This is a genomic window from Streptomyces sp. NPDC023723 (assembly GCF_040639815.1).
Classification (GTDB): domain Bacteria; phylum Actinomycetota; class Actinomycetes; order Streptomycetales; family Streptomycetaceae; genus Streptomyces.
The window spans coordinates 115,344-172,476 of sequence record NZ_JBFAAP010000009.1; the positions used below are offsets into that span (position 1 = coordinate 115,344).

General features: G+C 71.9%; 51 protein-coding genes and 8 pseudogenes (2 of these 59 only partly in view). 37 read left to right on the forward strand and 22 right to left on the reverse strand.

What is annotated here, in order from left to right:
* Positions 1-132, forward strand: a pseudogene (locus AB0G32_RS13285) (IS630 family transposase) (its annotated part extends 68 nt beyond the left edge of the window); the annotation flags it as partial.
* A gap of 73 nt (positions 133-205) precedes the next feature.
* On the opposite strand, the gene AB0G32_RS13290 reads toward AB0G32_RS13285, so the two are convergent.
* From AB0G32_RS13290 to AB0G32_RS13315, 6 genes are all read right to left on the reverse strand, one after another.
* Complete coding sequence (locus AB0G32_RS13290; protein ID WP_361162186.1) at positions 206-592, reverse strand: hypothetical protein; 387 nt, start codon at positions 590-592, stop codon at positions 206-208.
* A 261-nt stretch (positions 593-853) separates the two neighbouring features.
* On the reverse strand, positions 854-2,305 hold the full coding sequence (locus AB0G32_RS13295) for a Gfo/Idh/MocA family oxidoreductase (RefSeq protein WP_361162188.1): 1,452 nt from the start codon (positions 2,303-2,305) through the stop codon (positions 854-856).
* 62 nt (positions 2,306-2,367) lie between these two features.
* The gene (locus AB0G32_RS13300; RefSeq protein WP_361162190.1) at positions 2,368-3,693 is read right to left on the reverse strand and encodes an extracellular solute-binding protein; all 1,326 of its coding nucleotides are present in this window, start codon (positions 3,691-3,693) and stop codon (positions 2,368-2,370) included.
* 38 nt (positions 3,694-3,731) lie between these two features.
* A complete protein-coding gene (locus AB0G32_RS13305) occupies positions 3,732-4,631 on the reverse strand; it encodes a carbohydrate ABC transporter permease (RefSeq protein WP_361162192.1) in 900 nt (299 codons plus the stop codon).
* Positions 4,621-5,565 (reverse strand): sugar ABC transporter permease, encoded by a 945-nt coding sequence (locus AB0G32_RS13310; RefSeq protein ID WP_361162194.1) that lies wholly within the window; start codon positions 5,563-5,565, stop codon positions 4,621-4,623. The genes AB0G32_RS13305 and AB0G32_RS13310 overlap by 11 nt, the downstream gene beginning before the upstream one ends.
* 177 nt (positions 5,566-5,742) lie before the next feature.
* Positions 5,743-7,752, reverse strand: coding sequence for a beta-galactosidase (locus tag AB0G32_RS13315; protein ID WP_361162196.1), 2,010 nt, complete (start codon positions 7,750-7,752; stop codon positions 5,743-5,745).
* A 1,225-nt stretch (positions 7,753-8,977) separates the two neighbouring features.
* Here AB0G32_RS13315 and AB0G32_RS13320 point away from each other — a divergent pair.
* The 3 genes from AB0G32_RS13320 (at position 8,978) to AB0G32_RS13330 (ending at position 15,677) form a co-directional block, all read left to right on the forward strand.
* Positions 8,978-9,961, forward strand: coding sequence for a LacI family DNA-binding transcriptional regulator (locus AB0G32_RS13320; RefSeq protein WP_361162199.1), 984 nt, complete (start codon positions 8,978-8,980; stop codon positions 9,959-9,961).
* Positions 9,962-10,164: 203 nt separating this feature from the next.
* Complete coding sequence (locus AB0G32_RS13325; protein ID WP_361162201.1) at positions 10,165-13,218, forward strand: alpha-L-rhamnosidase C-terminal domain-containing protein; 3,054 nt, start codon at positions 10,165-10,167, stop codon at positions 13,216-13,218.
* Positions 13,219-13,253: 35 nt separating this feature from the next.
* Positions 13,254-15,677 carry a glycosyl hydrolase family 28 protein gene (locus AB0G32_RS13330; RefSeq protein WP_361162203.1) on the forward strand — a complete coding sequence of 808 codons (2,424 nt, stop codon included), beginning with the start codon at positions 13,254-13,256 and terminating at the stop codon, positions 15,675-15,677.
* A gap of 341 nt (positions 15,678-16,018) precedes the next feature.
* Here the strand turns inward: AB0G32_RS13330 and AB0G32_RS13335 are convergent, their stop codons facing one another.
* The 5 genes and pseudogenes from AB0G32_RS13335 to AB0G32_RS13355 all read right to left on the reverse strand — a co-directional run.
* Positions 16,019-17,995 (reverse strand): right-handed parallel beta-helix repeat-containing protein, encoded by a 1,977-nt coding sequence (locus AB0G32_RS13335; RefSeq protein ID WP_361162205.1) that lies wholly within the window; start codon positions 17,993-17,995, stop codon positions 16,019-16,021.
* Between the two features lie 213 nt (positions 17,996-18,208).
* A complete protein-coding gene (locus AB0G32_RS13340) occupies positions 18,209-18,427 on the reverse strand; it encodes a LuxR C-terminal-related transcriptional regulator (protein ID WP_361162207.1) in 219 nt (72 codons plus the stop codon).
* A 136-nt stretch (positions 18,428-18,563) separates the two neighbouring features.
* Positions 18,564-18,848: pseudogene (locus AB0G32_RS13345) on the reverse strand (HD domain-containing phosphohydrolase); the annotation flags it as partial.
* A gap of 9 nt (positions 18,849-18,857) precedes the next feature.
* Positions 18,858-19,166 (reverse strand): hypothetical protein, encoded by a 309-nt coding sequence (locus AB0G32_RS13350; RefSeq protein WP_361162209.1) that lies wholly within the window; start codon positions 19,164-19,166, stop codon positions 18,858-18,860.
* A gap of 905 nt (positions 19,167-20,071) precedes the next feature.
* Positions 20,072-20,247: pseudogene (locus tag AB0G32_RS13355) on the reverse strand (IS982 family transposase); the annotation flags it as partial.
* A gap of 34 nt (positions 20,248-20,281) precedes the next feature.
* Here AB0G32_RS13355 and AB0G32_RS13360 point away from each other — a divergent pair.
* Positions 20,282-20,449, forward strand: a pseudogene (locus tag AB0G32_RS13360) (IS110 family transposase); the annotation flags it as partial.
* 535 nt (positions 20,450-20,984) lie between these two features.
* On the opposite strand, the gene AB0G32_RS13365 reads toward AB0G32_RS13360, so the two are convergent.
* The 5 genes from AB0G32_RS13365 to AB0G32_RS13385 form a co-directional block, all read right to left on the reverse strand.
* Positions 20,985-22,613: an ABC transporter ATP-binding protein gene (locus AB0G32_RS13365; protein WP_361162211.1), complete on the reverse strand. Its 1,629-nt coding sequence runs from the start codon at positions 22,611-22,613 to the stop codon at positions 20,985-20,987.
* On the reverse strand, positions 22,610-23,524 hold the full coding sequence (locus AB0G32_RS13370) for an ABC transporter permease (protein WP_361162213.1): 915 nt from the start codon (positions 23,522-23,524) through the stop codon (positions 22,610-22,612). The genes AB0G32_RS13365 and AB0G32_RS13370 overlap by 4 nt, the downstream gene beginning before the upstream one ends.
* Positions 23,521-24,474: an ABC transporter permease gene (locus AB0G32_RS13375; protein WP_361162215.1), complete on the reverse strand. Its 954-nt coding sequence runs from the start codon at positions 24,472-24,474 to the stop codon at positions 23,521-23,523. Before AB0G32_RS13375 ends, AB0G32_RS13370 begins: the two co-directional genes overlap by 4 nt.
* A 43-nt stretch (positions 24,475-24,517) precedes the next feature.
* Positions 24,518-26,137 (reverse strand): ABC transporter substrate-binding protein, encoded by a 1,620-nt coding sequence (locus AB0G32_RS13380; RefSeq protein ID WP_361162358.1) that lies wholly within the window; start codon positions 26,135-26,137, stop codon positions 24,518-24,520.
* 125 nt (positions 26,138-26,262) lie between these two features.
* Entirely contained in the window at positions 26,263-26,394 is a 132-nt protein-coding gene (locus AB0G32_RS13385) for a putative leader peptide (RefSeq protein WP_361162217.1), read from the reverse strand.
* Between the two features lie 157 nt (positions 26,395-26,551).
* Here AB0G32_RS13385 and AB0G32_RS13390 point away from each other — a divergent pair, with 157 nt between their 5' ends.
* The 21 genes and pseudogenes from AB0G32_RS13390 to AB0G32_RS13490 all read left to right on the forward strand — a co-directional run bounded on the left by AB0G32_RS13390 (position 26,552) and on the right by AB0G32_RS13490 (position 46,268).
* Positions 26,552-27,034, forward strand: a complete 483-nt coding sequence (locus tag AB0G32_RS13390) for a nuclear transport factor 2 family protein (protein WP_361162219.1) — start codon at positions 26,552-26,554, stop codon at positions 27,032-27,034.
* A gap of 634 nt (positions 27,035-27,668) precedes the next feature.
* Positions 27,669-28,862 (forward strand): LuxR C-terminal-related transcriptional regulator, encoded by a 1,194-nt coding sequence (locus tag AB0G32_RS13395; RefSeq protein WP_361162221.1) that lies wholly within the window; start codon positions 27,669-27,671, stop codon positions 28,860-28,862.
* Positions 28,863-29,090: 228 nt separating this feature from the next.
* Positions 29,091-29,603, forward strand: a complete 513-nt coding sequence (locus tag AB0G32_RS13400; protein WP_361162223.1) for a nuclear transport factor 2 family protein — start codon at positions 29,091-29,093, stop codon at positions 29,601-29,603.
* 10 nt (positions 29,604-29,613) lie between these two features.
* Positions 29,614-30,039, forward strand: coding sequence for a hypothetical protein (locus AB0G32_RS13405; protein WP_361162225.1), 426 nt, complete (start codon positions 29,614-29,616; stop codon positions 30,037-30,039).
* A 45-nt stretch (positions 30,040-30,084) separates the two neighbouring features.
* Positions 30,085-31,266, forward strand: coding sequence for an acyl-CoA dehydrogenase family protein (locus tag AB0G32_RS13410; RefSeq protein ID WP_361162227.1), 1,182 nt, complete (start codon positions 30,085-30,087; stop codon positions 31,264-31,266).
* Positions 31,267-31,278: 12 nt separating this feature from the next.
* Entirely contained in the window at positions 31,279-32,742 is a 1,464-nt protein-coding gene (locus AB0G32_RS13415) for an FAD-dependent monooxygenase (RefSeq protein WP_361162229.1), read from the forward strand.
* A gap of 30 nt (positions 32,743-32,772) precedes the next feature.
* A complete protein-coding gene (locus tag AB0G32_RS13420; RefSeq protein WP_361162231.1) occupies positions 32,773-33,099 on the forward strand; it encodes a TcmI family type II polyketide cyclase in 327 nt (108 codons plus the stop codon).
* Positions 33,096-34,377, forward strand: a pseudogene (locus AB0G32_RS13425) (beta-ketoacyl-[acyl-carrier-protein] synthase family protein). Before AB0G32_RS13420 ends, AB0G32_RS13425 begins: the two are co-directional and overlap by 4 nt.
* On the forward strand, positions 34,374-35,609 hold the full coding sequence (locus tag AB0G32_RS13430) for a ketosynthase chain-length factor (protein WP_361162233.1): 1,236 nt from the start codon (positions 34,374-34,376) through the stop codon (positions 35,607-35,609). The pseudogene AB0G32_RS13425 and the gene AB0G32_RS13430 overlap by 4 nt, the downstream one beginning before the upstream one ends.
* Position 35,610: 1 nt before the next feature.
* Positions 35,611-35,880, forward strand: a complete 270-nt coding sequence (locus AB0G32_RS13435; protein WP_361162235.1) for an acyl carrier protein — start codon at positions 35,611-35,613, stop codon at positions 35,878-35,880.
* 22 nt (positions 35,881-35,902) lie between these two features.
* Complete coding sequence (fabG, locus tag AB0G32_RS13440) at positions 35,903-36,685, forward strand: 3-oxoacyl-ACP reductase FabG (RefSeq protein WP_361162237.1); 783 nt, start codon at positions 35,903-35,905, stop codon at positions 36,683-36,685.
* 48 nt (positions 36,686-36,733) lie between these two features.
* Positions 36,734-37,672 carry an aromatase/cyclase gene (locus AB0G32_RS13445; RefSeq protein ID WP_361162239.1) on the forward strand — a complete coding sequence of 313 codons (939 nt, stop codon included), beginning with the start codon at positions 36,734-36,736 and terminating at the stop codon, positions 37,670-37,672.
* Positions 37,669-39,660 carry an SDR family oxidoreductase gene (locus AB0G32_RS13450; protein WP_361162240.1) on the forward strand — a complete coding sequence of 664 codons (1,992 nt, stop codon included), beginning with the start codon at positions 37,669-37,671 and terminating at the stop codon, positions 39,658-39,660. The genes AB0G32_RS13445 and AB0G32_RS13450 overlap by 4 nt, the downstream gene beginning before the upstream one ends.
* Positions 39,661-39,699: 39 nt before the next feature.
* A complete protein-coding gene (locus AB0G32_RS13455; protein WP_361162242.1) occupies positions 39,700-39,879 on the forward strand; it encodes a hypothetical protein in 180 nt (59 codons plus the stop codon).
* A 2-nt stretch (positions 39,880-39,881) separates the two neighbouring features.
* Positions 39,882-40,901, forward strand: coding sequence for an LLM class flavin-dependent oxidoreductase (locus AB0G32_RS13460; RefSeq protein ID WP_361162244.1), 1,020 nt, complete (start codon positions 39,882-39,884; stop codon positions 40,899-40,901).
* Positions 40,894-42,087 (forward strand): MFS transporter, encoded by a 1,194-nt coding sequence (locus tag AB0G32_RS13465; RefSeq protein ID WP_361162246.1) that lies wholly within the window; start codon positions 40,894-40,896, stop codon positions 42,085-42,087. The genes AB0G32_RS13460 and AB0G32_RS13465 overlap by 8 nt, the downstream gene beginning before the upstream one ends.
* Positions 42,084-42,703: pseudogene (locus AB0G32_RS13470) on the forward strand (NAD(P)H-dependent oxidoreductase). The gene AB0G32_RS13465 and the pseudogene AB0G32_RS13470 overlap by 4 nt, the downstream one beginning before the upstream one ends.
* A 28-nt stretch (positions 42,704-42,731) precedes the next feature.
* Positions 42,732-43,622 (forward strand): TIGR03621 family F420-dependent LLM class oxidoreductase, encoded by an 891-nt coding sequence (locus tag AB0G32_RS13475; protein WP_361162248.1) that lies wholly within the window; start codon positions 42,732-42,734, stop codon positions 43,620-43,622.
* Between the two features lie 20 nt (positions 43,623-43,642).
* Positions 43,643-43,846 (forward strand): ferredoxin, encoded by a 204-nt coding sequence (locus AB0G32_RS13480; protein WP_361162359.1) that lies wholly within the window; start codon positions 43,643-43,645, stop codon positions 43,844-43,846.
* A complete protein-coding gene (locus tag AB0G32_RS13485; RefSeq protein ID WP_361162250.1) occupies positions 43,843-45,069 on the forward strand; it encodes an FAD-dependent oxidoreductase in 1,227 nt (408 codons plus the stop codon). The genes AB0G32_RS13480 and AB0G32_RS13485 overlap by 4 nt, the downstream gene beginning before the upstream one ends.
* Complete coding sequence (locus tag AB0G32_RS13490) at positions 45,066-46,268, forward strand: cytochrome P450 (RefSeq protein ID WP_361162252.1); 1,203 nt, start codon at positions 45,066-45,068, stop codon at positions 46,266-46,268. Before AB0G32_RS13485 ends, AB0G32_RS13490 begins: the two co-directional genes overlap by 4 nt.
* Positions 46,269-46,327: 59 nt before the next feature.
* On the opposite strand, the gene AB0G32_RS13495 is transcribed toward AB0G32_RS13490, so the two are convergent.
* Together AB0G32_RS13495 and AB0G32_RS13500 are read right to left on the reverse strand one after the other, a co-directional pair.
* Positions 46,328-46,696, reverse strand: a complete 369-nt coding sequence (locus tag AB0G32_RS13495) for a helix-turn-helix domain-containing protein (protein WP_361162254.1) — start codon at positions 46,694-46,696, stop codon at positions 46,328-46,330.
* A gap of 19 nt (positions 46,697-46,715) precedes the next feature.
* Positions 46,716-48,215 carry a DHA2 family efflux MFS transporter permease subunit gene (locus tag AB0G32_RS13500; RefSeq protein WP_361162256.1) on the reverse strand — a complete coding sequence of 500 codons (1,500 nt, stop codon included), beginning with the start codon at positions 48,213-48,215 and terminating at the stop codon, positions 46,716-46,718.
* 155 nt (positions 48,216-48,370) lie between these two features.
* On the opposite strand from AB0G32_RS13500, the gene AB0G32_RS13505 reads away from it, so the two are divergent.
* Positions 48,371-49,015, forward strand: a complete 645-nt coding sequence (locus AB0G32_RS13505; RefSeq protein WP_361162258.1) for a TetR/AcrR family transcriptional regulator — start codon at positions 48,371-48,373, stop codon at positions 49,013-49,015.
* Between the two features lie 16 nt (positions 49,016-49,031).
* Here AB0G32_RS13505 and AB0G32_RS13510 read toward each other — a convergent pair whose 3' ends face one another.
* Positions 49,032-49,298 carry a hypothetical protein gene (locus tag AB0G32_RS13510; protein WP_361162260.1) on the reverse strand — a complete coding sequence of 89 codons (267 nt, stop codon included), beginning with the start codon at positions 49,296-49,298 and terminating at the stop codon, positions 49,032-49,034.
* A 300-nt stretch (positions 49,299-49,598) separates the two neighbouring features.
* Here AB0G32_RS13510 and AB0G32_RS13515 point away from each other — a divergent pair, with 300 nt between their 5' ends.
* The 3 genes from AB0G32_RS13515 (at position 49,599) to AB0G32_RS13525 (ending at position 50,907) form a co-directional block, all read left to right on the forward strand.
* Positions 49,599-49,853: a DUF6417 family protein gene (locus tag AB0G32_RS13515; RefSeq protein WP_361162262.1), complete on the forward strand. Its 255-nt coding sequence runs from the start codon at positions 49,599-49,601 to the stop codon at positions 49,851-49,853.
* Positions 49,854-50,042: 189 nt separating this feature from the next.
* On the forward strand, positions 50,043-50,543 hold the full coding sequence (locus AB0G32_RS13520; protein ID WP_361162264.1) for a helix-turn-helix domain-containing protein: 501 nt from the start codon (positions 50,043-50,045) through the stop codon (positions 50,541-50,543).
* Between the two features lie 13 nt (positions 50,544-50,556).
* Positions 50,557-50,907 carry a hypothetical protein gene (locus tag AB0G32_RS13525; protein WP_361162266.1) on the forward strand — a complete coding sequence of 117 codons (351 nt, stop codon included), beginning with the start codon at positions 50,557-50,559 and terminating at the stop codon, positions 50,905-50,907.
* A 419-nt stretch (positions 50,908-51,326) separates the two neighbouring features.
* On the opposite strand, the gene AB0G32_RS13530 is transcribed toward AB0G32_RS13525, so the two are convergent.
* The gene (locus AB0G32_RS13530) at positions 51,327-51,659 is read right to left on the reverse strand and encodes a hypothetical protein (RefSeq protein WP_361162268.1); all 333 of its coding nucleotides are present in this window, start codon (positions 51,657-51,659) and stop codon (positions 51,327-51,329) included.
* A 707-nt stretch (positions 51,660-52,366) separates the two neighbouring features.
* Between AB0G32_RS13530 and AB0G32_RS13535 the strand changes: the two genes are divergently transcribed.
* The 4 genes and pseudogenes from AB0G32_RS13535 to AB0G32_RS13550 form a co-directional block, all read left to right on the forward strand.
* Complete coding sequence (locus AB0G32_RS13535) at positions 52,367-52,834, forward strand: hypothetical protein (RefSeq protein WP_361162270.1); 468 nt, start codon at positions 52,367-52,369, stop codon at positions 52,832-52,834.
* A 312-nt stretch (positions 52,835-53,146) separates the two neighbouring features.
* Positions 53,147-53,272 (forward strand): annotated as a pseudogene (locus tag AB0G32_RS13540) (KR domain-containing protein); the annotation flags it as partial.
* 72 nt (positions 53,273-53,344) lie between these two features.
* On the forward strand, positions 53,345-53,932 hold the full coding sequence (locus AB0G32_RS13545) for a beta-ketoacyl reductase (protein ID WP_361162361.1): 588 nt from the start codon (positions 53,345-53,347) through the stop codon (positions 53,930-53,932).
* Positions 53,933-53,992: 60 nt separating this feature from the next.
* Positions 53,993-54,115: pseudogene (locus AB0G32_RS13550) on the forward strand (ABC transporter ATP-binding protein); the annotation flags it as partial.
* Between the two features lie 9 nt (positions 54,116-54,124).
* Here AB0G32_RS13550 and AB0G32_RS13555 read toward each other — a convergent pair.
* Positions 54,125-54,265 (reverse strand): hypothetical protein, encoded by a 141-nt coding sequence (locus tag AB0G32_RS13555; RefSeq protein ID WP_361162272.1) that lies wholly within the window; start codon positions 54,263-54,265, stop codon positions 54,125-54,127.
* 32 nt (positions 54,266-54,297) lie between these two features.
* The gene (locus AB0G32_RS13560) at positions 54,298-54,600 is read right to left on the reverse strand and encodes a squalene/phytoene synthase family protein (protein WP_361162274.1); all 303 of its coding nucleotides are present in this window, start codon (positions 54,598-54,600) and stop codon (positions 54,298-54,300) included.
* A 381-nt stretch (positions 54,601-54,981) separates the two neighbouring features.
* Here AB0G32_RS13560 and AB0G32_RS13565 point away from each other — a divergent pair, with 381 nt between their 5' ends.
* From AB0G32_RS13565 to AB0G32_RS13575, 3 genes are all read left to right on the forward strand, one after another.
* Positions 54,982-55,635: a helix-turn-helix transcriptional regulator gene (locus tag AB0G32_RS13565; protein WP_361162276.1), complete on the forward strand. Its 654-nt coding sequence runs from the start codon at positions 54,982-54,984 to the stop codon at positions 55,633-55,635.
* A complete protein-coding gene (locus AB0G32_RS13570) occupies positions 55,536-55,817 on the forward strand; it encodes a hypothetical protein (RefSeq protein ID WP_361162379.1) in 282 nt (93 codons plus the stop codon). The genes AB0G32_RS13565 and AB0G32_RS13570 overlap by 100 nt, the downstream gene beginning before the upstream one ends.
* 171 nt (positions 55,818-55,988) lie before the next feature.
* Positions 55,989-57,133: the 5' portion of a telomere-binding protein TapR2 gene (locus AB0G32_RS13575; RefSeq protein ID WP_361162278.1), read on the forward strand. 43 nt of this gene lie beyond the right edge of the window; only the first 1,145 of its 1,188 coding nucleotides appear in the window; it begins with the start codon at positions 55,989-55,991; its stop codon lies beyond the right edge, outside the window.

The following is a 57,133-nucleotide window of genomic DNA, read 5'->3' on the forward strand; positions in this document are numbered from 1 at the left end:
CCTGTTCGCGCCCTGGAAGTGGCTGCTGCCCATCCCCGGTTCCAGCCGCGCTCCATGCCCGCCAGCGCGTCTTGGCCGAACCTGGTCGAGCGGTGGTTCGCCGAGCTGACCCAGGAGAAACCCAAGCGCGGCGCCCACCGCTCCGTCCATGCCCTCGAACGCGGCATCCGGGCCTGGCTCGTGCCGAATACCGGTGAGTGAGGGCTCAGCCCCGGGACCGCTCTCGGCGCTGCTGCACGAGGCCACCCATTGCACTCAGGGACACCAGCCCCATGCCGACCGCGGCCGCGACGCCCTGCGTGCCGTCGAGAGACAGCGCGCAGAACGTGGCCACCCCGGCGTTGAACAGGAAGAGGAACCACAGGACCGGTCGGGTGGACAGGAACGCCTTGATCCTCGGCTTCCGGGCGATCAGGCCACCCGTGATCAGAGCCAGGATCGAGCCGCCGTAGGTGGCCAGGTCCTTCTGGCCGCCGCTCAGGACGGCCGACGAACCCAGGGACGCTCCCAGGCATCCGACAAAGAGCACCCAGAGCAGCAGGTCGGAGAAGCGGAACCGGGCGGGGGAGGTGCGGGCGGCGGGCGTGGCCATGACGAGGGTCCTTAGGGTCGGGTCCAGGCAGCGGCCGTGTTTCATCGGCCTGGTCCCACCATCCCGTCCGGCGCGCTTCGGGAGGAGAGAGCACGCTCCCGAATGCATGGTGTAGCTGGCGACACCACGGGGACCGGACGCCGGCCGCCTGCGCGGCGGTGCCGGCGAGGACGGAACGCCGGCTCGGCCACGTCGTACGAGATGCGTGCGCGGCTACCTCGCTCGGTGTCGTGTGCGCCGCGGGGCCGGGAGCTGTGACGGTCAGCCCCGGCCACCCCGGGTGCCGTAGGTGCGCACCGGTCCGCCGGTGCGCAGGCTCTCGTTGACGGCCACCCCGACGGCGACGCTGCGCAGGCCGTCCTCGTAGCCGGCCCGCCGGTGCAGCGGGTCCTCGCCGGCACGGCGGAAGACGTCCACGAGCAGCAGGGCGTCACCGCCGCCGTGTCCGCCCTCGCCCTCCTCGATGGGAACCTCCCGCGCGACGTCCCAGTGCCGCTGGACGACGAGCCGGCTGCCCTCGGTGCGGGCACCGGTGGCCGTACCGGCGGAGCCGGGGGTGACGCTCGGGTCGACGGCGGGGCGCGAGACGGGGGCGGGAAGGGTGCCGTCGGGAGCCTCGGTGCGCCAGGCCAGCAGGTCCGACGCCGTTCCCGACGCCACGTGGGCGCGCTCGACCACCTCCAGCTCGGCCCGCCCCCGGGAGCCGTTGACACTGACCCGGTAGCCCTCCCACGGGCTGTGCGCGGTCAGGGAGTAGGTCATGGAGCTGCCGCCCCGGTACCCGACGAGGACGCTGAGGGTGTCCTCGATGTCGATGCCCGGGTCGAAGACGTCACGGTCGCGCAGGTACCCGTCCTCCGCCTCGGCGTTCAGGTAGAGGCCGCGCAGGCGGTCGTCGCCGGACATGTCGAAGCCGTAGGGGTCGTCGGCCGCGGCGTCCCGGCCCAGGGACGGGCGCGGTCCGGCCGGGCGGCCGGCGCCCCGGTCGCCGTAGAACCGCAGGCCGCCCAGGGCGTGGACGGTCTCGGGTACGTCGTCGAGCCACCAGTTGACCAGGTCGAAGTGGTGCGTCGCCTTGTGTACCGCGAGTCCCCCGGACGAGCCCTTCTCGCGGTGCCAGCGGCGGAAGTAGTCGGCGCCGTGCACGGTGTCCAGGAGCCACTCGAAGTGGACGGAGAGCACCTTGCCGATCGCACCGTCCGCGATGACCTGCTTGAGGGCCGAGTTCCGCGGTGAGTAGCGGTAGTTGAACGTGACCGTGAGCCGCGCCCCCGAGCCGGCCGCCGCCGCCTCGATGGCGGCGAGTCCCGCTTCGTCGATGGTCAGCGGCTTCTCGCAGACGACGTCGACACCGGCGCGCAGGGCGGCGCTCACGGCGGCGGCGTGCGTGTGGTCGGGGGAGCAGACGACGAGGACGTCGATCCGCTCCTCGCGGAGCATCGTCGCCAGCTGGTCGGGGTGGTAGTGGACCGGGGTGTGTCCGGCCGCCCGGGCCTGGGCGGTGTAGTGGCTCATGCGGGTGTCGTTGGGGTCGCACCAGGCGACGGGTTCGGCGACGTCGGAGAAGTCCTGCAGCATCGCGTCGACGTACATCGCGGCCCGGTGGCCGGTGCCGTACACGGCATAGCGGCGTGGGCCGTTCTCGCCGTTCTCGCCGCTCCCCTCGTCCTTGCGGTCTGCGGGGCGGGCGGACGGGGCGGATCCCGTGAGCATGTGTGACTCCATGGTGGACGGTGCGGTGGGAAAGGTGTCCGGTGGTGCGGGAGACGGGGCGGTCAGCCCCCGGCCGAGTAGATCTTGTCCGCGGTCTCCTTCAGGAAGGCCGCGGCGGCGTCGGCGGCGGACCGCTGGCCGAACATGACCTCCTGCCCGTACCGGGTGAGCGCGGTCTCGAAGTCGCTGGCCCCGGTGGGTGTGATGGCGGGAGGCGGACCGAGCGGGCCGTTCTCGACCGACTCCACGAAGTCCGCCGCCTCCCGGTCCTCCCGGCCGAGGGCGGAGCGGACCACGTCGCGCAGCGCGGGCACGGCGGGCAGCCCGCGCTCGACGCCGAGCACCTTGGCGGCCTTCTCGTCGCCGGTGAGGAAGTTCACCAGCAGGGCGGCCTCCGCCGGGTGCTGGGTCTGGGCCGAGACGGACCAGTACTGGGAGGACTTCACGTACTGGCTCTTCGCGGACGCGCCGGGGGCGGTGGGGAAGTCGACCATGACGAACTGGTTCCCGCCGCTGGCCTCGGCGTAGGCGGCGAGCTGGTTGGCGAAGACCAGGGACATCGCGGTCTTGCCGGTGGCCAGCGGCGACTGGTCCAGGGGGAGCGCGGCGGCGTCGGCGAGCTGCGAGGTGCTCAGCGTGGCCTTGGACTCGATCAGCCGCGCGTCCCTGTTCCAGTAGGCGGTGAGGGTCTTCGCCGACAGGCCGACGCGGCCGTCCGCGGTGAAGACCTGGTCGCCGGACTGCCGGGCGTAGATCTCCAGGGCCGCCTGGCCGGCCAGCGGCATCGTCCCGGCGATCTCGCCGCCGGAGGCGCGGGCGATCTCCTGGGCGAAGGCGTCGTACTCGTCCCAGGTCCAGTCGTCGGTGTCGGGGAGATCGAGGCCGAGCTTGTCGAGCAGCGTGGTGTTCACGGCGATCCCGGCCACGGTGACCGTGCTGGGGACGGCGTAGAGCGTTGTCTTGTAGCGGCCGGTGTCGAGCACCTTCGCGGACAGCCGGGTGCGGTCCAGGTACTTGGAGCCGTCCAGGTCGAGCAGGGCGCCGCGGTCCGCGTACGAGGACAGGTACAGCTGGTCCATCTGGATGACGTCCGGCGGGCTGCCCGCGGCGGTCATGGTGGCCAGCCGGTCCCAGTAGCCGGTCCAGTCGGAGTACTCGAGCTCGACGTCGATCCGGGGGTACTTCCGCTCGAAGAGCTTCACGGCCTCGGCCGTCAGCCGCTGCCGTTCGTCACTGCCCCACCAGTCGAGGCGGAGCATGACATCGCCGTTGCTGAGCCGGTCGGCGCCGGTGTCCCGGCCGACGGCGCAGCCGGTGAGGACGCATACGGCCAGGACGCCCGCCATCAGGCTGCGCGCCACCGTACGGCCGGTGCGCTGGAACAACATGTCTCTTCCCTTCGTGCGGTACGGGGAGCGGGCCGCGCTCACTTGCCGCCGGTCGTGGCGATGCCACGGATGAGGTAGCGCTGGCCGAAGGTGAAGGCCAGCAGGACGGGGACGATCGACAGGACGCTCATGGCGAACAGCGACCCGTACGACGAGTCCGACTGGGCGTCGACGAACGACCGCAGGGCGACCGGCACGGTGTACTTGGCCGGGTCGGTCAGGAAGATCAGCTGGGTGAAGAAGTCGCCCCAGGTCCAGATGAAGGTGAAGATCGCGGCGGTCGCCAGGGCCGGCGTCATCAGCGGCAGGATGATGCGCAGGAAGATCCTCGGGTGGCCGGCTCCGTCGATCCGGGCCGCCTCGTCCAGCTCGCGCGGCAGACCGCGGATGAACTGCACCATCAGGAAGATGAAGAAGCCGTCGGTGGCGAGGAACTTGGGCACGATCAGCGGCAGGAAGCTGTTGATCCAGCCGAGCTGGGCGAAGAGCACGTACTGCGGCACGATCACCACGTGGATCGGCAGCATGATCGTGAGGAGCATGACGGCGAACGCGGTCCGCTTGAAGCGGAAGCTCAGCCGGGCGAAGGCGTAGGCGGTCATGGAGCAGGCGAGCAGGTTGCCGACGACCGCGCCGAGCACCACGACCGCCGAGTTGAGCAGGTACGTGCTGAAGGGGTGGGTCAGCGCGTTCCAGCCGTTGGTGTAGTTCTCGGCGGCGAAGGTGTCCAGCCACAGCCCGGAGTCGGTGAAGATCGAGCCGTCCGGGCGCAGGGAGCTGACCACCATCCACAGCACGGGGTACAGCGCGACGGCCACCATGGCGATGAACAGCACGTGCCGCAGCACGGGGGAGGCGCGGAGCCGCCTGCGGCGTCGCACGGGGGCGGCGGTGACGGGTGTCACCGCGAGGTCGCGGGTCAGGTTGTCAGTCGTCATAGAACACCCAGTACTTCGAAGCCCAGAAGTTGACGGCGGTGAACGCGGCCACGATGACCAGCAGCAGCCAGGCGAGCGCGGAGGCGTAACCCATGCGGAAGGAGCCGAAGCCCTCCTGATACAGGTAGAGCGTGTAGAAGAGGGTCGAGTCGGCCGGCCCGCCGGTGCCGCCCGAGACGACGAACGCCTGGGTGAAGGACTGGAAGGAGCCGATGATGCCGAGCACCAGGTTGAAGAAGATCATCGGTGTCAGCAGGGGCAGCGTGATGGAACGGAACCGCCGCCAGGCGGAGGCACCGTCGGTGGACGCCGCCTCGTAGTACTCGCGCGGTATCTGCCGCAGCCCCGCCAGGAAGATCACCATGGGGGAGCCGAAGGTCCACACGTGCAGCAGGATCACGGTGCCCAGAGCGGTGTTCGGGTCGCCCACCCAGCTGCGCGAGGCGACGCCGAACACCCCGAGGACATCGTTGACCAGGCCGTCGTCGCCGAAGATGATCCGCCACAGCACCGCGATGGCGACACTGCCGCCGAGCAGGGACGGCAGGTACAGCGCGGAGCGGTAGAAGGTCAGGCCGCGCATCCCCCGGTCCAGCAGCAGGGCCAGGCCCAGGGCGACGGCGAGTTGCAGGGGCACCCCGAACACCACGTAGGTGAACGTGACCTTCAGGGACTGGTGCAGACGGGTGTCGTGCACCATGTGCGTGATGTTGTCCAGGCCGGTGAAGTGGGCGTCCTGGAGCAGGTTGTAGTCGGTGAAGGCGAGGTAGAGCGAGACCAGCATCGGACCGGCGGTGAGTCCCACCAGACCGATCAGCCAGGGCAGCAGGAAGAACGCCGCCGCCCTGTTGTCCCGTTCACCGGACCGCCGCTCGGCGCGGGACAGTCCCTTCTCGCGCTCTTTGGTGACGCGGCGCAGTTCCGCGATGCTCATGAGGCGCCTCCCTGCCGGGCGGCGCCGCGCCGCGGCGGCGGGGCGGGCGGGGCGGGCAGGGGTGCGCCGGTGCCGGTCGGCGCTGGATGGAGGTGCACGGCTCTCAGTCCTTCGGGGAGGGCAGGCTCGTCCGGCCTGCCGGGGAAGACGGAAGGGACGGGGAAGACGCGGGAGGGTTCAGGTCTCGCGGACGACGGCGACCTCGCCGCGGGGCAGCAGCAGGCCGCCGGTGACATCGGCGCCGCGCAGCAGCTCGTGACCGCTGACGTCCACCGTGGCGCTCTCGCCGGTGTGGTTCATGAGGAACAGGAAGCGTTCGCCGTGCTCGCCGTGGCGCCGGACGGCCTCCACCCCGGCCGGCAGCCCGGCCACCTCGGGGCCGGCCCCCGCCTCGTCGAGCACCGCGCCGACCAGCCGGTCGGTGCCCTGCGCGTCCAGCCGGGTGGCGACGTACCAGGCCGCTCCGTCACCGACCGCCCGGCGGGTCACCGCGGGCCGTCCGGCGAGCGGCCCGTCGGCCCAGGTGCGGACCGCCTCGGCGCCCTCCAGGCGGGTCTTCTCACTCCACAGGTCGGCGTGCGTCCCGTCGTCGAGGGTGTGCGTCTCGTTCTCCTGGAGCGCCCAGAACTCCTCGGTGCGCACCCCGAGCAGCTCGCGGAAGGCGCCCGGGTAGCCGCCCAGGCGCACGTGGTCGTACTCGTCGACGATGCCGCTGAAGAAGGTGACCAGCACCGAGGCACCGGCCCGGGCCGCCTGGGCCACCCGGGCCGCGTCCTGGTCCGTGACGCAGTACAGCGTCGGCACCACGAGGGCGCGGTAGCGGCTGAGGTCGCCCTGCGGGCAGACGACGTCCACGGTCACCCCGCGCCGCCACAGCGCCCGGTACCAGCGCTGCACCTCCCTCTGGTAGCGCAGGGCGTCGGTCGGGTGGCAGTCCAGCTCGGCGCCCCACCAGGACGGGTAGTCGAAGACCAGCGCCACCTCCGCGCGCACCCGGCTGCCGCGGACCGGCGCCAGCGCCTTCAGCCGGCGGCCCAGTTCGACGGTGTCCTGGAACACGTCGGTGTCCCGGCCGGCGTGCGGGACCATCGCCGAGTGGTACTTCTCCGAACCGGACGCCGACTGCCGCCACTGGAAGAACATCACCGCGTCGGCACCCCGGGCGACATGGGTCAGCGAGTTGCGCAGCATCTCGCCCGGGTTCTTGGACCGGTTGCGCGGCTGCCAGTTGACGGCGGACGTGGAGTGCTCCATCAGCATCCACGGGGCGCCCCCGGCGACCCCGCGGCTGAGGTCCGCGGAGAACGAGAGTTCCAGGTGCGCTTCCGGATCGGCGGCGATCAGGTAGTGGTCGTTGGCGACCACGTCCATGTCGGCGGACCAGGAGAAGTAGTCCACCCACTTGTTGCCGGTGGACATCATGAAGTTGGTGGTCGTCGGGACGTGCGGGGTGACCTCGCGCAGCACGTCCCGCAGGGCCCGGTAGTGGGCGAGCTGCTCGTCGGAGGAGAACCGGGCGAAGTCCAGCTGCTGGGTGGGGTTGACGGAGGTGGGGGCGGTCAGCGGCGGGAGGATCTCCTCGAACGTGTCGTAGCGCTGTGACCAGAAGGCCGTGCCCCAAGCCTCGTTGAGCGCCTCGACGGTGCCGTAGCGCTTGTGGAGCCAGCTACGGAACGCGTCCGCGGCCGCGTCGGAGTAATCGTGCGGAACGTGACAGCCCAGCTCGTTGTCCACGTGCCACAGCGCGAGCGCCGGGTGGTCCCGGTAGCGCTCGGCGAGCGTACGGGTCATGCGCAGCGCGTACTGCCGGAACACCGGTGAGGAGACGGCGTAGGACTGCCGTGCGCCCTGGTGCAGGACGGTTCCGTCGGCGGTCCTGGGGAGGATCTCGGGGTGCCGCCGGGTGAGCCACGGCGGCGGGGAGGCCGTCGCCGTGGCGAGCGCCACCCGGATGCCCGCCCCGTGCAGCCGGTCCAGGACGGCGTCCAGCCACTCGAAGGTGTGCACACCTTCCCGCCGTTCCAGCTGGGCCCAGGAGAAGACGGCCACGCTGAGCAGGCTGACACCGGCCTCCCGCATCAGCTCGATGTCCTCGAGCTGGACGTCCAGCGGCCATTGCTCGGGGTTGTAGTCCCCTCCGTATCCGATCCCCGGCACCTGCAGGGGCCACGGGCGGTGAGTGGTCATCGATCCGGTACCTTCGCGGTCGGTTCTGCGGCTGAGCGGGGTGGATGATCGTCCGTGCGGGCCGGGAGTACGGTCCGCACCGCCCCGTGGACGGTGCTCAGCGGGCCGGTCGCCCGCGTGGGTACGTGGGTCACGCTGCCGGCACCCTCGCGGCCTCGGCCGGTCCGGCAGGCCGCGGACGCAGCCGCACATCCCGCCGCGGGTGCGCGCGGGACAGGTCCGCCGGGGCGCGGACCACGCTCCGCGCCGGGCCTCCAGCCAGGTGCTGCCGGTGGCTCCGCGCCGCGGCGCCCCGCCGGGGCCGGCCGCCGGGCGACGGCCGCGGCGGCTCAGGGGAGGACGAGCGAGCCCCCGGCGGCGGTGATGCCGACGAAGTCTCCGCGAGAGTGGGGGAACCGGTGCGGAAACCCATGGACAACTCCTTCGGTGTCTGGGGAGTTCACGCGGCGCGATGGCCGGCGCGGGGCCGCGGCCATGGCGGTACGAGGACGTGGGCCGACGGCTGGTGAGCGCGGGGAGCTGTTCCACAGGCCGGTACCGCGGCCCGGCGGGGCGGCTTCGCCGGAGGCCGGGAGTCCGCTCAGTGAAGGGGAGCGCCCGCGGTGCTGTCAACCACTGGTTCGCCATGGTGTCGCGTATTCCAGGCGGGTCGACTCAAGAGCGATCCCATTACCGGACGGGCGCGGTTACGGAATCATCCAGTCGTCGGGAAAAGAAGAGGCCGCGAAATGCGCGGAATTCTTGTCGTGGTCCGCGAGCCGGCCGGGTCGGCGCATTCTGGATGAGCGGCTCGCTCAGAAAACGCCGTTCGCGTCGCCGGGGAGTTCCGGCCGGGGCGACCGGCGGTGTCACCGGCGGGCGGTGCCGACCGGTGAAGCTCGTCGTTCCATGTGTCTCTCACCTCTTCGACGCCTGAAAGTGAACGGTCACTTGAGCTTGGGGGAGACCATAGAGGTCACCCGAACAAGCGTCAATGGGTTGGTACGACGGTGTTTTCCTGACCGCTCCACCGGCGGTGCCGCAGCGGTCCGTCCTCCCCGAGTGATCGGTCATGTGCCTCCTGGGCGACTCCACAGCTTTGGTAGCCTCGGCACACTGGGCCCGCGTCAGCACGGGCCGGGACTCATCGGCGAAGGGCGCGGTCGGCACACGTGGACACGCTGCGACGGCACAGGGGGAACGAGTGAGTGCGGGCGCGTCGACGCGGCGACCGACCATCAGGGAAGTGGCCCGGCTCGCCGGGGTGTCGCACCAGACCGTCTCGCGCTACCTGCGGTCCGACGCCACGATCAACGAGGCGCTGCGCGAACGCATCCGGCTGGCCATCGCCCAGCTCGACTACCGGCCCAACCTGGCCGCCAGGGCCATGCGCAACCGCAAGACGGGCCGGCTCGCCCTCCTGATGCCCTCCGGCACCGCGATCAGCTCGCTGGAGATGTTCGCGGGGGCCACCACGGCGGCCCGGGAGGCCGGGTACGACGTGGAGGTCGTGATCCTCGGCGACCCCATGGAGTCCCGGGAGCGCCGCGTCCTGGAACTGGCCGACTACGGCGTCTTCGAGGGCATCCTCGCCCTCACGCCGCTGCCCGCCCTCTCCGAGCGGTCCACCCGGGGCAGCACCCCGATCGTGGTCTGCGCCGAGTACGACGAGCAGATGCGCAGCATCGGCGAACTCGCCGACGCGACCACGACGGCGGAGATCATCGAGCACCTGGCCGAGCAGGGCCACCGTCGCTTCCTGCACCTGGCCGGCGACTACGCGCACACCTCCGCCCGGGCCCGCCGGCAGGTCTACCTGGAGACGATCGCGCGGCTGGGGCTGGAGTCGCACGCCGTCGTGGACTGCGACTGGCTGCCCGACCGCGCCCGCCGCAGCATCCTCGACCTGCCCGCCGACAGCGGGGTCACCGCGGTGATCGCCGCGAACGACCTGCTGGCCACCGGCGCCATCCGGGGAGCACAGGAGCGCGGCTGGCGCGTGCCGGGCGACCTCAGCGTCACCGGCTGGGACAACAACCCGCTCGGCGCGGCGATGATGCCCTCGCTCACCAGCGTCGCGGTCGACCACGAGCGCCTCGGCAGGCGGGCCGTGGGACGGCTGCTGGCCGTACTGCGCGGGGAGGCCGAGCCGGACGACGGCGGGCTCATCACCCGGGTGGTCTGGCGGGAGTCGACCGCGCCCCCCGCGGCCCGGACCCGGACCCCCTGAAATCAATTTCCGTGCACGCCCATTGACACCGAAGTCACCGCATTCATAGGGTCCACGGCAGCACTCATTAGAACGTTTCAACGCCGTCTTGAGCCGTCGGCGAGCCTTTTGATGCGTACGCCTGGAAATAGCTTCCCTTTTGCCCATGCCTTTCCCGTGCCCTCTCGATGGGGAGAATTCGCATGAGACCGCGGTGGCCGTTCATGTCCCGTTCCGCAGTGGCCGCGTTGGCCGTAGGGCTGGTGATCGCCGCGGCGCCGCCCGGCGCCGCCGCCCGGTCCGGCCGCAACCACGACCCCCAGGCGCCGGCGCAGCTCACGGTCGCCGACCGGGTGGACCCGTCGGCCGTGGACGGCACCCCGCCGTTCGGCTGGCTGCCGAGGGACACCGACGCCGGCGAGGTGCAGTCCGCCTACGAGGTGGTGGTGCGCGACAGCCGGGGGCGCGCGGTGTGGGACAGCGGCAAGGTGTCCGGCTCGCAGCAGTCCTGGGTGTCCTACGCGGGCCCCGGCCTCGCACCGGGCACGAAGTACCGCTGGACCGTACGGACCTGGGACCGCGAGGGCGCCGTGTCCCCCTACGCGCGCCCCGCCTCGTTCACGACCGGCCTCGGCGACGGGGACTGGTCCGGCGCCCAGTGGATCCGCAGGCCGGCCAGCGGCAACGACGCGAGCAACGAGTGGACCGCGGCCCGCAAGGTCATGCGCGTCTCAGGCCGCAGCAAGGTCACCGGGGCTCGGGTCTACGTCGCGGCCATGGGCGACTGGCAGGTGAACGTGGCCGGCCGCGTGGTGCAGCGCAGTTCCTCCTACGAGTACGCGGGTGAGGGCTTCTACGACGTGGCCGACCTGACCGGCGTGAAGGCCGGCCAGGAACTGCCGATCGGCGTGGTCACCCACTACTGGGACTGCAAGTGCCAGGGCCGGGCGAACGGGCCCGGCAGTTCCGAAGGACCCTCGGGACTGCTGGTCAAGGTCGTCGTCGACCACGCCGACGGCAGCCGGGACACCATGGTGTCGGACACCTCCTGGAAGGTGCACCGCTACGACGCCCAGCGCGTCGACACCCTCACCTACCGCAACGCCGACTCCGGCGACCGGGTGGAGTACTACGACGCCCGGGCGGAGCTGTCCGGCTGGGACACCGCCGGGTACGACGACACCGGATGGCCCGCGGCGACCGCCGTCGGCGCCCACCCCAGGCCCGCCCCCGCGTCCTGCGCGTCGTACTCTGGCGGCTCCTCCCCGTGCGCCTTCACTCACCTGTCGGCCCTCCAGGCCCAGCTGGCCTACTCCACCGTGCACCCCGTCTCCCTGAAGCGGCTCGCCGACGGCACGGTCTTCGCCGACTTCGGCAAGGTCTACTCGGCGGTGCCGTCGGTCCGTCTGGCGGAAGGCACTGCCGGGCGGCAGTTGACGTTCACCACGAGCTACCGCCGCAACAACTCCACCCTGACCGCCGCCGCTTCGGCCGGTGACACCACCGTCACCCTGGCCAGGACGTCGAACCTGCGGGCCGGTGACGAGATCGTCGTCGACGCCCCGGCGGCCGGCTACGGCGCGGGCGCTCCCGAGACCCGCACCGTGCGGTCGGTGCAGGGCACCACGGTCACGCTGGACGCCGCGCTGACCGCGGACCACGCGAGCGGCAGCTGGGTGGAGAACTCCCGCGCCGGCACCTCCGCGCTGGACACCCAGGGCAGCGACATGCGCTTCCACTACACCGAGAAGGACGGCGCGCAGACCGCCCGCCCCTTCACCTACTGGGGCTGGCGCTACCTGCAGATCAGCGACCCCGGCGAGGACCTGACCGCCGCCGACGTCACCGCCGTCGTCCAGCACACCCAGGCCCCGCACACCGCCGCCTTCGACAGCAGCGACGACGTCCTGGACGACGTGTTCGACCTGATGGCGCACTCGGCGATCCAGTCCGCCCAGAACGTCTTCCTCGACACCCCGACCCGGGAGAAGGGCCAGTTCCTCGCCGATACCGTCAACCAGTCGTACGCCACCATGGCCGCCTTCGGGGAGCGCGCCCTCACCCGCCAGGCGATCGTGTCCTTCATGAACTCGCAGCAGCGGTTCTGGAGCAACGGCGGCATGAACGCCGTCTACCCCAACGGCGACGGCAAACGGGACATCCCCGACTTCACCGAGATGTTCCCCGACTGGGTATGGCGCTACTACCGGACCACCGGCGACCGCCAACTCCTCGAAGAAGCCCTGCCGGTGATGCGCGACATCGCCGACTACGTGTGGGCCGCCGTCGACTCCAACGGCCTGGTGGCGAACCTGCCCGGCGGCTCAGGCCCCTACCAGTACGGCATCACCGACTGGCCCGCCCCCATGCGCTACACCACCGTCACCAGCGGCAACACCGACCGTACCGTCGTCAACGCGCTCGGCGTGAGCGCGCTGCGCACCGTCGCCCGCGCCGCCGAGGCCCTCGGGGACACCGAGACGCGCACCGCCTACGACCAGCGCGCCGACCGCCTCACCACCGCGATGCGCACCCACCTCTTCGACGCGGCCACCGGCACCTGGTCCGACGGCCTGGACAAGACCGGTACCGCACTCTCCAACTCCGGCCAGCACGCGCAGAGCTTCCCCGTCGCCTACGGCGTCGCCGACCCCGCCACCTACCCGGCAGCCGGCGAACAACTCACCGCGCTCGGCATGGGCCAGGGCCCGATGACCCTGCGCACCCTGCTGGACGCCCTGCGGCTCACCGGCCGCACCGACACCCTGGTCGACCTCCTGACCGACCCCGCGCAGGACGGCCCCGCGCAGGTGCTGGCCGAGGGCGGCACGTTCCTGTGGGAGCAGTGGACCCCCGGCTGCGCCACCTCCTCCTGCACCGGCGCCCAGGTCTCCCAGTCCTCCAGCGAGAGCATGTCGCACGGCTGGGGAGCCGGCGCGATCACCGCGATCCTCGAAGGCGTCCTCGGCATCCAGGTCACCGCGCCGGGAGCGTCGGAAGTCCGCATCGAACCGGCCGACAAGGGCGTCAGCCACGCATCCGGCACCCAATGGACGGAGCGCGGAGAGATCGCCGTCGACTGGCGCCGCGGCCGGCACGGCGTGAGCACGGAGGTCGACATCCCCGTCAACGTCACCGCGACCGTCGCCCTGCCCGTGGCCGCCGGCTCCGCCTACCGCGTCAGCGGCCGTGCCGAGTACCTCGGGACCGAGGACGGGCGCGCGCTGTACCGCGTCGGCTCGGGACACACCGGCTTCCGCGCGGTGGCGGACAAGTGACCGGCACACCGACCACGACCAGGAAGGCGACTTCCGTGCGAAACCGACGACGGGGCCCACGTGCCCTGATCCTGTCCGCGGTCACCGCTGTGGCGGCGGGACTGCTCGGCACCGCGCACGCGGTCCCGACGACGTCCGCAGCCGACACCCGGCACCCGCTCTCGACCGGCACGAGTGTCGTGGCTCGGCAGGGCTCGGCCGGTGCCGTCCAGAACGTGGGAACCTCCACCGTCACGGTGCGGCCCGGGACCGGCGTACGGCAGGCACTGGCGAAGCTGACCTCGGCCGACCGCTCCCGGCAGACCCGTGTCCTCGTCGACGCCGAGGGACAGCCCAAGAACAGCGGCCAGGTCGAGGCGGGCGACGTCCTGCGGGTCACCGCGGAGGACGGACGCACCACCGGCAGTTACGCGCTCGCGGTGGACCAGCCGGCGACCGCACGGGACAAGGCCCACTGGAACAACGCGCTGTACGACCGCATCGACCGGACCGTCAACGCGCACACCCCCGTCTTCCCCGACCGGCGCTGCGACGTGACGGCGGCCAAGTACCGGCCGCTGGTGAGGCAGGTCACCGAGACCTACGCCACGGGCAACGAGGCCGGCCGCCCCTCGGCCACCGACTCACCCCTGGTGTACGGCTCCCAGCAGGTCTGGTACTACGGCGACGCCCTCAACGCGGCCGTCAAGGACTGCAGCACCGCCGGCGGCGGCATCGCCGTCGTCCCGGCCGGGGGCTCGCTCAACGCCGACGGCGCCTACTACACCGGTGCCGTCAACCTGCTCAGCGGCGTCAACCTGCACATCGAGACGGGCGCCGTCGTCGAGTTCATGCGCGACAAGACCAACGAGTACTACCCCGTCGTGCGTACCAGCTACGAGGGCAGCGACCTCTACAGCTACTCGCCCCTCATCTACGCCCTGCACCAGCGCAACATCGCCGTCACCGGCGGCGGCACCCTGGACGGCCAGGAGGACATGTGGAACTGGCGGCCCTGGAAGAAGGGGTACTGGGGTGAACCCTCGGTGGAGAACAAGAGCGTCGACGCACCCTACGGGGCCAACGGTGTCCTGAACGACATGAACTACCGGGACGTCCCCGTTGAGCAGCGCATCTTCACCGACGACGGGGAACTGCCGGACACCATCCCGGTGGTGCGGCAGGGTGAGGTGCGCGACGTCGCCCCGCCGGCCGGGGCGCAGGCGATGAAGTCGACCTTCCGTCCCTCCTTCATCCAGCCCAACGACTCCACGAACGTCCTGATCGAGGACGTGCGGATCCGCAACACCCCCTTCTGGATCGTCCACCCCCTCAGCTCCAAGAACGTCCTCATCCGCAACCTGGACATCTACAGCAACAAGACGACCGGCTACGAACGCACCGGCTGGAACAACGACGACGGCATCGACCCCGAGTCGAGCGAGAACGTCGTGATGGAGAACAACACCGTCACCGTCAGCGACGACGGAGCCGCGGTGAAGGCCGGGCGCAACGTGAACGGCCGCGAACACCGCTCGCCCAGCCAGAACATCATCATCCGCGACTCCTCCTACCGCAACGACGGCGGCGGCTCGGCGGCGGTCTCCATGGGCAGCGAGATGTCGGGCGGCATCCGCAACGTCTTCATCCACGACAACACCTTCGGCGGCTCCGGCCTCGCCATGGCCCTGAAGCTCAAGACGAACTCCAGCCGGGGCGGCGCCGTGGAGAACATCTACCTGCGGGACTGCCTGCTCGAACGGGCCTCCTACGGGGTGGCCGAGTTCGACGCCGACTACAAGGAGACCGTGCCCTTCCCCGGCGCCGACGCCTTCGATCCCACGATCCGCGACATCCACATCGACAACGTGGACACCGCCCCGACGATGCCGCCCGGCCGGACCGCCTTCTCCTTCCCCAGCGGGGCCTCACGGTCGCCCGTGGAGAACGTGTACTACGGCAACTCGGTCTTCCACACCAGCAGCACGCTGTCGGCCGCGTTCGAGAAGAACAAGAACATCCGCAACCTCGTCGTCGACAACGTCGACTACGTCAATCCCAGCACCGGGGCCACCACGCGCTACGACACGACGCCCCTCGTCCTGGAGAAGGGAACCCGCGCCGTCCGGGACGACGGCACGACGGTGCCTCTGGCGGAGGCCGGCTCCGCACCCCGCGGCCACGTCACCACCGTCCCGGACGCCACCTTCCGCGTAGCCGGCAAGGTGGACCTGTCCACCGCCCCGGACTTCCCCGCGAAGGGCACCGTCCGTCTCTTCGTCGACCGCGACACCACACCCGTGGCCGCGACGCTCCAGGCCGACGGCAGCTTCCTCAGCGACCCCGTCACCCTGGACGACAACCAGACCTGGTACACGGACCGCCACTACGTCTCGGTCAACTTCTACCAGGGCATCAACATCAACACCGTGGTCCACCACGTCCGGGTGGAGCAGTCCACCACGGACGGGAGCGAGTAGCCGGTCGGCCCGCGGCGCCGGCCGGGATACCGACGCCCGGGTCTTCTCGGGTACGTCCCGCCGGAACGGACCGTACGCCGTGGCACCGCATTCGGAACGGGAACAACGTGACCACACCCGGATCGTTCATGGAAGCCACGTGGAGGACAACTGCTGCACAGGCATATGTGCACCTGTGCAGCAGTCCGCTCACCGTTTCTCGGGGGGCATGCCCGGCTTCCTGGTCGCAGATGGTGCTGGCCGGCACCTCGGCGGGGCGGCGGTCCGGAGCGGCATCAACCCGAAGAGGTGGCCCGCCCGCACCGAGGACTCAGGATGCCGCGGGAGTACAGACCGCGAGGTCACCGTCCGGAGGCCGGGCCCACGGGGGGTGGTGTGGTCAGCCGGGCGCCGAAGAAGTCGACCCGCAGGGGCAACTGGCCGGCGCCGGTGTCGCCGGCCGCGTCGAAGCCGGCCGCGATCGACGCCAGGTCGACGGGGGTGCCGGCCGAGAGCAGCGGTGAACCGGCCGACCGGGGTACGGCGTTGGTGATGTCGTCGGCCGGGTTCCCGCCCAGCTGGGGGTCCTCGGTGATCGCGCCGGTATCCGCGTCCGGTGCGACGACCTGCGGACCGTAGTAGGCGTTGGTGTTGAAGGAGACCCCGGGATAGTCGGTGCGGAACCGGGCGGCGGCGACGTCCGTGCGCGCGTTGACGAACACGTTGTTCAGGACGTGGTGCGCGTTCTTGGCGGTCAGGTAGCTTCCGGCGCTGCCCGAGGACTCGAAGAACCCGACGGTGTTGTCCTTCAGGGGCTGGCGCGTGTTGTACATCAGGTTGTTGTGGATGACGTTGACACCGCTGTCGCCGTGCGGGTTGACGTAGTTGCGGTCGATGTCCTGGATGATGTTGTAGCGCACCACGGCCGTGCCGAAGCCGAAGCCGCACAGCAGGATGCCCTCGCCGGAGTCGTGCACGTAGTTGCCCTGGATCAGGATGTTGGTCGCACCCCGGTCCGGGTCGATGCCGTTGGAGTCGGCGGCGTTGACCCGGGTCTCCAGCTCGGCGACCTCGTTGTTCTGCACGACGATGTCGTCGCTGTAGTACATCTCGATGCCCGACACCCCCGCGCCGTCGATGAGGTTGTCCTCGACGGTCGCGCGCTGGACACTGGTCAGGTAGAGCGAGTCCCAGCCGTACTGGGTGTCCCGGTTGGTCAGGTAGTTTCCCGAGATGCCGATGTCGTGGTGGGGGCGCCAGTCCGGGTCCTCGGTGACGGTGCCGTCGGTCGCGGCCCGGCCTGCCGCGCGGTCGCCCCAGCCCGGCTCGACGTCCTGGTAGCGGTAGGTGCCCATGCCGGAGAACTGCTTGAAGACGACGTTGGCGAAAGCGGTGTTGGCGATGACGTTGTCCCGCACCGTGACCCCGGAGAACTGCGAAGCCGTGAGCGCGTCGCCCTTGAGCCCCTCGAACACGATGCCGCCGGTGCGCTTGGAGCGGTCGAGGCCGCTGTTCCCGATCGACCACATGACGCCGCTGACGTCGTGGACGAACACGTTGTGGATGGCGTAACCGGTGAGCGTCCCGGCGTTCTCCGCCTGCACGTGGATGCCGCGCAGGTCGCCGGTCTTCGGGTTCTCCTCGCCGGGCAGCTTGCCCTCGCCCGCGCCGGGTTCGAACGTCGACGGATCGAAGCCGTCGGTCACGTTGCTGATCTCGATGTTTGAGATGTCCCAGTGTGCCTGGTCGGTCAGTTGCAGTACGTCGTTGACGACGCCGCGGCCGTTGAGTTCGGGGGCGGCGCCGGTGCCGTAGCTGGACAGCACGACGGGCCGGCCGGTCGCACCGGAGCCCTTCGGGGCGAGCAGGGCGGTCGGTTCGGGGCCGGTGACGTCGGTCGGTTCGCCGTCCGTCCACTGGGTGTAGTCGTAGGCTTCCTTGGCCACTTCGTCGCCCTGGGCCGACCACGAGCTGCCCGCCTTGAGCAGAATGCGGTCACCGGGACGGAACACCTTGGCGTTGACCCGGGTGAACGTCTTCCACGCGGTCGACGGCGACCTCCCGTTCGCCGTGTCGTGGCCGCCCGCGGAATCGACGTAGTACGTGGTGCCCCGCCGGCTCTTCGGAGCGGCGCCCTGCACGACGGGAAGGGCGCCGTTCTCGACGACCTCCCGGCCCTCGGCCTCCAGGGCACCCTTGTCGGTGTACCCGGAGAAGGCGCCCGGCTGTGACGTCAGCGGCGGTGATGCAGCCGCTGCCACGGGCCCGGTGGCCAGGAGCATTGCCGTACCGAAGGCAGGCAGGAGAAGGCGCGTCGTCCAGCGCCTCGTTCTCGTCATGATCGCTGTTCCTTTCGTCCGCCGGCCCTCGGTGGGTGAGCCGGGCTCATCGCGGTGCGGCTCCAGGTCGGTCGGTGAGGGGTACGGGCTGCCGGTGTGCGTGGCTCTCGTCCCCGCTGAGTGATCGGTCACTCTGATTCGTTGGGAGACCATATGGTCGGCTGACTGAGCGGTCAATACACCTTGCAGGAACCGGTTCTTTCGAAACTCGGGCTACGGGGGCGAGGCCGAGTGAACGATCCTTCGCGCCACAGCGGTCGCGGTCGTGGCTAGGGCAGCAGATGGTGTTCCATGGCGAAGACCGCCACCGCGGCGCCCGGTCTTGTCGTAGAGGTGCCCCAGGTGGTGTCCCACCGTCCGGTCCGAGATGGACAGCCGCTCGCAGATCTGCTGGTTGATCAGTCCGCGCGCGGGCAGCCGCACCACCTCCACCTCCCGCTCCGTCAGTCCGGCCGGCCGGGACGCGCGGCGGCCAGGCCCGCGCGCAGCACCACCGCGCGGGCGGCAGGGTCCAGCGCACCGGCGTCGGCCTCGGCCCGGAGCATCCCGGCCGCGTCCTGCGGGCCGTGCGCGGCTCGGTGAGGGCGGCGAAGACGTCGGCCGCGGCCAGGATGCGACTGGCCGCCGAAAGCTGGGCCGCGTGCGTGCCGCAGTGGTAGCCGCTGCCGGCCATCCGCTCGTGGTGCGCCGCGGCCAGCGGCGCCAGCGGGGCGAGCAGCGGGATGCGCTGGGTCCAGTAGGCGTGCAGCCGCACCCGTTCGGTGTCGGCCGTGCTCAGCGGGCCGGAGCTGTCCGACACGCCGGCGGAGACCACCGCCCGGCCCAGGTCGTACAGCAGGGCCGCGCAGCGCACCCGTGGGACCTAGTCCTCCGCCAGCCCGGCCAGCCCGGCCAGCCTCCCGGCCCCCTCGGCCAGGCGGGCGAGGTGCTCGCTGTGTCCGATCAGCCACCTGCTCTCCAGGTCGACGAACCGGGCCGGTAGCGCGCACAGTTCGGGGACGGTGCCGACCGGGACCATGGCGCCGGCGTCCGTGAACGCGGCCGCCACGTCGGGGCCAAGATGGCCGCCGGCCCGCCTGGTCACCTCCGCCACCGCTGCGGCGGCCCCGCCCGCCGCGGACGCCAGCACCGCCTGTTCGGCGACGCGGACGACGCGTGCGGCCGGCGGCACTTCTGCCCGCGAGCCCCGCTGGGATGCCGAGTCCGTCCCAGCGTTCGTAGACGCCGTCCAGGGCGGTGATGGCCGACGGGTGCAGTCCGAGGCTCGTGCCCAGCACCCGGCCGGTCTCGCAGCCGTTGCGCATGGCCTGCACTCCCTCGCTCGGGAGTACCTCGGACAGGACGTCGGTCAGCTGCCGCGCCGAGCGCGGTGTCCATCCGCCCAGGCGGACCAGTTGCTGCGCCATCGGCAGGCCGCCGGCCGGGTCGAGGTGTTTCAGCGCGCCGGAAGGCGACTTCGTCCCCGAAGAGCGCCGCGAGTACCCCGGCCACTCGGATGAGTTGATCTTGAAGCCTTGGCAGGCGTCCGGGATCACTCGGTGCTGTCGGTGTCCTCGGCGAGGATGCGGTACACGGTGGCGACGGAGGGACGCTGTCCCTGCTTCTGCCTGAGATGATGACGAGCTTGCGGGCGATCTCGGGGACGGGGACGCGATCGGGCGTAGCGGCCTCGTCGTCGACGGCTTTGGGGCGTCTGCCGTGCCGGCGCGCTCGTGGGCGGAGGCCTGGCCTTCCAGGGACTTCTCCCGGATGTACTCGCGCTCGGACTCGGCAATGCCGGCGAAGAACACGAACAGGGCGGCGCCGTGCCCGGAGGGGCCGTAGACCCTTTGGAGGGGGCGGCGAGGAGTTCGAGTTGGATGTCGTGGTGGCGCAGGTCCTCGGCGATGATCAGCAGTTCGGCGGCGCCGCGGCCGAGGCGCTTCATCTCGTGCACGGGGAAGATCACCCGCTGGTGTGGACGGCCTTCTTGATGGTGCGGGCGAAGTCCATCGCCTTGACGAACTCAGGCCAGATCTTGATGCGGGTGCTGATCTTCTCCGAGAAGGCCGGATCGCACCCGGCTTCCGCCAGGGCGTCGAGTTGGCCCTTGAAGGTCTGGTTGACCGACTCGATGACCTGGCGCGTTCCGGCTCGCCCTTGCGGGCCGGCCGCAGCAGCCGAATGTCCTGTTCGGAGAGCTCTCCTTCGAAGCCTCGGCCGAAGTAGTCCTTGTCGCCGATCAGCGTCTGGGCAGGACGCGCGGCGACAAGGCTCGTCGGCTCACGACTCGGTGGATTCAAGGTGCACCACCGGCGGCGCCGCGACCATGGGAACCGGCACTCTGCGGCTCAGAGGAACCTTTGCAACCGCATGATCGGACAGCTCTACTGCTGGCTGCGCACAACCGGGCCTATGACGAGGCGGTGGCCTTCCCACAGGCCGGTGGCGCCGCACAGGCGGGTTGCGGCCTGAGCTATCGAGCCTTCACCGAACAACGCGAATGTCTGGCAACACCGAGGCGTCCACGCCTTCCCGGGCGAGAACGGTCCGCGCCAGTTCCCGGACAGCACTCCACCCGGGGTCGCTGCCAAGAACTGCTGTCGTCCACCGGTTCGTGGTTTCGTCGCGTGCCATCCCGTCGAAGATCGGGCCGATCACCCGCAGGTCGGGCAGCGAGTCACGGCCGAGGAGCCCTTACTCCACCAAGCGCTCGGTCATACGGAAGGCGTGCTCGAAATCGAGGGCGATCTCGTCCGTCACGACACCGTGCTTCTCCAACCACGTTGTCCGGTCTGGCCTTTGTCGTCACACTCGACGGCGACACGCAGACCGGCACGTCCGGGGCCGGCCGTCTGCCGGCCTCCAAGGTCAGGGACAGCCGCCGTGCAGTGCCGGCGGCCCGGGACCACTGCCCCCGACGACTCCTCCGGACCCTGCCCGTCGAGACGGCCGTACGGGCCGGTCAGAGGCACCGCGAGCGTGGCCCGAGCCCCGTGCGGCTCCGGCGTCACCCGCCTCCCGCCCCTCCCGGCACCGACGCGAGCAGGGTGCGCGTGTACGCGTGGCCGGGGGACCGGAACAGGTCGTCGGCCGTCGCGCTCTCCACGAGCCGCCCGGACCGCATCACCAGCACCCGGTGGGCGACCTGGCGTACGACGGCCAGGTCGTGCGAGACGAAGAGGTACGACACACCGGTGTCTGCCTGCAACTGGGCCAGCAGGGCAAGGATCTGCGCCTGGACCGACACGTCGAGGGCGGACACCGGCTCGTCGCACACCACCAGCTCCGGGGAGAGCGCCAACGCGCGCGCGATGGCCACTCGCTGGCGCTGGCCACCGGAGAGTTCCGCGGGCCGGTGCCCGCTGAGCCGCGCCGGCAGCGCCACCCGGTCCAGCAGCGCCCCGACCCGCTGCTCACGGGCGGCCCGGTCGCCCACCCGGAACGCGCGCAGGGGCTCGCCCACGATGTCGCCCACCGACAGCCTCGGGTCGAGTGAGGAGTACGGATTCTGGTAGACGAGTTGGGCCCGGCGGCGCAGCGCCCGCAGCCGCGCCCCGCGGGCCTCGGTGACGTCCTCGCCGTCCCACCTGATCCGGCCGGAGGTGGGTGTCGTCAGGCGCAGGATCATGCGGGCGGTGGTCGACTTCCCGGAACCGGACTCCCCGACGAGGGCGACGGTCTCGCCGCGGCGCAGGGTGACGCTGACGTCGTCGACCGCGCGCAGGGTGCGGGGGCCGCCGGCTGTGCGGGGGAGCGGGAAGTCCTTCGTGAGGTGCAGGGCCTCCAGCAGCGGTGCGGCGTCCTCACCCGGTGACGGCGGTGCCACGGGAGTGCTGTCCAGCCGGGGCACACTGCGCAGCAACCGTCGCGTGTACGGGTCTTGCGGCGCCGCCACCACGCGGGACGCGGGCGCGCACTCGACCACGGTGCCCTCCGACATGACGGCGATGCGTGCCGCCCGGTCGGCGGCGACCCCCAGGTCGTGCGTGACGAGCAGGATCGCCGTACCGGACGCACGGGTGAGTTCCTGGAGGTGGTCGAGGACGCCGCGTTGCACGGTGGCGTCGAGCGCGCTGGTGGGCTCGTCGGCGATGACGAGCGAGGGCGAGCCCGCCAGCGCGACGGCGATCAGCACGCGCTGGCGCATGCCGCCCGACAACTCGTGCGGATACCGTCGCGCCTGGGTACGCGGGTCGGGCAGACCGGCCCTGGCCAGCAGGTCCAGCGCCTCCTCCCGGGCGGCCTGCCGGGTGACCGTCGCGTGGATGCGCAGCACCTCCGCCACCTGGTGGCCGACGCGCTGGACGGGGTTGAGGGAGACGGCGGGGTCCTGGGGGACGAGACCGATGCGGGTGCCCCGCACCGCTTGCAGCTCCTTGTCCTTCAGGGTGGTCAGGTCCCGGCCGTCCAGGAGGACGCTTCCGGCGTCGATCCGCCCGCCGGGGGCCAGCAGACCGGTGATCGCGTGTGCGGTGGTGCTCTTGCCCGAGCCGGACTCCCCGACGAGGGCCACGATCTCGCCGGGAGCGATGTCGAGGTCGACACCGCGCACCGCGTGCACCGGGCCTGAGCGGCTGCGGTAGGAGACGTGCAGGTCGCGCAGGGAGAGCAGGGGTTCGGGCGCGGGCGCTGTCATCGGTCGTCCGTCCTTTCGCCGTCCAGGGCGCGTGAGATGCGGTTGACCGACAGGACCAGCGCGGCGACGGTCAGTCCCGAGAGCGTCGTCACCCACCAGGCGTCGGCCAGGTAGTCCCGGCCGTCGGCGATGAGCGTGCCCCATTCGGGAGCGGGCGGCGGCGCCCCGTAGCCGAGGAAACTCAGCGACGACACCGCCAGGACGGCCGTCCCCAGGTCGAGGGCGGCCAGTACGAGGACCGGGCCGGCGGCGTTGGGGATCACGTGTCTGCCCAGGACGGCCCACCACCGGGCGCCGCTGACGCGCGCCGCCTCCACGTAGGGGGTGTGCCGTACCCGCAGCACCTCCGCCCGCATGACCCGTGCGAAGCCCGGCACCCCGGGGAACCCGACGGCGATTGCGATCTGGACGGTGCCCGGACCGAGCGCGGTGACGACCGCCAACGACAGGAACAGCCCGGGGACCGCCAGCAGGACGTCCACGCACCGCATCAGGGCGCCCTCGGTCCAGCCGCCGGCGAATCCCGCGACGAGACCGAGCGCGCTGCCCACGACGAACGCGACCGCCACCGCGATCACGGTGCCCTTCAGCGACAGCGAGGCGCCGTGCACGACGCGTGCGTACAGGTCGCGGCCCATTTCGTCGGTGCCGAACCAGTGCCGCGCGCCCGGCGGTCGCAGGATCTCGGCGGGGACGGCGCGCAGCGGGTCGCGGTCGGTGAACAGGCCGGGCCAGAACGCCGCGAGCAGCGCACAGGAGACGAACAGCAGGGACAGGACCAGTCCGGGCCGGCGCAGCAGGAAGCGCCCCATGCGCCGTCCCGGCCCCCGCCTCCCGACAGGTCCGGCCGGCAGTGGGCCGGAGGGCCGCGCGGGCGCGGACGCGGGCCGGGACCGGAGTGTCTCGCTCATGCCGCGCTCCTGTGGCCGGGGGCGACGATGCGCCGGTCGAGCAGGGGGTAGGCCAGGTCGACCAGGAGGTTGACGAGGACGAACACGAGCGCCCCGAAGACCACGACGCCCTGCACGACCGGGATGTCCTGCACGGTGACGGCATCGGTGATGACCCGCCCCAGGCCGTTGCGGGAGAAGACGTTCTCGACGACCACGGCGTTCGCCGTGAGCTGCCCGGCCAGCACGCCGACCACGGTCAGGGCCGGCAGCGAGGCGTTGCGCAGCGCGTGCCGCACCAGCACCCGGGCCCGCCCGGCCCCCTTGGCGCGGGCGGTCTGGATGTAGGGCTCGCCGAGGGCGGCGAGCAGGCTCTTGGACAGCACCTGGGCCATCAGCACGGCGGCCGGCAGGGCCAGGGTCACCGCGGGCAGGAGCAGACCCGCTGCCGAGTCGTTGCCGAACGCGGGAAGCAGGCCCAGGCGGAAGGAGAACAGCTGGACGAGCATCAGCCCGACCCAGAACGCGGGCAGGGAGATGCCGAGCGAGGGCAGTGACAGCAGCAGTTGCCGCAGCCACCGCCGCCTGGTGGCGGTGCCGGCGAGTGCCAGACCGACGCCGCCCGCCACGGCCAGCACCAGTGCCCCGCCCGCCAGTTGCAGAGTCTGCGGCAGGGCGTTGGCGAGGGTGGCGGTGACCGGGCGCCCGGTGGCGACCGACTCCCCGAAGTCGCCGCGCACGGCGGCCCCGAGGGAGGTGGCGTAACGTACCAGCACGGGCCTGTCGAACCCGTACTCGGCGCGCAGTTCGGCCAGCCGCTCCGGGGTGACCTGGGTGGAGTTGAGGCCGGCGCCCGCCATCGCGGCGACCGGGTCGCCGGGGAGCAGGTCGAGCAGCAAGAACGCCAGGGTGTACGCCGCCCACAGGACGCCGGCGGCTTGCGCCAGGCGCCACAGGACATACCTTCGCATCGTCTTCCTTCGTGGTCCCGGGTGTGTTGGGGGCAGGCGCGCGTCACTTCTTCCAGGTGTCGTGGAGCCGCACCCCGCCGGACGCGCCGAGGGTGAGGCCCTGCACCTTCGGGGAGACACCGATCAGGGCCTGCTGCTCCACGATCGGCACCACGTACGCCTGCTCCACGACCAACTCCTGGGCGCGGGCCACCAACTGGTCGCGCCGGTCGGTGTCGGTCGTCCTGGCCTGTGCGTCGAGGACGGTGTCGAGTTCGCCGGCCGGAAGCCGGTAGGAGTTCACCAGGTGCGTCGAGTACAGGGTGCGCAGCGCGTCCGGGTCGGCCCGGGTCAGGTCGCCGCCCCACAGGGCGTCGTAGTCACCGGTCTTGAGGGTCTGCGGGAACTGGGTGACCTGGAGCTGCTTGATGACCAGGCCGACGCCGATGTCCTTGAGCTGCTGCTGGACCAGTTCGAGCGCGCTCTGGTAGGCACCGGCGTTGCTGAACGACACCACCGTCAGCCGCAGTTCCGCCCCGTCCTTGGTCCGGACCCCGTCACCGGACGCGCTCCAGCCGGCCGCCGAAAGGAGGGACTCCGCCCTGGCCCGGTCGTGGGTGAGGTGCCCGGACAGATCCGTGTGACCGGGCGTGGTCCGGGACAGGACGCTGGCGGCCGGCCGGGTGCCGGTCGGGAAGACGGCCTCGGCGATCTCAGCGCGGTCGATCGCGACCTGGACGGCCTGGCGCACCCGGGCGTCACGCGTGAGCGGGCGGGCGTTGTTGAAGCCGAGGTTGAACACCACGCCCGGATTGGCCCGCCGCTCGACGCGCGCACCGGCGCGGCGCAGCACCGCCTCGTCCTGCCGGCGCACCCCGCCGATCGCGTCGACCTGCCCGGAGCCCAGGCTGCCGGCCCGCACCCCCGACTCGGCGATCACGTTGAAGGTCACGGAGTCCAGATACGCCTCGCCCTTCTTCTTCGAGGCGGCGGAGCCCCAGCCGTACCCGGTGCGCTTCTTCAGCGTGAGGGACTGGTTCTGCCGGTACCCGGACACCGTGAACGCACCGGAGCCGTGTACGCCGTCGGCGCAGCGCTGCTGCGGTGTGCGGCCCGTGTCGGCGGCCGAGACGAGACCCAGCGCGGCGGTCGAGGCGGCCTGGAGGAACTGGGCGTTGGGCTGGTCGAAGGTGACCCGAGCCGTGTGCTCGTCGACGACCTCGGTACCGCGGTATCCGGTCAGGTAGCCCTGCGCCAGGATCGCGAGGCCGCCCAGCCGCGGTATCGCGTCGAAGTTCTCCTTGACCGCCCGGGCGTCCACGGGCGTCCCGTCGCTGAAGGTGGCCTCGGCGCGCAACCGGAAGGTGAAGGTCTTGGCGTCGTCGCTCACCTGCCAGCTGCTCGCCAGCCAGGGTATGAGGCGGCCCGTGGCGGGGTCCTGGTCGATGAGGGAGTCCACCGTCTGGCGCAGTGCGTAGAGCGTGTCACTGCTGCCGACCTGCTGGGGGTCGAGGCAGCCGGCGTCGGTGGCGACGGCGAAGGTCAGGTTCCCGCCGGACACGGGCGTCCCGGCACCGGCGTCCGACTCCGTGCCGTCGCCGCCCGCGCACGCGCTCAGGGCGACGAGGGCGAGGGCCGACAGCGTGGCGAGAGCGGACAGCCGGGGCGTCCGCGAGCGTTCCATGATCACGAGTGGTGTCTCCTGCGAGCGAGGTCGAGCGGAGGCGGAGCGCGGCGCGGGGGCTCCGGGAAACGCCGCGGCGATGAGGCCCGTGGGGGAGCGGCAGAGAGAAGGACCGGGTGCGCGCGTTACAGCGGGTCAGCGAGCCGGCCGGCGGGACACCCGGCGCTGCTCACTCTCAGCAGGTCGATGTGGCGACGCGACGACAACGGCGGCGCGGAGAACGCGGGACACGTGGCGGGGAGGTCGAAATACGCCATGCGCACACCCGCCCCCTTCGGTGTCGTCCGCTGCCGACGGAACCCGATAACGGCCGTACATTAGCCAGTTGCGGCCAGAGCGGTCAATGGCGTGTTCCGGGCCTTGAAATGGCGTGGCATCATGAGCGGAAACCCACCGGTCCCGGAAGGAATTGGCATGGCCCCCTCGGACGATCTGCTGGCCAGGATTGAGGCGGAGCGGGAAATCTACCGCACGTTCTACAAGTTCTTCCGGCTCGTCGACAGCAACAGGTATCAGGAGCTCGTGGACTGCTTCACCAAGGACGCGCTCATCGAGTACGACGTGATGCCCGGCCCCACCCAGCGCTTCCACGGGCGCGACGAGTTCACCGCCTTCATGTCCGCGGGCCTGCCCTACAAGCGGGAGCGGACGGTCGCCCACGTGCTGGGCCAGACCCTCGTCGAATGGACCGAGCACGGCCCTCACGTGCAGGCTTACGCCACTGTGTGGCACTGGAGCGCCACCCGCACCCCCGACGGGCGCCACCGGCCGGCGGACTGGACGGTGGTCGGCCTGGTGGATGACGACTTCGAACAGGAGGACGGCCGCTGGCTCATCAGCCGTCGGTACGTGGCTCCCGTCGCCGGCCTCGTGGCGGCGGGCAGGGCACCGATGTAGATAACGGCTGCCGGTGGCGCTTCCTTTTCTGAGTACCGGCGGCCTGCCGGACCCGCGTGAAAGTGTCACCTATCTATATGGACGACTGTCACCCGTCTCTCCGAATTGTTCGGGGAGGCGGGTGAAATTTGTTCGGGGTGGTGAGTGACAAATGTTCGGAGACATGAGTGACGGTCATCGGGAGGAAGGCTGATGGTCAGGCTCGGCAGCGGCAATTCCTGGCCACTCGTTCTGCCGTTCCGGAGAAACCGAACGACAAGGTTCGGCCAGTGATTTGACAATGCCGCAATGTTGACCGTGTACGGTCGTCTCCGTTCCGCCCACGAGCGGGATCTGTCCCTGCTGTTCCCGCAGTTCCTCATCCGCGCCCCGGCCGAGTGCCCCGGACAGTGTCGTCCGGCTGTGCCCCGCCGGTCCCGTCAGCCGGCCCGCGCGCGTGCGGCACCAACCCGTGATCACGGGCGGTCGTCGGCCGCCGCACCCGAACACCGCCACCGGCCCGGGACCTGACGCGCGGATCGAGCACCTTCGTACCAAGGGGGAGACGATGACGGAGGCGCCACATTCGAGCGACGGGCCGGGGAACGGCACCAAGCCTTTCCGCGAGGGCTCAGCCGTTCACATTCCCGGCCGGATGGATCCCGGCGACGAACGGGTGCCGCCCGACGAGGTGTGCCTGTCCCTGCACAGTCTCGAACTCGCCAACCTCGGCGTGCGGCGCAGCCTCGTCCACGAACAGGTCCGCGAGATCCTGACGGCCAAAGACCGGCGCGGCCACCCCTACTGCATGTGGCTGGCGGTGCTGACCCTCCTCTACACCGGCGACCTGGTCACCGCGCACGCCGAGTGCCGGGAACTGGCCAGGGACCCGCGGTGGTGGGGATCGGCCCGGCACCGCGACCTGCTGACCCTGTTACGGGCGAGGATCAGCCTCCTGGCCGGTGACGGCGTCAAGTCCGCCGCCCTGCTGGAGGGCGCGCTCGGCCGCCGTCTGCCGCGGGAACTGACGTACCTGGCCCTCGCCTGGCTCGTCGAGGCACAGGTCATGTCCGGTCGTACGGACGAGGCGCACGCATCCCTCCTCGCCCACGGACTGGCCGGCCGCGTCGACCACACGATTCCGGACGCCGCCCATGTCCTTGCCGCCCGCGGCACCCTGCACATGGCCACGGGACGGTTCCAGCACGCGCTGGACGACTTCACCTCCAGCGGGCGCCTCCTGAGAGCCGAGAGCGTCACCAACCCCGCGGTGCAGCCGTGGCGTTCACGGGCGGCGTTCGCGGCCCTCGCCGTCCGCCGACGCGACCTCGCCCAGGCCCTGGCGTCCGACGAACTGGCCGCCGCCCGCACCTGGGGCGCGCCGAGGGGCATCGGCCTGGCCCTGCACGCGATGGCCGTCACCGGCGAGGGCGACTGCGCGCTGTCGCTCCTGGAGGAGGCCGTGGAACTCCTCGACCTCGCCCAGGCGCGCGGCGACCTGATCCACGCCCTGTACGACCTGGCCGCTCTCCAGACCGGCCGCGGCGATCCCTCGGCGGCCCGCAACCGCCTCGAGGCCGCGGTCGCGATCGGGCGGGACAGCCGCAACGGGCTGTGGGCGAGCCGGCTCTCCGCCGCGCTCGACCGGCAGCACGACGTACCCGGCCTCACGGGTCAGGAGGCGCGGATCAGCGAACTGGCCCGCGCCGGGTACAGCAACCGCGAGATAGCGGACACCCTGTTCCTCGCGGTACGCACCGTGGAGTTCCACCTGTCGAGCGTGTACCGGAAACTCGGTGTGTCCGGACGCAAAGAACTGCGCGCGGTCCTGGGCGCAGTTCCTTCGTAACGGGGAAACATTTCTGTCGTGCGCCGTTCCTCTTCGGGAGGGACGGCGCGTTCGCGTTTCGGTGAAGCCACGGGTGACACCACAGGAGACCCTGCGGTCCGACCGTAGGTTCTCCCGGAGGCCCTTGAGTTCGAACGCTTCGGTCTGCGAGGGTCGACGGGTCGGGAAGAAGCCGGCCGCACGGTCCCATCCGATTCCACTCCTTCAACGGGAAGGGGCACTCCCTCCATGCCGGAGCAGAGCGAAATCGTCGACCTCGTGAAATCCCTCGAAGAACGCGTCCGTATTCTGGAGGACGAGCGGGAACTGAACAGGCTACGGGCAGAGTTGCCGCGCCGTATCAACGACGGCCGGTGGGAAACGGTCGGAGAGCTGTTCTCCACCGCCGCCCACCTCGACTACGGCCACCTCGGGCGGGCGAGCGGACGGGACATGATCCAGCAGTACTTCGCCGCGCTGCCCGGCCGCATCCAGCAGGACAGGCCGGACTCGGGCCTCCTGGTCAAACAGTTCGTGCACGGCCACGAAGTAGAGGTCAGCGGCAACCTCGCCACCGGCGTCAGCTTCTTCGAGGAGCGGGTCGTCTTCGACGACGAGAGCGCGATGGTGGCCGGCAAGTTCGCCGACACCTACGTCCGCGAGGGCGGGCGGTGGCTCTTCGCGCGCATCGAACTCACCCTCTACTGGGTCCTGCCGCACCACGAGGGACTCGTCCGCAAAGACTTTTCTCCGCAGAACTGAGGTGCATTCGGTGCTCCAGCAGAACACCACCAAACGGCTCGGCTACTGGCTCCTCCATCTGCACCGCCTCTTCGACGAGGCGACCGCACGGGCGCTTGCCGAGGAGAAACTCGACCGGCGGCAGTGGCAGGTCCTCCATGCCATAAGCATCGGCCTGGACCGGGTCTCGGAAATCGACGAGGCGTTCGCCCCATTTCTCGCGGTCGATCTGAGTGCCACCTATCAGCCGGTCGTCGATGAATTCCGGGCGCGCGGCTGGGTCTCCGTGCGCGACGGTGAGATCGGCTTGACCGGCTCCGGAAACCGGGCTCACGAGCGCGCCGAAGTCCTCGTCAACGCCCACGCCGCCCGCTCGCTCGCCGGGATAACCGAGACGGAATTCCTTGCGGCCAATGACGTCCTGGCCCGTATCGCCGCGAACATCGAAGGCGAGTAGACCGGTGCCGCCCGTGCACCGCAGCCGCTCCCGCCGGAGGAACTGATGCCGTCCGCCACCGCACCCACCCGTGACGAACTCGTCGGCGCCGCCGCCAAACTGGTGCCCCTGCTGCGCTCCCGCTCCGTGTGGATCGACGAACACCGGCGCCTGCCCCAGGACGTCGTCGCGGCGATCGAGGAGTCCGGCCTGCTCAAGATGCAGGTCCCGGCCCAGTACGGCGGCTACGAGTCGGACGCCCGCACCTTCGTCGACGTACTGGCCGAGATAGGCAAGGGCAACGGCTCCGCCGCCTTCTGCCTGTCCGTGTACGCCGCCCTCGGCTGGATGACCGCCCTGTGGCCCGACGAGGCGCTCGACGAGGTCTACGCCCACCCCCACGTCCGGATCAGCGGCACCACCGCCGCGACCGGCACCGCGCGACGCACCGACGGCGGGTACCTCCTCAACGGCACCTGGCGCTTCAACAGCGGGGTCCTGCACAGCCAGTGGAAGATCAACGTGGCCCTGCCCGAGGACCCGTCGGCCGACCCCGTCCCGCTCTTCTGCCTGGTCCCCGTCTCCGAGCTGCGCATCGAGGACGACTGGCACACCGTCGGGCTACAGGGTTCCGGCAGCGTCACCACCGTCGCCGAGGACGTGTTCGTACCCGAGCACCGGGTCATCACCGGCATCGACTTCTACCAGAACATCTCCCGCTCACGCGTCAACGCCGCCAAACCGCACTACCGCGTCCCCGTCCTGGTCACCACCAACGCCATCCAGTGCGGCCAGCTGCTCGGCGCGGCCCGGTACGCCCTGTCCAGCTTCCTCGACCGGCTCCCCGGCCGGCCGCTGACCTACACCCACTACGCCAGCCAGCAGGCGGCGCCGCTCACCCATCTCCAGGTCGGCGAGGCGGCGCTGCTCATCGAGGACGCCGAACTGCGCGCCCACCGCTTCGCCGGCCTCATCGGCGCCAAGTCCGCCCGCGAGGAGCCCTGGAGCACCGAGGAACGCGTCGCCTCCCGGGTACAGATCGGCTGGATCGCCCGCCAGTGCAAGGCGGCCGTCGACATCCTCGCCTCGGCCGGCGGAGGCTCCTCCATCCACCGCGACGTCCCCCTCGTCCGCATCCAGCGGGACCTGCACGCCGCGTCACTGCACGCGATGATCACGCCCGCGGTCAACGTCGAGCTCTACGGCCGCTCCCTGTGCGGCCTGGAGCCCAACACGGACTACCTGTAGGGAGACACTCACATGGACGCCTCCGTCATCGTCGTGGGCGCCGGGCCCGCCGGGCTCATGCTGGCCGGAGAACTGCGCCTGGCCGGGGCCGACGTCCTCGTCCTGGAACGCCTGGAGCGCCCCACCGGCGAGTCCCGCGGCATCGGGTTCACCGTCCGCACGACGGAACTCTTCGACCAGCGCGGGCTGCTGCCCCGCTTCGGGGAGCTGGACACCAGCACGGCCGGCCACTTCGGCGGGCTGCCCCTCGACCTCACCGTCCTGGGCGCCGCCCACGGCGCCGCCCGCACCGTCCCCCAGTCCCGTACCGAGGCGGTGCTGGAGAGCTGGGCCCGGCAGCTGGGCGCCGAGATCCGGCGCGGCCAGGAGGTGACCGGCCTCAGCCAGGACGCCGAAGGGGTCAACGTCACCGTCGCGGGCGCCGAACGGGCCCTGCGCGCACGCTACGTCGTCGGCACCGACGGCGGCCGCAGCGCCGTCCGCCGCCTCGTCGGCTTCGACTTCCCCGGCACCCCGGCGACCACCGAGCTGTACCTCGCCGACATCCGCGGCGTCGACCTCCCGCCCAAGATGACCGCCGACCCCACCGCGGGCGGGCTGGTCATGGTCGCCCATCTGCCCGACGGCATCACCCGGGTCATCGCCGCCGAACGCGGCACACCCCCGGCCAGGCGTACCGCGCCCCCGCACTTCCAGGAGGTCGCCGACGTCTTCAAACGCCTCACCGACACCGACATCTCCACCGCCGAACCCGTCTGGGTCAGCGCCTTCACCGACGCCGCCCGCCAGGTCACCCGGTACCGGCGCGATCGCGTCCTGCTCGCCGGCGACGCCGCGCACGTCCATCTCCCGGCCGGCGGCCAGGGCATGAACACCTCCGTGCAGGACTCGGCCAACCTCGGCTGGAAGCTCGCCGCCGTGGTCCGCGGCACCGCACCACCCGCCCTCCTGGACACCTACCACCAGGAACGGCACCCCGTCGGCCGGCGGCTGCTGGCCAACACCATGGCCCAGAGCCTGCTCATCCTCGGCGGCGACGACGTCGCCCCCGTCCGCGACATCCTCACCGAACTCCTCGACCACCCCGAGGTCGCCCACCACCTCGCGGGACGCGTCAGCGGCACGGACATCCGCTACGACACCGGCGGCGGCCGGCACCCCCTGCTCGGCGTACGGCTGCCCCACCACGCCCTGGACCACGGCGCCCGGCGCACCAGCACCACCCAACTCCTGCGCACCGGACGCGGCCTGCTGCTCGACCTCGCCGACAACCCGAGGCTCCGCCACCGCGCCGCGCCCTGGAGCGACCGCGTCGACATCGTCACCGCCGCCCTCGCCGACCCGCCCGAGCACGCGCCCCTCGCCACCACCGCGGGCGCCCTGGTCCGCCCCGACGGCCACGTCGCCTGGGCCGCGCCCGGCGCCCACCACGACCTGCCGACCGCCCTGGAGCGCTGGTTCGGCCCCGCCCGCTGACCCGAACCCCCCGTACTCAGAAGGAGAACGATGCACAGCACGTTGATCGTGGCCCGGATGGTGCCCTCCTCGGCCGAACAGGTCGCGGATCTCTTCGGGGCCTTCGACCGGACGGACCTGCCCGGCCGGATGGGAACCAGGCGCCGGCAGCTGTTCGCCTACCGGGGCCTCTACTTCCACCTCCAGGACTTCGACGACGACGACGGCGCCGGACGCATAGAGGACGCCAGGACCGACCCCCGGTTCGTCGCCATCAGCGAGGACCTCAAGCCGCACATCCAGGCCTACGACCCGGCCACCTGGCGCTCCCCGGCCGACGCCATGGCCCAGCGGTTCTACGACTGGAGCGACCGGTGAGCGGCACGCCCCGACGGCGGGTCGTCATCACGGGCGTCGGCGTGACCGCGCCCGGCGGACAGGGCGCCAAGGCGTTCTGGAACCTGCTCACCGACGGCCGCACCGCCACCCGCCGCATCTCGTTCTTCGACCCCGCCCCGTTCCGCTCGCAGATCGCGGCCGAGGTCGACTTCGACCCGGAGCTGTCCGGCCTCACCCCGCAGGAGATCCGCCGCATGGACCGGGCCGCGCAGTTCGCGGTGGTCACGACGCGCGAGGCGGTCACCGACAGCGGCCTGGCCTTCGAGGCCCTCGACCCGCGCCGCACCGGCGTCACCATAGGCAGCGCGGTCGGCGCCACCATGGGCCTCGACCAGGAGTACCGCACCGTCAGCGACGGTGGCCGCCTCGAACTCGTCGACCACACCTACGCCGTACCGCACCTGTACGGCTACATGGTGCCCAGCTCCTTCGCCACGGAGGTGGCCTGGGCGGTCGGCGCCGAAGGGCCCGCCACGGTCGTCTCCACCGGCTGCACCTCCGGCCTCGACGCCGTCGGCCACGCGGCCGACCTGATCCGCGAGGGCACGGCCGACGTGATGATCGCCGGCGCCACCGACGCGCCCATCTCACCCATCACCGTGGCCTGCTTCGACGCCATCAAGGCCACCACCCCCCGCAACGACGACCCCGCACACGCCTCCCGCCCCTTCGACGCCAGCCGCAACGGCTTCGTCCTCGGTGAGGGCTCGGCTGTCTTCGTCCTGGAGGACCTGGACCGCGCCCGCGCCCGCGGGGCACGGATCTACGCCGAGGTCGCCGGGTTCGCCACCCGCTCCAACGCCTTCCACATGACCGGGCTGCGCCCCGACGGCAAGGAGATGGCCGAGGCGATCCGGGTCGCCCTGGACGAGGCCCGCCTCAACCCGGAGGACATCGACTACGTCAACGCGCACGGCTCCGGCACCAAGCAGAACGACCGGCACGAGACCGCCGCGGTCAAACGCAGCCTTGGCGAGCACGCGTACCGCACCCCCGTCAGCTCCATCAAGTCCATGATCGGGCACTCGCTCGGCGCCATTGGTTCCGTCGAGATCGCCGCGTCCGTCCTGGCCATGGCCAACAACGTGGTGCCCCCCGACCGCCAACCTCCACACCCCCGACCCCGAGTGCGACCTGGACTACGTGCCGCTGACCGCCCGGGACCAGCTCACCGACGCCGTGCTCTCCGTCGGCAGCGGGTTCGGCGGCTTCCAGAGCGCGATCGTGCTCGCCGACCCGGGACGAGGTGCGCGATGACCCGCCGCACCGTCGTCACCGGCCTGGGCGTCGTCGCCCCGACCGGGCTGGGGATCGAGGAGTACTGGGCCGCCACGCTGGCTGGACGCAACGCCCTCGGCCGCGTCACCCGGTTCGACCCGACCCCCTACCCGTCCCGGCTGGCGGGCGAGATCAGCGGGTTCGACGCCGCCGGCCACCTGCCCGGCCGCCTGCTGCCGCAGACCGACCGCATGACCCGCCTCGCGCTGGTCGCCGCCGACTGGGCGTTCGCCGACGCCGGCCTGGTCCCCGCCGACCTGCCCGACTACGACGTGGGCGTCATCACGGCGAGCCACTCCGGTGGCTTCGAGTTCGGACAGAACGAACTGCGGGCCCTGTGGAGCAAGGGTGGCCAACACGTCAGCGCCTACCAGTCGTTCGCCTGGTTCTACGCCGTCAACAGCGGCCAGATCTCCATCCGCGGCGGACTGCGCGGTCCCAGCAGCGTGGTCGTCAGCGACCAGGCCGGCGGCCTCGACGCCCTCGCCCAGGCCCGCCGCCAGGTCCGCAAGGGCACCCCCGCGGTGATCTCCGGCGCCGTCGACGCCTCCATCTGCCCGTGGGGCTGGGTCGCCCAGCTCACCAGCGGCCGGCTCAGCACCGGCGACGACCCGCACGACGCGTACCTGCCCTTCGACGAGCGGGCCGCCGGCCACGTCCCCGGCGAGGGCGGCGCACTGCTCGTACTGGAGGCCGAGGAACACGCCAGGGCCCGCGGCGCCCGCGTGTACGGCGAGATCGCCGGCCACGCGGCCACCGTCGACCCGCACCCCGACAGCGACCGCGCCCCGACCCTCCAGCACGCCGTCGAACTCGCCCTGTCCGACGCCGGAGCGGCGCCCGACGACATCGACGTCGTCTTCGCCGACGCTGCCGCCGTCCCCTCCCTCGACCGGGCGGAGGCCGAGGCGATCACCAAGGTCTTCGGCGTACGGGGAGTCCCGGTGACCGCACCCAAGACGGGCACCGGCCGCCTCTACTCCGGCGCCGCCCCGCTCGACGTGGCCGCCGCCCTGCTCGCCCTGCGCGACGCGGTGATCCCGCCGACCGTCGGCTCCGTCGCCTCACCGGAGTACGACCTCGACCTCGTGACGAGCCCCAGGCCGGCGCCGCTGCGCACCGCCCTCGTGCTCGCCCGCGGCCAGGGCGGGTTCAACTCCGCGCTCGTCGTGCGGGCCACCGGCCCCACCCCCTCCGGACGAAGGACCTGACATGGCTGCCACCTCATTCACCCTGGACGACCTCAGGGCGGTGCTCCTGCGGGCCGCGGGCACCGACGACACCGTCGACCTCGACGGCGACATCGCCGACCTCGACTTCGCGGACCTCGGCTACGAGTCGCTGGCCCTGCTGGAGACTGCCGGGCAGATCGAGCGAACGTACGGCATCAGCCTCGACGAGGAGGCGTTCGCCGACGCCCGGACCCCGCGCCGGCTCATCGCACTCGTCAACACCCACCTGTCGGTCTCCGACGCCGCCTGACCGTCCGACCGGAAGGACGAGCATGACCGAGAACTCCAGGGTCGCCCTGGTCACCGGAGCCACCAGTGGCATCGGCCTCGCCTCCGCGCGGCTCCTCGCCGAACAGGGCCACCGCGTCTTCCTGTGCGCGCGGGACGCCGCCACCGTGGAGGCGACCGTCAAGTCGCTGCGGGACGAGGGCCTGGACGCCGACGGCACCACGGCCGACGTACGCGAACGCGAGCAGGTAGCCGCGGTGGTCGAAGCAGCCGTCGCCCGCTTCGGGCCGATCGGCGTCCTGGTGAACAACGCCGGCCGCAGCGGCGGGGGAGTGACCGCCGACCTCGCCGACGACCTGTGGGACGACGTCATCGCCACCAACCTCACCAGCGTTTTCCTGGTGACCCGCGCCGTGCTGACCACCGGCGGCATGCGCCGGGGCGACCGGGGCCGCATCATCAACATCGCCTCCACCGCGGGCAAACAGGGCGTCGTACTCGGCGCCCCCTACTCCGCCTCCAAGCACGGAGTGGTCGGCTTCACCAAGGCCCTCGGCAACGAGCTGGCCCCCACCGGCATCACCGTCAACGCGGTCTGCCCCGGCTACGTCGAGACCCCGATGGCGCAGCGCGTACGCGCCGGATACGCGGCCGCCTACGACACCACCGAGGACGCCATCCTCGAGAAGTTTCAGGCCAAGATCCCGCTCGGCCGCTACTCCACCCCCGAGGAGGTCGCCGGCCTCGTCGGCTACCTCGCCTCCGACACCGCCGCCTCCATCACCGCACAGGCCCTGAACGTCTGCGGCGGCCTCGGCAACTTCTGAACCGTGCACCGCTGCCCCCGCGTACCGATCTTCCAAGGAGAGTCCACGATGACCGTCCGAGAGGTCGAGCACTCCATCACCGTGCACGCCCCGGCCGCCGAGGTGTACCGGCTGCTCGCCGAGGTGGAGAACTGGCCCCGGCTCTTCCCGCCCTCGGTGTACGTCGAGTACCTGGAACGCGCAGGCCACGACGAACGCATCCGCATCTGGGCCACGGCCAACGGCGAGGCCAAGAACTGGACGTCACGCCGCGCCCTCGACCCCGAGCGGCTGCGCATCACCTTCCACCAGGAGGTCTCCGCACCCCCGGTCGCCGAGATGAGCGGCACCTGGATCGCCGAGCCGCGCGGCGAACAGGAGACCCACCTGCGGCTGCTGCACACCTACCGCGCCGTCGACGACGACCCCGAGGGCCTGGCCTGGATCGACCAGGCCGTCGACCACAACAGCCGCGAGGAACTCCCCGGCGTCAAGAACGGCCTCGAACAGGCCACCCGCACCGCCGGACTGACCCTCTCCTTCGCCGACACCGTCCAGGTGGCGGGCGCCGCGAAGGACCTCTACGACTTCGTCAACGAGGGCGACCGCTGGCGCGAACGCCTGCCCCACGTCGCATCCGTCCGGCTCACCGAGGACACCCCCGGCCTCCAGGTGCTGCGCATGGACACCAAGGCCGTCGACGGCTCCACCCACACCACGGAATCCGTCCGCGTCTGCTTCCCGCACCACCGCATCGCCTACAAGCAGACCACCCTGCCGGCCCTGATGACCCTGCACACCGGGTACTGGGAGTTCCGCACGGCCGACGACGGAACCGTGACCGCCTCCTCGCAGCACACGGTCGTGCTCGACGCGGACAACATCACCACGGTGCTGGGCCCCGACGCCGACGTAGCGCGGGCCCGCGCCTTCATCCGCGAAGCCCTCGGCGCTAACAGCCGGGCCACCCTCCAACACGCCAAGCGGTACGCGGAAGAACGGCGTTGACCGGGACCGCGGTCGTGGTGGGAGCCGGCCCCGTCGGCCTGCTCCTCGCCGGTGACCTGCGCACCCATGGCGTGCCCACCGTGGTACTGGAGCGGCTCGCCGCGCCCATGACCGAGTCCCGCGCGTCCACCCTGCACACCCGCACCATGGAACTGCTGGCGGAACGCGGCGTCCTCGACCGGCTCGGACCGCTGCCGACCGGCGGCCCCGGCCATTTCGGCGGACTCCGCCTGGACCTCACCGAGGCCGACCCCGCCCACCCGCACGCCGGCCAGTGGAAGTGCCGGCAGACCCGGCTGGAAGCCGTGCTCCAGGAACGGGCGGTCGGCCTCGGCGCCGACCTGCGACGCGGTCGGCGCCTGGTCGCCCTGCGCGAGGACGACGGCGAAGTGGTCCTGGAAACGGCCGGTCCCGGCGCCCTCCGCTCCCGGCTGACGGGCGACTACGTCATCGGATGCGACGGCGGCGACAGCACGGTGCGGCGCCTCGCGGGGTTCGGGTTCCCCGGCACCGACGCGCGCCGCGAGATGCTGCGCGCCGACGTCGCCGGACTCGACATCCCCGACCGGCGCTTCGAACGGCACCCCCGGGGCCTCGCCACCGCGCACCGCTGGCCCGACGGCAGCACCCGCGTCATGGTGCACGTCTTCGGCACCGCCCCCGCCCCGCGGACCGCGCCGCCCGACTACGGCGAGGTCGTCGCCGCCTGGTCCGAGGTGATCGGGGAGGACATCGGGCACGGCCGGCCCCTGTGGCTGAACGCCTTCGACGACACCCGCCGCCAGGCGGACGGCTACCGGCGCGGACGGGTGCTGCTCGCCGGAGACGCCGCCCACGTGCAGATGCCGGTCGGCGGGCAGGCGCTCAACCTGGGCCTCCAGGACGCCGCCGCCCTCGCCCCGCATCTCGCCGAGGCCCTGGCCGGGGACGCTCACGGCCGCGGCCACGACACCGGCGGGCTCGACGCGTACGACCGGATCCGGCGGCCCGTCGGCGCCCGCACCCTGACCGACATCCAGGCCCAGTCCTACCTCCTGCTGGGCGGCGCGGAGGTGGAACCCGTGCGCGCACTCTTCGCCGACCTCCTGACCCTGCGCTCAGTCCGCCGCCACCTCGCCACCCGGATCAGCGGCCTCGCACCGCCCCCGCCGGCACCGACCGAGCCGACGGAACCGACCCGCACGACCGACCCGACCGTCACGACCGACAGGAGAACTTCCGTGGGCAGGCTCACGAACACGACCGCGCTGGTGACCGGATCCAGCCGGGGCATCGGCCGCGCCATCGCCCGCCGCCTCGCGGAGGAGGGCGCGCTCGTCGCCGTCCACTACGCAAACGGCGAGGAGGCCGCCCGCCAGACGGTGGAGTCCATCGAGGAGGACGGCGGCAGCGCCTTCGCCGTCCGCGCCGAACTCGGCGCCCCCGGCGGCGTGCACGACCTGTTCCTCGGCGTCGAGCAGGCGCTCAAGGAACGCACCGGCGAGGCCGCACTGGACATCGTCGTCAACAACGCCGGAGTGACCACCCCGGCCGGCCTCCAGCCGGAGGACGTCACCCCCGAGGAGTTCGACCGGCTCTTCGCCGTGAACTCCAAGGCCCCCTTCTTCGTGGTGCAGCGCGCCCTGCCCCTGCTGCGGGAGAACAGCAGGATCATCAACATCTCCTCCGGCCTCACCCGGTTCGCCAGCCCCGACCAGGTCGCCTACGCCATGACCAAGGGCGCGCTGGAACAGATCTCCCTGCACTTCGCCCGCCACCTCGCGCCGCGCGGCATCACCGTCAACAGCGTGGCCCCCGGCATCACCGACAACGGCAGCCCGCTCTTCGACGTCCCCGAGGCGGTGGAGCAGATGGCCCAGCTGTCCGCCTTCAAGCGCGTCGGCCAGGCCACCGACATCGCCGACGTCGTGACCTTCCTGGCTTCGAAGGAGGCCCGCTGGATCACCGGCGCCTTCATCGACGCCAGCGGAGGCACCCTGCTCGGCTGACCCGCCGGCCCGCCTCCCACGAGAGGAGCACCACAGCCGATGACGACCACCTCGCACGACCACCGCCCGCCCACGTGCCGGCCCGACCCGCTCGACGATCGGGGCGAGCCCGGCGACCTGCGCGCCCTGGTCGCCCGCGTCTTCGCCCGGCCTGCGGACCGGCCCCGCCGCGCCCCCACCCCGTCCGCCCCCGTTTCCCCGCCGCGAACGGAGACCTGACGATGGACGTCGGACTTCTCTTCGACCTGCGCAACCCCCGGCAGTGGCACCGGCCGTGGGCCGACCACTACGCCCGCTCCCTGGAGTACTGCGAGGAGGCCGACCTGCGCGGAGCGGGCGGCATCTGGTTCACCGAGCACCACCTCTTCGAGGACGGCTACCTGCCACAGCCCCTCACCTTCGCCGCCGCGGCCGCCGCCCGCACCCGCCGTGCCCGCGTCGGCACCGCCGTCGTCCTGCCCAACCTCCACAAGCCCGCCCAACTCGCCGAGGACGCCGCCCTCGTGGATCTCATCAGCGGCGGCCGGCTGGAGATCGGCTTCGGCGCCGGTTACCGGATCCCGGAGTACCGGCTCTTCGGCGCCGACTACGACCGCCGGTTCCGCCACGTCGAGGCCAACATCCGCGAAGTACGCCGACTGTGGGAGGAAGGCGGCGTCACCCCCGGCCCCCTCCAGGCGCCCGTACCGCTGTGGGGCGGTTTCTACGGGCCGCGCGGCGCCCGGCTGGCGGGCCGGCTCGGGACCGGCCTGCTCCACATCAACCACACGATGTACGGCCACTACCGCGAGGGTCTCGTGGAGGGCGGCCACGACCCGGACACCGCCCGCGTGTCGGACCTGCTGCCCGTCATCCTCGCCGACGACCCCGAGGCCGCCTGGCCCCGCATCGCACCGCATCTCGTCCACCAGATGAACTCCTACCAGCAGGGCTCACTGGAAGGCACCGAGCTGGCCCGCCCCCCGCTGCTGCGGGCGGAGGACTTCCCGCAGCCGCCCGCCGAGGACGGCTCCTGGTCGCTGCTGGAGGTGCTCACCCCCGAGGACGCCGCCGACCGCATCCACGACCGGATCCGGGGACTGCCTGTCCACCACCTGATCTTCTGGGCGAGCGTGGCCGGCATGCCGGACGACCTCGTCGTACGCAACATCGAGCTGATCAGCGAGCGGCTGCCCGCACTGCTCGCCGAACGGGCGGCGGCCGAGGCCGCCCCGGTGACCGGCGTGTCCGGCCGTGTCTGACCGGGCGGGACCCGGCGCCTGGCGGCTGCTGTTCGTGCTGTCAGGGAACATGGTCCTCGACGCCGTCGAGGTGTCCGTGGTGCTCGTGGCGCTGCCCTCGATCGCGACCGACCTGCGGCTGTCGGTCTGGCAGGTGCAGTGGCTGATGACCGGCTTCGCGCTCGGCTTCGCGGCCCTCCTGCTCCTCGGACCCCGCTGCACCGCCCGCTGGGGCCTGCGCCGCTGCTACCTGATCGCCCTGCTCGTGTTCGCCGCGGCCTCGGTACTCGGCGGACTCGGCGACACCCTGTGGGTCCTGGTCGTCTCCCGGGTCGTCAAGGGCGCCTGCGCCGCGCTCACCGCCCCGGCCGGACTGACCCTGATCGCGGCGGCCTTCCCCGACGGGCCGCAGCTGCGCCGCGCCGTCTCGGTCTACTCCCTGTTCGGCGCCGCGGGCTTCACCACCGGCCTGCTGCTGTCCGGGCTGCTCACCCCCGTGAGCTGGCAGTGGACCTTCCTCTTCCCCGCCCCGATCGCCATCGCCCTGCTCGCCTGGGGCGCCCGCGTTGTCCCGGCGGCCGAGGACCGCCGGCCCCACCGCCTCACCCCCCGGCTGCTCCGCGACGGCGACCTCCTGCGCTCCACGCTGGGCGCCGCCACCCTCAACGGCACCTACGCCGCCCTGCTCCTGCTGGTGACCTTCCACGCCGCTGAGCGCTTCGGCTGGGGACCCTGGCGCCTGGCGCTCGCCCTGCTGCCGGCCTGCGTTCCGCTGGCCGTGTCCGTGCCTTTCGCCGGGCGGCTCACGGGCCGTTTCGGCACCGCCCGCCCCATCGCCGCGGGGGCCGCGGCCGCCCTCGCCGGACAGATGCTGCTCCTGCTGCGTCCACCGCCCGACACATATCTGGGCGGGGTGCTGCCCAGCCTGCTCCTGGTCGGCCTGGCCTTCGTCCTGTCCTTCGCCGCCCTCAACCTCCAGGCCACCCTCGGTCTCGCGCCCGACACGCGAGGCGTGGCGGTACCCGTGTACCAGACCGGGGTCCAGCTCGGCGGTGTCCTGCTGCTGCCCACGGTCGCTGCCCTGCTCACCCGACACGACGGCTACCGGACGGCCATGCTCGCGATCGCCCTCACCGGCGCCGCCGGAGCGGCCGTCGCCCTCACCGGCCTGCGAGGCCGCTCCCCGAACGGAGTGCTGCGCACATGACCGACCTCCTCGACGACCGACCGACCACCGTCACACCGCCGTTGCACCTCGCCGTTCTCATCGGCAGCGTCCGGCCGGGCCGCTTCGGCCCCACCGTCGCCCGCTGGTTCGTCGGCCAGGCCCGACAGCGCAAGGACCTGGACATCGACCTGATCGACCTCGTCGACTACCCGCTCCCCCTGGAGAAGGCCACACCGGGCGATCCGCCCGACGAGCAGGCGGCACAGCTGCGGCGCGGGCTCGCCGGACGCCTGGGCAGCGCCGACGCGTTCGTCGTCGTCACCCCCGAGTACAACAACACCGTCCCTGCCGCCCTGAAGAACGCCATCGACTGGATCTTCGACGAGTGGGCGGCCAAGCCCGTCGCCTTCGTCTCCTACGGCGGCATGAGGGCGGTCTGTGGGCCGTCTCCCACCTGCGCCACGTCTTCACCGAACTGCACGCCGTACCGCTGCGCGAGTCCCTCCTCTTCCACCAGGTGTGGAACGCCTTCGACGGCGACGCGCCCCGCGACCCCGAGGACAGCGAGGTCGCGGCCAAGGCGCTGCTGAGCCGTCTCGTGTGGTGGGCCGAGGCCCTGCGCACCGCCCGGGCGGCCCGCCCCTACCAGCGCTGAGAGCAGCCCCGACAGAAGGGTTTCACCCGTGACCAGCCCGCACCACCGGCCGCTGCGGTTCGGCCTCGTCCTGTTCAGCCCCGCCACCCGGGAGCAGTGGGTGGCCAAGACACGCCGGGCGGAGAGCCTCGGCTACGACGTCGTCTCCGTGTCCGACCACCTCGGCATGCCCGCACCGCTGGCCACGCTGGCCCTCGTGGCCGAGGCAACCGAACGCGTCCGCCTCGGCACCCTCGTCCTCAACACGATGTTCTACCGACCGACCGTTCTGGCCCGTGAGCTGGCGACACTCGACCACTACGCGGGCGGGCGGCTCGAAGTGGGGCTGGGCGCGGGCTACGACAAGGCCCAGTTCGACCGCGCGGGCCTGCCCTGGACCGGGGCCGGTGAACGCGTCGACCACCTGGAACGCACCGTCCGCGAACTGCGCAGGGCCTTCCGCTCGCCGGACATCGTCCCGCCCCCCGCCCAGCCCGGCGGGCCGCCCCTCCTGATCGCCGGCCGGGGCCCCCGCGTCCTGAGGCTGGCAGCCGAGCACGCGGACATCGTCGGCTTCACCGCGACCGCCCCGGTGGCCGACGGAGAGGGACTGCGGCTCGGCGGGCCCGACGAGATCACCCGGCGCATCGCCGACGTCCACGACCTGCTCGGCGACCGGACCTCGGAGGTGGAACTCAACGTTCCCGTCCACCGCGTCCTGCCGAACCCGGCGGCCGTCGACACCGTGACCGACGTGTGGCAGAACGACCTCGACCTCACCCCCGACGAGATCGCCGAACTGCCCTCGTTCCTCGTCGGCTCCCCCAAGGAGTGCGCACAGCGGCTGCTCCACCGCCGGGACACCTACGGACTGTCGTACTTCAGCGTGCTCGAACCCGAGATGGAGACCTTCGCCAAGGTCATCGAGGAGCTGCGGTGAGCCCCGGCGAGGGCGCCGGCCTGGCAGTCTCGGTCGACCAGGACCGGTGCGTGGCCGCCGGGCACTGCGTCGTGGCCGCCCCCGAGGTCTTCGACCAGCGCGAGGAGGACGGCGTCGTCGTCCTCCTGGACCGCCGACCGCCCCGGGCGAGCCACGACCCGGTCCGTGAGGCGGCGCTGCTGTGCCCGGCGGCCGTCATCCGGCTCGTCCAGGAGCCGGCGTGACGGCCGGCGTGGTGATCGTCGGTGCGTCGGTGGGCGGACTCACCGTCGCCGAACGGCTCCGCGGCGGCGGCTTCACCGGCCCGCTCACCCTCGTCGACGCCGACCCCGAACCGCCCTACGACCGGCCGCCGTTGTCCAAGCAGGTCCTCGACGGCCGATGGCCGCCCGACCAGGCCCGGCTGCGCGACCCCGCCTCACTCGCCGCCCTCGGCCTCGACCTGAGGCTGGGCCGCACCGCCGTCCGACTCGACACGGATGCCCGCCGGCTCGTCCTGGACGACGGCGAACGGCTCGCCTACCGCACCCTCGTCCTGGCCACCGGCCTGCACGCCCGCACCCTCCCCCGGCAACCCGCACTCGCCGGCGTGCACACCCTGCGGACCCTGCGCGACGCCCGGCGGCTGCGCGCCGACCTGGAGGGCACCCGCCGGGTCGTGGTCGTCGGCGCCGGCGTGCTCGGCTGCGAGATCGCCGCGACCGCGCGCACGCTCGGCCACTACGTGACCCTCGTCGAGCCGGAGCCCCACCCCATGCGCCGCGTGCTCGGCGACCGGCTCGGCGCCCACGTGGCCCGGCTGCACACCGGCCGGGGCGTACGGCTGCTCACCTCGACGGCGGTTGCCGGCCCCGTCGGCGCGCACGGCCGGGTCACCGGCGTGCGCACGGCACACGGCGAGGTGCTGCCCGCCGACGTGGTGGTCGTCGCGGTGGGCGGCCGCCCCGCGACCGACTGGCTGGCCGGCAGCGGGCTCACCCTGGACGACGGCGTCGTCTGCGACACCCGCAGCCGCGCCGCGGAGCACGTGTACGCGGTCGGCGACGTCGCCCGCTTCCCCGACGGCCGTGGCACCCGCCTGGAGAACCGGACGAACGCCACCGAGCAGGGCCTGTTCGTGGCCGCCGACATCCTCGGCGCCAGGAGCGCCTACCGGCCCCTTCCGTACCTGTGGTCCGACCAGTTCGGCGTCCGCATACAGGTCTACGGCGGCGTCCCCGCGCACGCCGCCGTCCGCATCGTCCAGGGAGCTGCCGCCGAGGGCCGGTTCGTCGCCCACGCCGAGGCCGACGGGCGGCTGGTGGGCATCGTCGGCTGGAACAGCGCGGCCGGCCTGCGCGGAGCGCGGGCGCTGCTCGCGCGGACCACCACCCCGCCCCCGGCCGGCCGCCCGCCGACCCGGCCTTGGCCCACGCCCGCTTCGCGACAGGAGAGGAGTCCCTCATGACCGACGCCGTGCCCATGCCGCACAACCGGCGCCCCGCCGGCTGCCCGTTCCGCCCCGACGCCGTACTCGAACGGCTGCGTGACGACCAGGACCTCCGGGAGCTGCCCCGGGTGCCCACCTCGAACCCCCAGCTCGGCGAGTTCGAGGCGGTACTCGTCACCCGGCCCGACGACGTCCGCGAGGCGCTCGCCGACCCCCGCTACGAAGCCGGCTTCGCCTTCGACCGGACCGGCCCGCGCACCGTGATGAACCAGCCCGGCATCCTCCTCAACTACGACGGCGACGACCACACCCACTACCGCCGCATGCTCTCGGGCGCCTTCACGGTCAAGCGCGTCCGCTCCCTGACCCCCGCGATACGCCGGGTCGTGGACGAACGGCTCGACGCCCTCGTCCGCTCCGGCCCCGGCACCGACCTGATCGAGGCGTTCGCCGGACCCGTACCCCTCCTCGTCATCTGCGAGCTGCTCGGCATCCCCGCCGAGGACCGCGACGGCATCCAGCGCCGCAGCGCCATCGGGACGGACGCCGCGGGCACGCTGGAGACCCAGCTGGAGAACTTCGCCGCGATGGCGGCCTACATGGGTGAGCTGGTCGCACGTCAGCGCAGCGACCCCGGGGACGACATCCTGGGCGACCTGATCCGCCGGCACGGCGACGAACTGAGCGACGACGAGCTGATCGGGATGGGCAACAGCATTCTGGTCGCCGGTCACGAGACGGTGACCAGCATGATCGGCATGAGCACCCTGGCGCTGCTGCGCGACCCCGGACAGCTGGCCGTCGTCCGCGACGACGCCGATGCCGCGCCCGCCGCTGTGGAGGAACTGCTGCGGCTGCTGTCGGTGGCACCGCCGCTGATCCGTCAGGCGGCCACCGACCTGGAACTGGGGGGCGCCCGCGTCGCGGCGGGCGAGCGCGTACTGCTCTCGACGCTCGCCGCCAACCACGGCACCGGCCTGGACCTGGACGACCCGGGACGGCTCGACGTGCGGCGCAGGCCGACGGCGCACCTGGCATTCGGCTACGGCGCCCACCAGTGCATCGGACAGCAACTCGCCCGCCTGGAACTGCAGATCGCGCTGCCCGCGCTGCTGCGCCGCCTGCCCGGACTGCGGCCGGCCGTCGACGCGGCCGACGTCGAGTACCGCACCGACGCCCTGGTCTTCGGAGTGGCCCGGCTGCCGGTGCGCTGGTAGCGGGTAGGCGGGCGACGGCGGGCGGGGCCGTGCGGGGCCCCGCCCGCCGTCCGCCGTCTTCAGTCCGGCACGGCCTCCGGCAGCCGCCCGCTGCGGCGCAGCACCGCGTGGACCGTGGACACCGCCGGTACTGTCCGCAAGCCGCGCCGCAGCATCTCGTTGTGGATGCGGCGGGCGCCCCACCGGGGGTGCGCGTCACGGATCTGGACAATGAGAGCCTCGACCTCCCGAGCCGTCCGGGCCGGGGAACTCTTCGGCCGACGGGAGCGCCGGACGAGTCCGGGCGGCCCCTCGGCGCGATAGCGCGCGCGATAGGCGTAGAACGTCTTGCGCGAGACACCGTGGCGGCGACAGACCTCGGCCACGCTCAGTCCGTCGCGTTCCGGCGCCAACAGGATGTCGAGCCACCGCTCGGTCTGGTCCCGCACCACTGCCTCATCTCCTCGGTCAGGGAGCCTGACGGGTGTTCTCCCGGGCGCCGAGGCGCACGGTGGAGGGCTCGTCGGCCTCCGGTTCCGGATCCGTCCCGGTGCCCTTGGCCGGCGGTCGCGATGCCGGGTCCGGGCGGCCCGGGATGAACACACTGGCGACGATCATGACGGCGAGCGCCACCACGACGCCCAGATAGGCGTGCCGGAATCCGGACCGGGGGTCGTCGGCTCCCGCCTCCTGCATCAGCAGGGCGACCACCGCGATACCGACCGAGGCACCGAGCTGGTTGAGCATGTACAGCACGGAGCTGCCCTGTGGCACGAGCCGGGGCGGCAGCGTCCGGTACACGGAGCCGATGACCGGCGCTCCGGCCGCCCCGGTCCCGATGCCCAGGGTGAAGGCGGCCAGCAGTGGCCAGATCTCGCCGGTCCCGGCGTCGAAGCCGCTGAACGCCAGCGAACTGGCCAGGGCGATCGCGGCCCCGGCCAGGGCGAGGTTGCGCGAGCCCCACCGGTCGGAGAGGCGTCCGGCGAGCGGCATCACCAGAGCCGAGCCCACGCCGAACGGCGCCAGCCGCAGCCCGGACTCGAAGACGCCGTAGCCGCGCACCTGTTGGTAGTAGAGGGGGATCACGAAGATGCTCGCGAACGTGGCGAGCCCGAGCACGGCCGCGGCGACGACGCTCGCGGTGAAACTGCGCCGGCCGAACAGCCGCAGGTCGATCAGCGGCGGGGTCTGCCGGGCGCGCAGCGCGTGCACCGCGTAGCCGGCCAGCAGGGCGACGGCCGCCACCAGTGGCAGCAGCACCTGCCAGGTGGTGAACGAGCCGCGCTGGGCGACCTCCGAGAGGGCCAGCACACCCGCCGCCGCGCCGGGACCGATCAGCGCCACGCCCACGACGTCGAGGCGGCCCACGTCCGCCCGGGAGCCCGGGGAGTCGGCGGGCAGATGACGCAGGGCCAGGGCGAAGGCCACGATCACGATGGGCACGTTGACGAAGAACATCCAGCGCCAGTCGAGCCCCTCGAGGATGACGCCACCGACGATGGGCCCGAGGACCGGCCCGGTCGAGCTGACGATGCCCATCACGCCCATCACGCGGCCCACCAGCGAGGGCCCCGCGGCGCGGGCGAGGAGGGTCAGCATGAGCGGATCGAGGATGCCCGCCCCGACGCCCTGGAGGACCCGGAAGGCGATCAGGCTGCCGATGTCCCAGGCCAGACCGGAGGCGATCGACCCGACCATGAACAGGACGAGCCCGAAGAGCCACAGCCGGCGGCCTCCCACCCGCTCGACGGCCCAGGCGGTGACGGGGATGGTGACGGTGAGGGCCAGCAGGTAGCCGGTGGACACCCAGCCGGTGGTGCTCAGGGAGGCGTCAAAGCGCGTCGACAGGGTGTCCACGGCCACGGCGGTCATGGACCCGTCGAGGATCCCCATGATCCCGCCGATGAGGACGACGCCGATCATGCGCCGTAAGGCCGGGTCGAGCCTGTCGTGTGGAGGGGTGCTCATCTTTTCGTCTCCCGACGGGTAAGTATGACTGAACTCGTGGGTTCAATAATGAACCCACGAGTTCAATCTACCAACCTCACCCGACCGGAAACCTCCCGGTTCGAAAGACCTGATTCACGGGTTCGGTTCCGGCCGCCGCCGGATACCCTGAGGGCATGGTTTCAGCACCGGCGACAGCACCCAGGCGCCCCCGGGGGCGCATCGACAAGCGGCAGGCGATCCTGGAGGCCGCCTTCGACGTCTTCGCGGAACGCGGCTACGCCCAGGCCCTGGTCCAGGAGATCGCCGAACGCGCCGGTGTCGCCAAACCGACCGTCTACAGTCACTTCACCGACAAGGAGACCCTCTTCCGCGCCGCCCTCACGGCCGTGGCGCAGTCGGTGATGGAGACCAACCTCGTCGAGCTGGACCGGCTGCGCAGCCCGAAGAAGGACCTGCGCAAGACGCTGAACGACGTCGCCCACCATCTGGTGCGGTCCTGTTGCGACCACCGCTCCCGCTCACTGCGCTGGCTTACCTACGCCCAGGTGGCCCGCTTCCCGGACCTGATCGAGGTCGTCCAGGACTACACCTCGCTGCGGATCGCGGAGGCGATGGCGGACCGCCTGGGCCGGCTCTCCCTCGCCGGACACCTGCGCCCCTGCGACCCCGCGACCGCCGCCGAGCAACTCCTGGCCCTCATCACCGGTCCCCTGGAGACACGCTCCCGACTGGGCACACGCCGACTGACCGCGACCGAGATGCGCACCCTGGCCGAGGCGGCCGTGGACACCTTCCTCCGCGCCTACGCCGCGGACTGAAGCCGGCCCCCACCGGTCACCGGCCGGCCAGGAACTCCTCGGTCAGCCGGTCCAACCGGCGCGCGGCCGATCCATCGAACCCTGGAGTGCGCACATCCGGTTCACGCCCCTCGACGAAGGCGCTCAGCGCCTGCTTCGGAGGGTCGTCCACCGCCGCGTCGATCGGCCCGAGCACCTCGGAGATCGGCTTCGCGGTCCGCTGCTGCTCCTCGATGCAGCGCAGCGTCGGTTCGTCGTAGCGGCCGCTGAGGCTGGTACGCGTGGCCCCCGGGTGGATGAGCACGTAACGCAAACCCTGCACCGCGACCGAGCCCCGGATGCCGCCGCCTGGGTCATCCCGAACGGAACTCCCCGAGTTCGCGTCCTGCGAGCAGCCGCTCCCCAGCAGACCGGGCGGACGAGGGGGCCCTGCGCCGGGCCCGCAACGTCCGCCGCGCGCTGCAGAGTCCGGGGCCGTTCTACATGGGGGGTGCTTCCTCCCTGCGGACCGCCGGCGGGGCGGTGGCACGCGGGTCAGCAGGTCCTTGGCGTAGTGGTTCCAGAGCATCGAGGTGGCGAGCGCGAGGGCGGCACCGGATAGCGGGTGGCGCCCGCGGCCGGCCTCGCGGAGAAGGTCCGCTCCGCCGGCTTCGACCGCACCGCCAACCGCTGGCAGCTGCCCCTGACGGACGCGCAGCTCGCCTCCGCCGCCTGCGCGTTCCATCTGCGGGCCATGACCGGCTCCGTCGCCGAGGCCGGCCAACCAGTTCGCCCGCGACCACGACGTCTGCTGAGACACCGACCCCGTAACCGGCCGCTCGGCAGTCACACACCTGCGCCTCCCCGCTCCGAACACTGAGCGCCTGACCTGTCGTCCCTCACGTCGGGTACGACGCCGCCTGCCTGGTCGAAGAGTCCTTGCTGACGCCGCCTGCCCGGCATGGAACCGGTCGAACAAGAATGAGGCAGACCATGTCTCGAAGGGGACGGGGGATTGAGGAACGATCGTTCTTGACTGGTCGTTCCTTAACCGTCTACTCTCGTGGCCATGGGCAGGCCAAGAGCTTTCGACGAGGACGAAGTGGTGCGTGCCGCCGTGGAGCTGTTCGGCGGACGCGCCTATGACGGCGTGTCCGTCGACGACCTGGTCAGTCACCTCGGCGTGCACCGCAACAGCCTGTACAAGACGTTCGGCAGCAAGCGTGGCCTCTACCTGATGGCTCTGCGCAGCCACCTCGCCGACGATGTCCGCCCTCTGCTCGACGCCCTCGGCGGCGCCTCGGACACCGCGGCCGCGCTGCGACTCGTCACCACGGCCGACCTCCGCCTGCTCCTGCTCGCGACGGTCGAACGCGCACCGGTCGACGAGGAGGTCGCCTCCGAGGTGACGGCCGCGTTGGCCGCCGTCGACCAGGCGGTCGCCGACGCGCTCGGTGTTCCCGCTGACCTGGCCGCCGCCCTCACCGCCGCCGCGCTGGGCATCCTCCTGCGTGGCAGTCCCGACAATGTTGCCGCCGCGCTGACCCGACATCTCGACCCACTTCCCTGAAACGGAAACCGAAATGGCACTGATACGTATCGACGGCGACGACCTCGTCGTCGTGATCGAGGGTCTCGACAGGCTCTGGTCTTTCAAAGGCAGCCTGACCATCCCGCTGGCCAACGTCCGTGGCGTGACCGCCGACCCCGGTATCGCCACCGACCCCAAGGGAATCCGAGCGCCGGGCTCCCACCTGCCCGGCGTGATCACCGCCGGCACATTCCATCAGGATGGCGAGAAGGTCTTCTGGGATGTCAGAGATCCGTCGAAGGCGGTCGTGGTCGAACTGGCCGATGAGCGGTACGCACGTTTGGTGCTCCAGGTCGACGACCCCCGCGCGGCTGTCGCCCTGGTCGAAAGGGCCCTCGCGTAAGGAGAGGTGAGCCAATGTTCCGCCACGTGGCAGCAGCCGCGGCGACACTGGCCACCGTCACAGTCACCGTCACCGCTGCCCCGGCCGCGGCAGCACCCGGGGCTCGTGCCTGCCGTCGACCGGGAGGTCGTCTTCACGGCCGACGGAACGACCGCGTACGGCACCTTGCACGTTCCCGAACATCGTGCCCGGCAACGGCTGCGGGCGGCACTGCTGCTGCCGGGCAGCGGACCCACCGACCGCGTCCACACCGGACACCCTGGCGCAGTTGGCCGACGCGCTCGGCGGGAGAGGGAATCGCCACGCCGCGGTTCGACAAGTACGGCACCGGCCGCACCGGATTCGGCGCCTACCGGGACCACCCGGAAGAACTCGACCACTCGGCATTCGTCCGCCAGGCACGAGCCGCCTACGAGACGTTACGCGGCCAACTGGAGACCGATCCGCACGAACTGCTGCTCGTCGGACACAGCGAGGGCGCGATGACGGCCCTGGTGCTCGGCGGCACCGTCCGCCCACGCCCGGCCGGCCTGGTGCTGCTGCAACCCCGGGCGATCCGCATGCTGGACCTGGTCGCGCTCCAACTCAAAGCCCAGATCGCCGAAGCAACCCGACAGGGCCAGTTCACCCCGGAGGAACAACGCACCGCCAACGCGGCCATCGATGCCGCTGTCACCTCCCTGCGCGAACACCGACCGGTCGACACCACCGACCTGCCCACCGCGATCGCCCAGTTCTTCGAGGCGTTCCAAAGCCCCAACGCTCGGTTCGTGGCGAGCGACGAAGCCGTCCCCCCCCGGACACCGCCGCCGCACTCCGGTCGGCGCCGGTGCCAGACACAGGCTTGTCTTTGTCGACCGGCTCCTGGCCACGTTGATCACCTCCGCCACGGTGCCGCCCACGATGTGCTGGTCTGCTGGTTCCCGCCGGGGTGGTCGACCACCCCGGCGGGAACCAGCAGACCGCAGTCATCGACGGCACCGAGATTCGCGTCCGCCGCCCGTCCGCCGGACGCAAGGACCGGACAGGTTCATCGCGGGCAGGAACAAGTAGAACGCTGTCAGGTCCATGGTCTTGTCAGTTCCGGGTGGTAACTGCGCCGGACTGGTAAGCGGGCCTGTTGCAGGAGCTGTATCACCAAGGGCTGGCCGCCGACTGCGTTTCGGGCACTCATGAGCCGCCAGGGCGGGCGCGGGAGTGAGAAGTGGTCTCGTTTCAGGCGGCGCCGGTAGTGGTGTCCGTGGGAGACTGCGAACGCTCGTACCTGACGACAGAAGTCACTGCTGCTCTCAGCAAGCCGCTGACGCGCCCCGGGCAGGCTGCCCCGCAAGAACGGTGGCCGGGCCGGGGCACCGGGCTCATCGCCTGGCCACCCGCACCTCGCGCCAGGCGCCGAGCCGCACCCCCAGACCTGCGGGCCCGGGCTATCGGGGCCGCTCTCCTCCCCAGAGGAGTCCTCGTGCGCGATCATCCTGTCCGCCGCGGCTGGCCCTGTTCCAGTGCCCGTCGCGCTCTTGTGCTGCCGGGTGTGTTGCTGCTTATTCTGGTCGGCTGGCTGGTTGTTGCCGCGCCGGCCCGTGCCGACGAGTACGTGCGGGTCACCGATGTGACCGACCCCGTACCGGCTGACACCAGCTATAGCTACACCATTACGCACGCCGGCTTGTACAGCATCAACGACGCTTATGTCGGGCTGACCGGTGCCACTGCGACTATCACCGGCGTCACCAGCTCTCGGGCTGGCATGCGCTGCACCGTGACCAGTCGTACTAGCGTGCACTGCAACGGCGGGCTCGGCGTCGACGACGGCACGATTACGGTGACGGTGCTGCCCAGCGCCGCCGGAGTCGTCACCGCCAGCGCGGTCGTCATCGACTGCTGCTTCATCGGCGACGACACCGAAGACACCACGATCCTGCGCAACTGAAACGGCGGGACGACGTGCCTGACGCCGTGTCACATCCGGTACGGCTCGGTGAGGCCGATCACCGGGACACCAGATTGTGCGGGAGGTTCGTCTGGCGAGCAGTGCGTGCAGGAGTTCCCGGCGACGGTCGCCCGGCTGTGCGTGAGTTCCAAACTGGCTGCCGACCCCCCCGATGGCCGGTGACCAAAAGGTCGTGTGCCATAACGCTGGGCCAGGACGATGAAGGCTTGGCGGGTGGTGCCGCCCCGTGCTCACGGTCTGGCGTGGTGGACTTGATCGGTCGCCCAGTCGCTCAGTGGCCACTTCGTCCTCTTCTCCTCCGGCAATGCCCTGCTGGCCTCGCCGCACGTGGCGGCGGGCGCCGCCGCCAACGCGGCTCTCGACGCGCTCGCCCGGGGCCGGCGCAGCCGAGGCCGCGCGGCCCTCGCGGTGAACTGGGGGTTCTGGACCGGCCGAGGCATGGCCGCCGAGGCGGGCACGGAACTCGGCCGGAGCCTCATCCCCCGGGGCATGAGTGGCTTCACCCCGGCCGAGGGACTCGCCGTCCTGGACCACCTGCTGGCCACCGGCGCGGACGACATCGTGGTCATGCCGGTGGACTGGGCCAGGTGGCGGGCCGCGTACTCGGCGGCGGCCGCCCCGTTCCTCTGGGACGTCGTCACCGGCAACAACACCGAGACCCCTCCGACCTCCGCCCCGGTCCCGGTCCCCGCCCCGGTCCCCGCCCCGGTCCCCGTCCCGGCCCCGCCCCGGTCCCGGTCCCCGCCCCGGCTCCCGCCTTTCTTTCCCTACCCGCACCATCACCGACCCCCGCACCGACCCCCGCACCGACCCCCGCACCGCCTCCCGCACCGACCCCCGGCCGACCCGGCGGCACTGTTACGGTCCGGTGTCGCGGCCATCCTCCGGGTCGACGCCGAGCACCTCGACCCGGACCTGGACCTGACCAGTCAGGGACTCGACTCCCTGATGGCGGCCCAGCTGCGACAGGAGGTGCAGCGCTCGCACGGCGTGCTGCTGCCGGTCGGCAAGATCCTCAGCCGGACGACGCTGCGCGAACTGACGGACCATCTGCTCACCGCGGCACGGCCCCAGTGACCGCCCGGGAGTGACGGTGCTGGAACCCTTGACCGCACGGTACGGTGCGTCGTCCGCGTCCGCGTCGCGGTGATGCGCCAGGGCCGGATCGTCGAGACCGGCGACGCCGACCAGGTCTACGACCACCCGCGCCACCCGTACACCAGACAGCTGCCGGCCGCCGTACCCGCCCTCGACCCGGCGGCGGTCACCTCACCCGCCGCCCGGCAACGCGCCCACCAGGACCCGCGCCGCCCCCGCCTTGGGCGGGCCGGCCGGTCCGTGCAGCAGGGCCGGTCCGCGCCGGCGGGCCGCGTCCGCCGTGCGCAGCTCGATCTCGATGAGGGCGCGCACCAGCTGGCGGCTGCCGGCCGGAACCAGCCCCGTCAGCCGCCTGCTCTCCAGGAGCGCGGCACGGGCCAGACCGAGCTGTCGTCCAGCAACTCCCGCAGACCGGCCGAGGAACGCCGCGCGGCCAGGCCGGACGTCGTCACCGAGAACTTCTCCAGCGTGCTCGCCGGGATGCCCAGGCGTCCCTCCCGCAGGTCCTCGGCGAGGTCGTTGACGAAGTCGAGCCGCTGACTGCCGTCGATGAACGTCCGGCACGCCGCCCGGTAGCGCCCGTCGTCGCCGTCCGGCCCCAGCAACTCGGCCACCTGCATGAACGCCGGCAGGGAGTAGGCGTCCACATAGCCCCTCCCGCACCCGCCGCTCCCAGCCGGCCCACGCGGCCTCGCGGTCCGCACGCGTACCGGTGTCTAGGAGGTTGTCGCCGTGGTGCATCACGGCCGTCATCGCCACGACATGCGGCAGCACCGACCGAAGCAGCAGCAGGCGTACCGCCAGGTAGGAGGCCGGCCGGAACCGTGCCACCAGCCGCCGCTGCTCGTCGTAGTCCCGGAGCGCCCCGGGTCGGTGACACCGGCCTCGGTCAGGCTCCTGCTCCATTTCTCACGCGCCGATCGTAGACGTCCGCCCACTGGGGCACCCAGGCCTCAGGAAGGCCACGCGAGCGCGATCCATGAGCGATCCGATGCACGTCAGGTGACCGGTACCCGTTACGTTGCCGTATGGAGGTTACCTCTGTGCCCACTGAGGATCAGCTGTTCGGTGCCGTCGACGCGTTGCTGGAGCAAGTCGCCCAGGACGACCTGCCGTCCCCGGCGGAGCGCAGACGGCTGCGGGAGGCCGCCGGCCTGAGCCAGGACCAGATCGCCAAAGCCCTGAGCACCCGCCGCGAGGCGGTCGGCAACTGGGAAGCAGGCCGCACCAAACCGCGCCCGCCCAAGCGCGCCGCCTACGCCCGGCTGCTGGAAGGGCTCGCCGCCCGCTTCCCGGCCCCGGAAGCCACCGCCCGGCTCTCCCCCCCCCGGAACCCGCCGCCGCTCCTCTTCCGGACCCGGCGGCCCTGGCCCCCGCCGTCCGCCCCTCGCCCCTGCCCTCGGAGCCCGCCTCTCCGCTCCCGACCGACCCGCCGGCGACGCCGTCCGCGCATCCTGGTGCGCGGCGGGCGCCGGACACGGCACCGGGCGCGCCGAGTTCCCCGGTCCGCAAGGCGACGAGGCGCGCGGAGCACCCCGCATCCCCGGCGGCCGACGCCCGCTTTCAGAACGGCCCCCTCGCTGTGGTCGACACCACCCCCGACGGGCAGGTGTCGGCGTACTGCGTCGGCGGCCTGGTCCTCGACGTCCCCGGCGCCGCCGCCAAGTCCCTCCCCGCCCTGATCGAGTGGACGCTGGCCGAGGCGCGGCTCGGCCAGCCCCGCCTGCACCGCAACGGCCGCGACGCCGACCCGGTCCTCGTCCTCAGCCCGGCCGCACTGCACCGCTACGGCCTGCCCCCCCCCGGCCCTGTCGGACGAGGACCGCCGCGCCGGCCGCCTCCGGGACGCCACCGGTCGGTCTAGCAACTCCTCAAGGCGGGCTGGCAGCTCACCCGGCGCGGCTTCGGCCCCTGGGCCCGCGTCTACCGCCCGGCCGAGGGCGCCCGGCGCAACTGCGTCCAACTCTGCGTTCCCGCCTGGAACGCCCTGGACGTCCGCGAATGGGACCGCAAGGACGCCCCGCTGCTGCCGACGATGCACCCGGCCGACCTCGCCCGCTACCTCGGCGCCTACGCCCAGCGTGTCATGACCCCGCGCGGCACCGCCGCCGTCACCGGCCTGGAGCTGATGACCGCGCTGCGCCCACCGACCCGCGCCGAGAAGGACCCGGCGACCGGCGAGTTCAAACGTGCCCTCAACGACGACGCCCTCACCGAGGTGCACGACGTCGTCGAATGCGAGGTACCCGACGAACATCCCGTTTTCATGGGCAAGTTCGCCCGGCACTACCTGCGCACCCCCGCCGAGATGCTGATGGAGGAGCCCTACGACTGGTGCCGGCCGCTCACCGACGAGGAGTGCGCGCACCGCTACCTGGGCGCCATCGACATCAACATGTCCTTCGCCGCCGCCGCCAACGGCCTCACCCTCGGCCTGAACGGCCCCACCCACCTCACCGGCGGCCCGCGCTTCGACCCGGCACTGCCCGGCTCCTGGCTGGTCGACCTGAGCCACGTCGACCTGGCCCGGGTGGACACCGGGGGGCGCACCGTCGACGCCGACCGGCTCCCGAACCCTTTCACCCCCACCGGCGAGCGCCCCACCGGCCCCGCCTGGTACGCCACCCCGACCGTCGCCTACGCCCGCGAACTCGGCTTCGACGTCGCACCCGTCGAGGCATACGTGCGCACCCGCACCGGCCGCTACCTGGACGGCTGGTACAAACGCCTGCGCGACGCATATGTGGCGACCATGGCCGACCTCGGCGTCACCACGTCCCTGTCCGGTCAGCAGTTCCTGGACGCGATGGCCCGTTCCAGGCAGGCCGATGCGACGATGGCCCTGCTGGCCGGCGCGATCAAGGCGACCGCGAAGGGCGGCATCGGCAAGCTCCGTCAGCGCAACCGGGGCCAGGTCCCGTACTACGAGCCGTGGCCGGCCCTCGCCCGGGAGACCTGGCGCCCCGACATCCGCGCCGCCGTCCTCGCCAACCAGCGCGTCGGCATCCACCGCAAGCTGATGAAGACCGCAGCGGCGGCCGGCCTCTACCCCGTCGCGATCGGCACCGACGCCATCGTCTATCCCTCACCGGGCCCGTCCCCCCTGGACGTGCTGCCGCACACCCCCGAGGGCAAACCGGTCCCCGGCACCTTCCGCCTGGGCATCTCACCCGGCATGGT

Coding starts and splice junctions, on each gene's coding strand:
- AB0G32_RS13430 (WP_361162233.1), top strand. CDS start 34,374: ATGACCCGCCGCACCGTCGTCACCGGCCTGGGCGTCGTCGCCCCGACC.
- AB0G32_RS13295 (WP_361162188.1), bottom strand. CDS start 2,305: ATGCTCACGGGATCCGCCCCGTCCGCCCGCCCCGCAGACCGCAAGGAC.
- AB0G32_RS13375 (WP_361162215.1), bottom strand. CDS start 24,474: ATGCGAAGGTATGTCCTGTGGCGCCTGGCGCAAGCCGCCGGCGTCCTG.
- AB0G32_RS13435 (WP_361162235.1), top strand. CDS start 35,611: ATGGCTGCCACCTCATTCACCCTGGACGACCTCAGGGCGGTGCTCCTG.
- AB0G32_RS13395 (WP_361162221.1), top strand. CDS start 27,669: ATGGATCCCGGCGACGAACGGGTGCCGCCCGACGAGGTGTGCCTGTCC.
- AB0G32_RS13315 (WP_361162196.1), bottom strand. CDS start 7,752: ATGACCACTCACCGCCCGTGGCCCCTGCAGGTGCCGGGGATCGGATAC.
- AB0G32_RS13420 (WP_361162231.1), top strand. CDS start 32,773: ATGCACAGCACGTTGATCGTGGCCCGGATGGTGCCCTCCTCGGCCGAA.
- AB0G32_RS13455 (WP_361162242.1), top strand. CDS start 39,700: ATGACGACCACCTCGCACGACCACCGCCCGCCCACGTGCCGGCCCGAC.
- AB0G32_RS13415 (WP_361162229.1), top strand. CDS start 31,279: ATGGACGCCTCCGTCATCGTCGTGGGCGCCGGGCCCGCCGGGCTCATG.
- AB0G32_RS13365 (WP_361162211.1), bottom strand. CDS start 22,613: ATGACAGCGCCCGCGCCCGAACCCCTGCTCTCCCTGCGCGACCTGCAC.
- AB0G32_RS13400 (WP_361162223.1), top strand. CDS start 29,091: ATGCCGGAGCAGAGCGAAATCGTCGACCTCGTGAAATCCCTCGAAGAA.
- AB0G32_RS13380 (WP_361162358.1), bottom strand. CDS start 26,137: ATGGAACGCTCGCGGACGCCCCGGCTGTCCGCTCTCGCCACGCTGTCG.
- AB0G32_RS13335 (WP_361162205.1), bottom strand. CDS start 17,995: ATGACGAGAACGAGGCGCTGGACGACGCGCCTTCTCCTGCCTGCCTTC.
- AB0G32_RS13460 (WP_361162244.1), top strand. CDS start 39,882: ATGGACGTCGGACTTCTCTTCGACCTGCGCAACCCCCGGCAGTGGCAC.
- AB0G32_RS13390 (WP_361162219.1), top strand. CDS start 26,552: ATGGCCCCCTCGGACGATCTGCTGGCCAGGATTGAGGCGGAGCGGGAA.
- fabG (WP_361162237.1), top strand. CDS start 35,903: ATGACCGAGAACTCCAGGGTCGCCCTGGTCACCGGAGCCACCAGTGGC.
- AB0G32_RS13565 (WP_361162276.1), top strand. CDS start 54,982: ATGGAGGTTACCTCTGTGCCCACTGAGGATCAGCTGTTCGGTGCCGTC.
- AB0G32_RS13300 (WP_361162190.1), bottom strand. CDS start 3,693: ATGTTGTTCCAGCGCACCGGCCGTACGGTGGCGCGCAGCCTGATGGCG.
- AB0G32_RS13310 (WP_361162194.1), bottom strand. CDS start 5,565: ATGAGCATCGCGGAACTGCGCCGCGTCACCAAAGAGCGCGAGAAGGGA.
- AB0G32_RS13325 (WP_361162201.1), top strand. CDS start 10,165: ATGTCCCGTTCCGCAGTGGCCGCGTTGGCCGTAGGGCTGGTGATCGCC.
- AB0G32_RS13290 (WP_361162186.1), bottom strand. CDS start 592: ATGGCCACGCCCGCCGCCCGCACCTCCCCCGCCCGGTTCCGCTTCTCC.
- AB0G32_RS13370 (WP_361162213.1), bottom strand. CDS start 23,524: ATGAGCGAGACACTCCGGTCCCGGCCCGCGTCCGCGCCCGCGCGGCCC.
- AB0G32_RS13520 (WP_361162264.1), top strand. CDS start 50,043: ATGGGCAGGCCAAGAGCTTTCGACGAGGACGAAGTGGTGCGTGCCGCC.
- AB0G32_RS13545 (WP_361162361.1), top strand. CDS start 53,345: ATGAGTGGCTTCACCCCGGCCGAGGGACTCGCCGTCCTGGACCACCTG.
- AB0G32_RS13385 (WP_361162217.1), bottom strand. CDS start 26,394: ATGGCGTATTTCGACCTCCCCGCCACGTGTCCCGCGTTCTCCGCGCCG.
- AB0G32_RS13410 (WP_361162227.1), top strand. CDS start 30,085: ATGCCGTCCGCCACCGCACCCACCCGTGACGAACTCGTCGGCGCCGCC.
- AB0G32_RS13505 (WP_361162258.1), top strand. CDS start 48,371: ATGGTTTCAGCACCGGCGACAGCACCCAGGCGCCCCCGGGGGCGCATC.
- AB0G32_RS13445 (WP_361162239.1), top strand. CDS start 36,734: ATGACCGTCCGAGAGGTCGAGCACTCCATCACCGTGCACGCCCCGGCC.
- AB0G32_RS13490 (WP_361162252.1), top strand. CDS start 45,066: ATGACCGACGCCGTGCCCATGCCGCACAACCGGCGCCCCGCCGGCTGC.
- AB0G32_RS13305 (WP_361162192.1), bottom strand. CDS start 4,631: ATGACGACTGACAACCTGACCCGCGACCTCGCGGTGACACCCGTCACC.
- AB0G32_RS13525 (WP_361162266.1), top strand. CDS start 50,557: ATGGCACTGATACGTATCGACGGCGACGACCTCGTCGTCGTGATCGAG.
- AB0G32_RS13500 (WP_361162256.1), bottom strand. CDS start 48,215: ATGAGCACCCCTCCACACGACAGGCTCGACCCGGCCTTACGGCGCATG.